Origin of the sequence: Alteraurantiacibacter buctensis (assembly GCF_009827655.1) — a bacterium.
Classification (GTDB): Bacteria; Pseudomonadota; Alphaproteobacteria; order Sphingomonadales; family Sphingomonadaceae; genus Alteraurantiacibacter; species Alteraurantiacibacter buctensis.
Window position 1 is genome coordinate 784,647 of record NZ_WTYV01000002.1, and the last position, 55,936, is coordinate 840,582.

The 55,936-nt window shown below is 65.9% G+C and carries 54 protein-coding genes and 3 tRNA genes (2 of these 57 only partly in view); 30 read left to right on the top strand and 27 right to left on the bottom strand.

Going from position 1 to position 55,936, the window contains the following annotated elements:
• Positions 1–873, top strand: partial view of a L,D-transpeptidase family protein gene (locus GRI99_RS08325; protein WP_160771545.1) — the 3' portion only. 291 nt of this gene lie to the left of the window's left edge; only the last 873 of its 1,164 coding nucleotides appear in the window; its start codon lies off the left edge, out of view; the stop codon is at positions 871–873.
• The gene (locus GRI99_RS08330) at positions 870–1,523 is read left to right on the top strand and encodes a M23 family metallopeptidase (protein ID WP_337192890.1); all 654 of its coding nucleotides are present in this window, start codon (positions 870–872) and stop codon (positions 1,521–1,523) included. The genes GRI99_RS08325 and GRI99_RS08330 overlap by 4 nt, the downstream gene beginning before the upstream one ends.
• Here the strand turns inward: GRI99_RS08330 and GRI99_RS08335 are convergent, their stop codons facing one another.
• Positions 1,524–1,874 carry a hypothetical protein gene (locus GRI99_RS08335; RefSeq protein WP_160771546.1) on the bottom strand — a complete coding sequence of 117 codons (351 nt, stop codon included), beginning with the start codon at positions 1,872–1,874 and terminating at the stop codon, positions 1,524–1,526.
• 132 nt (positions 1,875–2,006) lie between these two features.
• On the opposite strand from GRI99_RS08335, the gene efp reads away from it, so the two are divergent.
• From efp to GRI99_RS08355, 4 genes are all read left to right on the top strand, one after another.
• Positions 2,007–2,570: an elongation factor P gene (gene efp / locus GRI99_RS08340; protein WP_160771695.1), complete on the top strand. Its 564-nt coding sequence runs from the start codon at positions 2,007–2,009 to the stop codon at positions 2,568–2,570.
• Between the two features lie 6 nt (positions 2,571–2,576).
• Positions 2,577–3,410 (top strand): inositol monophosphatase family protein, encoded by an 834-nt coding sequence (locus GRI99_RS08345; protein ID WP_160771547.1) that lies wholly within the window; start codon positions 2,577–2,579, stop codon positions 3,408–3,410.
• A gap of 60 nt (positions 3,411–3,470) precedes the next feature.
• A tRNA-Leu gene (locus GRI99_RS08350) sits at positions 3,471–3,554 on the top strand.
• A gap of 210 nt (positions 3,555–3,764) precedes the next feature.
• The gene (locus GRI99_RS08355; RefSeq protein WP_160771548.1) at positions 3,765–3,920 is read left to right on the top strand and encodes a hypothetical protein; all 156 of its coding nucleotides are present in this window, start codon (positions 3,765–3,767) and stop codon (positions 3,918–3,920) included.
• A gap of 10 nt (positions 3,921–3,930) precedes the next feature.
• Here GRI99_RS08355 and GRI99_RS08360 read toward each other — a convergent pair whose 3' ends face one another.
• Positions 3,931–4,440 carry a hypothetical protein gene (locus GRI99_RS08360; protein WP_160771549.1) on the bottom strand — a complete coding sequence of 170 codons (510 nt, stop codon included), beginning with the start codon at positions 4,438–4,440 and terminating at the stop codon, positions 3,931–3,933.
• A 143-nt stretch (positions 4,441–4,583) separates the two neighbouring features.
• Here GRI99_RS08360 and GRI99_RS08365 point away from each other — a divergent pair, with 143 nt between their 5' ends.
• From GRI99_RS08365 to GRI99_RS08390, 6 genes are all read left to right on the top strand, one after another.
• Complete coding sequence (locus GRI99_RS08365; protein WP_160771550.1) at positions 4,584–4,880, top strand: hypothetical protein; 297 nt, start codon at positions 4,584–4,586, stop codon at positions 4,878–4,880.
• A 106-nt stretch (positions 4,881–4,986) separates the two neighbouring features.
• Positions 4,987–6,372 (top strand): TIGR03013 family XrtA/PEP-CTERM system glycosyltransferase, encoded by a 1,386-nt coding sequence (locus GRI99_RS08370; protein ID WP_160771696.1) that lies wholly within the window; start codon positions 4,987–4,989, stop codon positions 6,370–6,372.
• Positions 6,369–8,501, top strand: coding sequence for an XrtA/PEP-CTERM system histidine kinase PrsK (gene prsK, locus GRI99_RS08375; protein ID WP_160771551.1), 2,133 nt, complete (start codon positions 6,369–6,371; stop codon positions 8,499–8,501). Before GRI99_RS08370 ends, prsK begins: the two co-directional genes overlap by 4 nt.
• A complete protein-coding gene (gene prsR, locus GRI99_RS08380; RefSeq protein WP_160771552.1) occupies positions 8,498–9,868 on the top strand; it encodes a PEP-CTERM-box response regulator transcription factor in 1,371 nt (456 codons plus the stop codon). Before prsK ends, prsR begins: the two co-directional genes overlap by 4 nt.
• A gap of 16 nt (positions 9,869–9,884) precedes the next feature.
• Positions 9,885–11,591: a tetratricopeptide repeat protein gene (locus tag GRI99_RS08385; RefSeq protein ID WP_160771553.1), complete on the top strand. Its 1,707-nt coding sequence runs from the start codon at positions 9,885–9,887 to the stop codon at positions 11,589–11,591.
• A 48-nt stretch (positions 11,592–11,639) separates the two neighbouring features.
• On the top strand, positions 11,640–12,611 hold the full coding sequence (locus GRI99_RS08390; RefSeq protein WP_160771554.1) for a bile acid:sodium symporter family protein: 972 nt from the start codon (positions 11,640–11,642) through the stop codon (positions 12,609–12,611).
• On the opposite strand, the gene GRI99_RS08395 is transcribed toward GRI99_RS08390, so the two are convergent.
• From GRI99_RS08395 to GRI99_RS08405, 3 genes are all read right to left on the bottom strand, one after another.
• A complete protein-coding gene (locus GRI99_RS08395; protein ID WP_202392983.1) occupies positions 12,589–13,662 on the bottom strand; it encodes a DUF475 domain-containing protein in 1,074 nt (357 codons plus the stop codon). The two genes, GRI99_RS08390 and GRI99_RS08395, sit on opposite strands and share 23 nt — an antisense overlap.
• Positions 13,663–13,697: 35 nt before the next feature.
• Positions 13,698–14,567 (bottom strand): 3-methyl-2-oxobutanoate hydroxymethyltransferase, encoded by an 870-nt coding sequence (gene panB / locus GRI99_RS08400; RefSeq protein WP_160771555.1) that lies wholly within the window; start codon positions 14,565–14,567, stop codon positions 13,698–13,700.
• A gap of 137 nt (positions 14,568–14,704) precedes the next feature.
• Entirely contained in the window at positions 14,705–15,172 is a 468-nt protein-coding gene (locus GRI99_RS08405) for a pyridoxamine 5'-phosphate oxidase family protein (RefSeq protein ID WP_160771556.1), read from the bottom strand.
• A gap of 105 nt (positions 15,173–15,277) precedes the next feature.
• Between GRI99_RS08405 and GRI99_RS08410 the strand changes: the two genes are divergently transcribed.
• The 6 genes from GRI99_RS08410 (at position 15,278) to GRI99_RS08435 (ending at position 24,676) form a co-directional block, all read left to right on the top strand.
• A complete protein-coding gene (locus GRI99_RS08410; RefSeq protein ID WP_237438193.1) occupies positions 15,278–16,039 on the top strand; it encodes a hypothetical protein in 762 nt (253 codons plus the stop codon).
• Positions 16,008–17,558, top strand: a complete 1,551-nt coding sequence (locus GRI99_RS08415) for a DUF6504 family protein (protein WP_160771557.1) — start codon at positions 16,008–16,010, stop codon at positions 17,556–17,558. The genes GRI99_RS08410 and GRI99_RS08415 overlap by 32 nt, the downstream gene beginning before the upstream one ends.
• An 85-nt stretch (positions 17,559–17,643) precedes the next feature.
• A complete protein-coding gene (locus GRI99_RS08420; RefSeq protein ID WP_160771558.1) occupies positions 17,644–18,891 on the top strand; it encodes a putative DNA modification/repair radical SAM protein in 1,248 nt (415 codons plus the stop codon).
• The gene (locus tag GRI99_RS08425; protein ID WP_160771559.1) at positions 18,888–20,339 is read left to right on the top strand and encodes a UdgX family uracil-DNA binding protein; all 1,452 of its coding nucleotides are present in this window, start codon (positions 18,888–18,890) and stop codon (positions 20,337–20,339) included. Before GRI99_RS08420 ends, GRI99_RS08425 begins: the two co-directional genes overlap by 4 nt.
• A gap of 111 nt (positions 20,340–20,450) precedes the next feature.
• Entirely contained in the window at positions 20,451–23,951 is a 3,501-nt protein-coding gene (locus GRI99_RS08430) for an error-prone DNA polymerase (protein ID WP_160771560.1), read from the top strand.
• Between the two features lie 29 nt (positions 23,952–23,980).
• Complete coding sequence (locus GRI99_RS08435) at positions 23,981–24,676, top strand: extensin-like domain-containing protein (RefSeq protein ID WP_237438194.1); 696 nt, start codon at positions 23,981–23,983, stop codon at positions 24,674–24,676.
• A 101-nt stretch (positions 24,677–24,777) separates the two neighbouring features.
• Here the strand turns inward: GRI99_RS08435 and GRI99_RS08440 are convergent, their stop codons facing one another.
• From GRI99_RS08440 to recJ, 11 genes are all read right to left on the bottom strand, one after another.
• Positions 24,778–25,014 (bottom strand): hypothetical protein, encoded by a 237-nt coding sequence (locus tag GRI99_RS08440; protein WP_160771562.1) that lies wholly within the window; start codon positions 25,012–25,014, stop codon positions 24,778–24,780.
• 185 nt (positions 25,015–25,199) lie between these two features.
• Positions 25,200–25,889 carry a phosphate regulon transcriptional regulator PhoB gene (gene phoB, locus GRI99_RS08445; RefSeq protein ID WP_160771563.1) on the bottom strand — a complete coding sequence of 230 codons (690 nt, stop codon included), beginning with the start codon at positions 25,887–25,889 and terminating at the stop codon, positions 25,200–25,202.
• Positions 25,890–25,968: 79 nt separating this feature from the next.
• On the bottom strand, positions 25,969–26,637 hold the full coding sequence (gene phoU, locus GRI99_RS08450) for a phosphate signaling complex protein PhoU (RefSeq protein WP_202392984.1): 669 nt from the start codon (positions 26,635–26,637) through the stop codon (positions 25,969–25,971).
• Positions 26,637–27,434 carry a phosphate ABC transporter ATP-binding protein PstB gene (gene pstB / locus GRI99_RS08455; protein WP_160771564.1) on the bottom strand — a complete coding sequence of 266 codons (798 nt, stop codon included), beginning with the start codon at positions 27,432–27,434 and terminating at the stop codon, positions 26,637–26,639. Before pstB ends, phoU begins: the two co-directional genes overlap by 1 nt.
• Complete coding sequence (gene pstA / locus GRI99_RS08460; RefSeq protein ID WP_160771565.1) at positions 27,428–28,693, bottom strand: phosphate ABC transporter permease PstA; 1,266 nt, start codon at positions 28,691–28,693, stop codon at positions 27,428–27,430. Before pstA ends, pstB begins: the two co-directional genes overlap by 7 nt.
• Positions 28,686–30,071: a phosphate ABC transporter permease subunit PstC gene (gene pstC, locus GRI99_RS08465; RefSeq protein ID WP_160771566.1), complete on the bottom strand. Its 1,386-nt coding sequence runs from the start codon at positions 30,069–30,071 to the stop codon at positions 28,686–28,688. Before pstC ends, pstA begins: the two co-directional genes overlap by 8 nt.
• A 19-nt stretch (positions 30,072–30,090) precedes the next feature.
• Positions 30,091–31,134 carry a substrate-binding domain-containing protein gene (locus GRI99_RS08470; RefSeq protein WP_160771567.1) on the bottom strand — a complete coding sequence of 348 codons (1,044 nt, stop codon included), beginning with the start codon at positions 31,132–31,134 and terminating at the stop codon, positions 30,091–30,093.
• A gap of 253 nt (positions 31,135–31,387) precedes the next feature.
• A complete protein-coding gene (locus GRI99_RS08475) occupies positions 31,388–32,578 on the bottom strand; it encodes a sensor histidine kinase (protein WP_160771568.1) in 1,191 nt (396 codons plus the stop codon).
• A 103-nt stretch (positions 32,579–32,681) separates the two neighbouring features.
• A tRNA-Glu gene (locus GRI99_RS08480) sits at positions 32,682–32,756 on the bottom strand.
• Between the two features lie 37 nt (positions 32,757–32,793).
• A tRNA-Glu gene (locus GRI99_RS08485) sits at positions 32,794–32,868 on the bottom strand.
• A gap of 93 nt (positions 32,869–32,961) precedes the next feature.
• Positions 32,962–34,743 (bottom strand): single-stranded-DNA-specific exonuclease RecJ, encoded by a 1,782-nt coding sequence (recJ, locus tag GRI99_RS08490; RefSeq protein WP_160771569.1) that lies wholly within the window; start codon positions 34,741–34,743, stop codon positions 32,962–32,964.
• Between the two features lie 262 nt (positions 34,744–35,005).
• On the opposite strand from recJ, the gene GRI99_RS08495 reads away from it, so the two are divergent.
• On the top strand, positions 35,006–35,686 hold the full coding sequence (locus tag GRI99_RS08495; protein WP_160771570.1) for a hypothetical protein: 681 nt from the start codon (positions 35,006–35,008) through the stop codon (positions 35,684–35,686).
• A gap of 59 nt (positions 35,687–35,745) precedes the next feature.
• A complete protein-coding gene (locus GRI99_RS08500; RefSeq protein WP_272917389.1) occupies positions 35,746–36,252 on the top strand; it encodes an AHH domain-containing protein in 507 nt (168 codons plus the stop codon).
• A 10-nt stretch (positions 36,253–36,262) separates the two neighbouring features.
• On the opposite strand, the gene GRI99_RS08505 is transcribed toward GRI99_RS08500, so the two are convergent.
• From GRI99_RS08505 to miaA, 8 genes are all read right to left on the bottom strand, one after another.
• Positions 36,263–37,444, bottom strand: a complete 1,182-nt coding sequence (locus tag GRI99_RS08505; protein ID WP_160771572.1) for a sensor histidine kinase — start codon at positions 37,442–37,444, stop codon at positions 36,263–36,265.
• 79 nt (positions 37,445–37,523) lie between these two features.
• Positions 37,524–39,212 (bottom strand): 2-isopropylmalate synthase, encoded by a 1,689-nt coding sequence (gene leuA / locus GRI99_RS08510; RefSeq protein ID WP_160771573.1) that lies wholly within the window; start codon positions 39,210–39,212, stop codon positions 37,524–37,526.
• Positions 39,213–39,499: 287 nt separating this feature from the next.
• The gene (locus tag GRI99_RS08515) at positions 39,500–40,144 is read right to left on the bottom strand and encodes a YceI family protein (protein ID WP_160771574.1); all 645 of its coding nucleotides are present in this window, start codon (positions 40,142–40,144) and stop codon (positions 39,500–39,502) included.
• A gap of 164 nt (positions 40,145–40,308) precedes the next feature.
• On the bottom strand, positions 40,309–41,328 hold the full coding sequence (ilvC, locus tag GRI99_RS08520; RefSeq protein WP_160771575.1) for a ketol-acid reductoisomerase: 1,020 nt from the start codon (positions 41,326–41,328) through the stop codon (positions 40,309–40,311).
• An 8-nt stretch (positions 41,329–41,336) separates the two neighbouring features.
• Positions 41,337–41,711, bottom strand: coding sequence for a hypothetical protein (locus tag GRI99_RS08525; RefSeq protein ID WP_160771576.1), 375 nt, complete (start codon positions 41,709–41,711; stop codon positions 41,337–41,339).
• Positions 41,711–42,229, bottom strand: coding sequence for an acetolactate synthase small subunit (gene ilvN / locus GRI99_RS08530; RefSeq protein ID WP_439098429.1), 519 nt, complete (start codon positions 42,227–42,229; stop codon positions 41,711–41,713). Before ilvN ends, GRI99_RS08525 begins: the two co-directional genes overlap by 1 nt.
• 7 nt (positions 42,230–42,236) lie before the next feature.
• Positions 42,237–43,985, bottom strand: a complete 1,749-nt coding sequence (gene ilvB, locus GRI99_RS08535; RefSeq protein ID WP_160771577.1) for a biosynthetic-type acetolactate synthase large subunit — start codon at positions 43,983–43,985, stop codon at positions 42,237–42,239.
• Positions 43,986–44,125: 140 nt separating this feature from the next.
• Positions 44,126–45,073 carry a tRNA (adenosine(37)-N6)-dimethylallyltransferase MiaA gene (gene miaA / locus GRI99_RS08540; protein ID WP_160771578.1) on the bottom strand — a complete coding sequence of 316 codons (948 nt, stop codon included), beginning with the start codon at positions 45,071–45,073 and terminating at the stop codon, positions 44,126–44,128.
• Between miaA and serB the strand changes: the two genes are divergently transcribed.
• Positions 45,066–45,947 (top strand): phosphoserine phosphatase SerB, encoded by an 882-nt coding sequence (serB, locus tag GRI99_RS08545; protein WP_160771579.1) that lies wholly within the window; start codon positions 45,066–45,068, stop codon positions 45,945–45,947. The two genes, miaA and serB, sit on opposite strands and share 8 nt — an antisense overlap.
• Positions 45,948–45,950: 3 nt before the next feature.
• On the opposite strand, the gene purL is transcribed toward serB, so the two are convergent.
• Positions 45,951–48,197 (bottom strand): phosphoribosylformylglycinamidine synthase subunit PurL, encoded by a 2,247-nt coding sequence (gene purL / locus GRI99_RS08550; protein WP_160771580.1) that lies wholly within the window; start codon positions 48,195–48,197, stop codon positions 45,951–45,953.
• Between the two features lie 72 nt (positions 48,198–48,269).
• Positions 48,270–48,671 (bottom strand): DUF2177 family protein, encoded by a 402-nt coding sequence (locus GRI99_RS08555; RefSeq protein WP_160771581.1) that lies wholly within the window; start codon positions 48,669–48,671, stop codon positions 48,270–48,272.
• Positions 48,672–48,732: 61 nt separating this feature from the next.
• Here GRI99_RS08555 and GRI99_RS08560 point away from each other — a divergent pair, with 61 nt between their 5' ends.
• The 5 genes from GRI99_RS08560 to queA all read left to right on the top strand — a co-directional run bounded on the left by GRI99_RS08560 (position 48,733) and on the right by queA (position 52,266).
• The gene (locus tag GRI99_RS08560; RefSeq protein WP_160771582.1) at positions 48,733–48,981 is read left to right on the top strand and encodes an exodeoxyribonuclease VII small subunit; all 249 of its coding nucleotides are present in this window, start codon (positions 48,733–48,735) and stop codon (positions 48,979–48,981) included.
• A 7-nt stretch (positions 48,982–48,988) separates the two neighbouring features.
• Complete coding sequence (locus GRI99_RS08565; protein ID WP_160771583.1) at positions 48,989–49,894, top strand: polyprenyl synthetase family protein; 906 nt, start codon at positions 48,989–48,991, stop codon at positions 49,892–49,894.
• Positions 49,894–50,406 (top strand): pantetheine-phosphate adenylyltransferase, encoded by a 513-nt coding sequence (gene coaD, locus GRI99_RS08570; RefSeq protein ID WP_160771584.1) that lies wholly within the window; start codon positions 49,894–49,896, stop codon positions 50,404–50,406. Before GRI99_RS08565 ends, coaD begins: the two co-directional genes overlap by 1 nt.
• A 114-nt stretch (positions 50,407–50,520) precedes the next feature.
• Positions 50,521–51,207 (top strand): peptidylprolyl isomerase, encoded by a 687-nt coding sequence (locus GRI99_RS08575; protein ID WP_160771585.1) that lies wholly within the window; start codon positions 50,521–50,523, stop codon positions 51,205–51,207.
• A 24-nt stretch (positions 51,208–51,231) separates the two neighbouring features.
• On the top strand, positions 51,232–52,266 hold the full coding sequence (queA, locus tag GRI99_RS08580; RefSeq protein ID WP_160771586.1) for a tRNA preQ1(34) S-adenosylmethionine ribosyltransferase-isomerase QueA: 1,035 nt from the start codon (positions 51,232–51,234) through the stop codon (positions 52,264–52,266).
• A gap of 9 nt (positions 52,267–52,275) precedes the next feature.
• Here queA and GRI99_RS08585 read toward each other — a convergent pair whose 3' ends face one another.
• Positions 52,276–52,704, bottom strand: a complete 429-nt coding sequence (locus tag GRI99_RS08585; protein ID WP_202392986.1) for a cupin domain-containing protein — start codon at positions 52,702–52,704, stop codon at positions 52,276–52,278.
• A 97-nt stretch (positions 52,705–52,801) separates the two neighbouring features.
• On the opposite strand from GRI99_RS08585, the gene GRI99_RS08590 reads away from it, so the two are divergent.
• The 4 genes from GRI99_RS08590 to tgt all read left to right on the top strand — a co-directional run.
• Positions 52,802–53,758, top strand: coding sequence for an ABC transporter ATP-binding protein (locus GRI99_RS08590; protein WP_202392987.1), 957 nt, complete (start codon positions 52,802–52,804; stop codon positions 53,756–53,758).
• Positions 53,755–54,522 (top strand): ABC transporter permease, encoded by a 768-nt coding sequence (locus tag GRI99_RS08595; RefSeq protein ID WP_160771587.1) that lies wholly within the window; start codon positions 53,755–53,757, stop codon positions 54,520–54,522. Before GRI99_RS08590 ends, GRI99_RS08595 begins: the two co-directional genes overlap by 4 nt.
• A gap of 63 nt (positions 54,523–54,585) precedes the next feature.
• Positions 54,586–55,485: a DUF481 domain-containing protein gene (locus GRI99_RS08600; protein ID WP_337192891.1), complete on the top strand. Its 900-nt coding sequence runs from the start codon at positions 54,586–54,588 to the stop codon at positions 55,483–55,485.
• Positions 55,475–55,936, top strand: the 5' portion of a protein-coding gene (gene tgt / locus GRI99_RS08605) for a tRNA guanosine(34) transglycosylase Tgt (protein WP_160771589.1). It continues 690 nt past the right edge of the window; the window shows 462 of its 1,152 coding nt (coding positions 1–462); it begins with the start codon at positions 55,475–55,477; its stop codon lies beyond the right edge, outside the window. The genes GRI99_RS08600 and tgt overlap by 11 nt, the downstream gene beginning before the upstream one ends.

The window sequence follows — 55,936 nt, forward strand, 5'->3', positions numbered from 1 at the left end:
TCGCGCGGCCTGGCAGCCAGTGGTGAGCTGGACGAAGAAACACGCCGCCTGTTGCAGCAGTGGGAAACAATCCCCGCCACCCGCGTGGTGACAATTCCCGAGAACTGGGGCAGCCTGACCTTCCAGCCCGTGCCCGAAGGCGCGGCAGAGCAGGCGCAGATGGACAGCCTGGGCTATGAAAGCCTGGACGAGAAACTGGCCGAACGTTTCCACACTACGGTTGAGGTGCTGCGCGAGCTCAATCCCGGCGGTCGGCCGGCGGGGGCCGACAACCGGGCGGCAACGCCCGCTCCCAGGCCGTCCGCCTCTGCCAGTGCCGCGACGCCCGCACCGCTGTTCCGTGCCGGACAGCAGATTCGCGTTCCCAACATCGGGGCCGATGCGATGCCCCCGGGCTCGGTCGAGAATCGCGAGTGGCAACGCACCCTCGCCTCGCTGGGCGTGGGTTCGCGCCAACCGGCTGCCGCACGCATCGTGGTCGACGAAAGCGAGAAGATGCTGCGGGCCTACGATGCGGACGACAGGCTGGTCGCCGCTTTCACCGTATCGTCGGGATCAGCGAACGATCCCTTGCCCATCGGTGAGTGGGGCATCAACGGCGTCGCCTACAACCCGCCATTCACCTACCAGCCGGACCTGTTCTGGGACGTGCCCGACAGCGAGGAGGAGCAGCAGCTTCCACCCGGTCCGAATGGCCCCGTGGGCGTGGTTTGGATCGACCTCACCAAGGAGCACTACGGCATCCATGGCACACCCGAGCCGCAGACAATCGGCCGCGCGCAAAGCCATGGCTGCGTGCGCCTGACCAACTGGGACGCCGCGCGTCTGGCAGGCATGGTTTCGGGCTCCACCAAAGTGGTGTTCCAGCGGTGAGGGGGCTGGCGACCTTGCGGGTGGTGGAACTCGTCGGCGGCACCGCGCTGGTCACCTCGGTGTTCTGGCTGCTGATGGGCGCACTGGTGTGGCCATATGCAACCGCCAGCGGCAACATCGCCTTGCCAGACAGGGTCATGGCCGAACGCGCGGGTGAAGCTGCCCCCACGCAGACTGCCACGGTCCGTCCGGCATCGCCAGGCCTGACCGCACGGTCGCTGATTGTTCCGGTCGCGGGAATCGGCCCGGAGGCGCTAGCCGATACCTTCACCCAAGCGCGGGGCGAGGGGCGGCTGCATGATGCGATAGACATCACGGCGCGCGAGGGAACCCCGGTGGTGGCCGCGGCCGCCGGCAGGGTCGAGAAGCTCTACCGCTCTGACGCTGGCGGCAACACGATCTATGTTCGCTCGCCCGATGGGCGGGTGATGTTCTACTATGCCCATCTCAAGGACTATGCCCCCGGCCTTGCGGAAGGTCAGGTCGTGGCACCGGGCGACGCGCTGGGCTCGGTAGGCTGGACTGGCAATGCCGACCAGTCCGCCCCCCACCTGCATCTCGCCATGCAGGAAATCGCCCCCGATGCCCGCTGGTGGGAAGGCGGGGCGCCGCTCAACCCCTATCCGCTGCTGGTTGCCGGAACCTATTGATCAGCGGCCGCGCCAGTAACAGCGCAGGCGCCCTGGCTGGCCATTGTCGATCCGGCGCAGCAGCGTTTCGGAAATCACTTCGTATTGCGAGCCGTTGCGCGGGCCGCTGGACATGATTACCCGGTCGCCCCGCCGCAGGTAGGTGCCGTTGCCCTGCGGAGAACGATAGCGCGACGCGCCGGCAATCTCGAAGCTCTCCTCAGGCTGGGCCAGAGCTACCACGCCCGCCGTTTCCCCCGGCAGTTCGCACGCATAGTGACCACGCTCGATCGTGCCGATGGGGCCAGCTGCCACCACGGGGACCGCTGCGGACAGGGCAAGCAGGGCGGAAAGGGCAAGCGCGCGGATCATCAGCGCGCCATAGCATTGCTGGCTTGCAAGGCCATGAATGATTGCACAGGCGCCGCCCCACTTGCTCCGGCGGCTCCTAACGGCTAGGGCGCGCGCAATCCCACATTTGCGATTTTGCGAAGGCCCGTGTCCATGAAGATCAGCGGCGTTGATATCCGTCCCGGCAACATCCTCGAATACGAAGGCGGCATCTGGAAGGTCGCCAAGATCCAGCACACCCAGCCCGGCAAGGGCGGGGCCTACATGCAGGTCGAGATGAAGAACCTGATCGACGGGCGCAAGACCAACGTCCGCTTCCGCAGCGCCGATACGGTCGAGAAGGTGCGGCTGGACACCAAGGACTACCAGTTCCTCTATGAGGATGGCGACCAGCTGGTGTTCATGGACCAGGATACCTACGAGCAGATCAACCTGCCTAGCGACCTCCTGGGCGATGCCAAGGCCTTCCTGCAGGATGGCATGCAGGTGATGCTGGAACTGTGGGACGAACGGCCGATCTCGGTTGAACTGCCCAGCCAGGTGGAGGCCACCATCGTTGAGGCCGATGCCGTGGTAAAAGGCCAGACCGCCAGCTCCAGCTACAAGCCTGCCATGCTCGACAACGGCGTGCGCATCATGGTCCCGCCGCACATCGAAAGCGGCACCCGCATCGTGGTGGACGTGTACGAGCAGGCCTACGTCGGCAAGGCCGGCTGATCCGGCATGGCAGTTCTTTCCGGCCTGATCCGCGTAATGGAAAAGGCTGCCCGCAAGGCGGGTGGCCGGCTGCGGCGTGACTTCGGCGAAGTGGAGCACCTGCAGGTCAGCCGCAAGGGCCCGTCGGACTTCGTGTCCAAGGCGGACCAGGCGGCGGAACGAACCATCTATGACGAGCTGCGCACCGCGCGGCCCGATTGGGGCTTTGTGCTGGAAGAGGGCGGCCTGATCGAGGGCGATCCCACCAAGCCGCGCTGGATCATCGATCCGCTCGACGGCACCAGCAACTTCCTGCACGGCATCCCGCACTTCGCCATCTCCATCGCGGTGCAGGAGCCGGCGCTGGACGGCAAGGGCCCGGACGGGTCGGGCTGGGGCGAGGTGACTGCGGGCGTGGTCTACCAGCCCATTACCGACCAGACCTTCTGGGCTGAGAAGACGCGCGGGGCCTGGCTGCACGATGCGCGCTTGCGAGTTTCCGGACGGCGGCACCTGTCCGAGGCGCTGATCGCCACCGGCATGCCTTACCAGGCCCATGGTGACTTTGCCGAATGGCAAAAGATCTATGCCGCGCTGGGCCCTCAGGTGGCTGGCGTGCGCCGCTTCGGGGCGGCTTCGCTGGATCTGGCCTGGGTTGCCGCTGGCCGTTTCGACGGGTTCTGGGAAAGCGACCTGGCCCCGTGGGACACTGCCGCTGGTTGCCTGCTGGTGCGCGAGGCGGGCGGCTTCGTATCGGACTATCGCGGCCGCAGCCTGCCGATCTGTGACAAGCAGGTGATCGCGGGCAACGATCCGCTGCATTCACGCCTGCACAAGATCATCGCCACCGCCCTCAAGTAAGGCGATAAATCGCCATCGACAGGCGAACACCGGCCCGCTAAGCGGCGGGTCCAGCCCAGTGCCCCTGTGGCGGAATTGGTAGACGCGCTCGACTCAAAATCGAGTTTCTCTGAAGTGCCGGTTCGAGTCCGGCCAGGGGTACCACCGCATTTTTCATCGCATTGCAAACACACGATTAATCTTGTGTTTCGTTGTTCAACCTAGGGCCTTGGGCTGCAAGGTTGGACAACGCGCGCTCGGCCCGAGCGGAAGCGTGACCGGCAGTCCGACTTCTATGCGCAGAACGAGCGCAAGTGGATCTTCGACACGCCAGCCTATTGCTTGGCCCATTGGAAAACCACCAACTGGGCATCGGTGCCCGAGGTTGCGATCGCGGTGGACAAACCCACGTTCGAGCAGATTTTTGACGAAATCGGGCTGAAGGTGTGCGGCTATCACTCGGGCCAGTGGAAGGACCACCCGGGGTTCTTCTTCCAGGACGTGGTGGTGTTCGAAAAGCCGGCTGGCTAGTCCCGGCCACTCAGGTGCTGCCGCTGCGGCGGCGAGAGCCGGTTTCCAGCAATTGCTGAATCTGCTGGCGGGTTGCGGGATCCTGCACCCCGCCGGCACGCAACTGGCGCAGCAGCTCTTCCAGTTCCTCGTCAGTCAGGCTGTCGAGGTATTCGCGGGTGAAGCCCGCGTTCTCAGATCCTGACCGGGCTGCGGTTGTGGCACCGATCTCGCCAATAACGTCGCTGCCCGCTGCCCGGCGGAAGTTGGACTGGTCGTATTCCTGGTAGATCTCGTAGCCGTTGCCGGATTCGATCTTGCCGCCGGTATCCATGTTTGCCTCGCCATAGGCTGGCGTAGGCGTGGATGCCGGGCGCGGGTCTGGCCGTCCGCTCTGGGTACTTTCCGGAGTGGGGCGAGACCCGCTTTCCTGTGGCGAGCCGCTGGCAAACAGCGCCAGCAGCGCGGTCAACGCGAAGGTCGTGACCGCGAAATGCTTGTACATCTTGACCGGAATGGCCGGTTTGCTGAGCTGTGCCATGGTCAGCGCTCTAGCAGTGACAGATTAATCGCCTTGCGCCGCAAGATGGTTAATCCCGCATTACCCTCAAACCCTTGGCATGCCACCGGAACTGAACCTCCATCCCGCCATTGTCTGAACCATACGGGGCAAGGAGAATGACGATGGAAACCGAACATATCGTAGAGACCCGCGCAGATGGCACATCCGACCGCACCACGATCGTGCGCGAAAGCGGTGACAGCAAGGGCAGTTCCTCGTGGGTCGTGCTGCTGGTGATCCTGGTGCTGGCGGCGGTAGCATTCTTCGCGTTCTCTCAGATGAGCGATGCCGAGGTGGCAAAAGATAATGCCGTGGCCGATGCCGCCAATGCGGTGGACAATGCCGCCGACAATGTGGGTGCTGCGGCCAACCAGGTTGGCAATGCCGTGGAAGAGGGCGTTGATTCGCTGGCTGAGTAAACGTTCAGCCAGCAAACGGGGCTGTAAAGTTTACCGACATTTCACCTCTCCCCGCTAGTCCTGCATGGCCCGTCAGATCGGGCCTGCAGGTAAACCGGCTGGGACGATGGTCAGACTATTCAAACACTACGTACCGCACGCGGTGCTGCTGCTGGGTCTGCTCGATGCCGTCCTGCTGCTGGCGGCAAACAACCTCGCGTGGACACTGCGAGCTTCCCAGATTGAAAGCGATCCCGGACCGCTGATCGAGCGCCTGCCGGCGCTGGTCATCATCTCGCTGATCACCATGCTGGCCATGGTTGCGGTGGGGGTGTTTGGGCCGGATTCGCTGCGTTCGATGCGCTTCGCCGCCGCACGCCTGCTGGTTGCCGTCAGCCTGTCGGTGCTTGGCCTGGCCTTCGTGGATTTCGTCATGCCCGGCCAGACCTACTGGCGCTCCACCCTGCTGTACGGGATGGGCTTCAGCATTGTTGCCCTGCTCCTCAACAGGGTTGTAATTGCGGGCCTGCTGCCGCCCGATGCGTTCCGTCGCCGCATTTTGGTGCTGGGTGCCGGTAAGCGGGCCACGCGCCTGCAGGAACTGTCAGCAAGGCCGGAGAGCGGCTTTGGCGTGGTTGGCTTCGTGGCAATGGGCGCAACCGAGCCGCTGGTTGCAGGAGCCGTCCCGCGTTCCATGATCGACGACCTGTCTTCCCACGTTGCCAGCGTGGGCGCCAGCGAGGTTGTGCTGGCCTTGGAGGAGCGGCGTAATGCGCTGCCGTTAAAGGACCTTCTGCGGATCAAGACGCTGGGTGTCCATGTCAACGATTTCTCAAGCTTCATGGAGCGCGAGACGGGCCGCGTCGATCTCGACACGTTGAACCCCAGCTGGCTGATCTTTTCCGACGGCTTTTCCAGCGCTCGGGCCATTTCCGGCACCATCAAACGCCTGTTCGATATCACCGCCAGCCTGCTGCTGATGCTGCTGAGCCTGCCGGTGATCCTGCTGTTCGCCCTGATAGTGAAGCTGGACAGCCCCGGCCCGGCCTTTTTCCGCCAGAAGCGGGTGGGCCTTTACGGCCAACCGTTCGAACTGATCAAGCTGCGCTCGATGCGGACCGATGCCGAGAAGAACGGGGCCCAGTGGGCGCAGAAGAGTGATCCGCGCATCACCCGCGTGGGGGCAATGATCCGCAAGTTGCGTATCGATGAACTGCCGCAGGTGTGGACCGTGCTGAAGGGCGACATGAGCTTTGTCGGTCCCCGGCCCGAAGTGCCCCAGTTCGTCGACGATCTGGAGGAGAAGCTTCCCTATTACGCCGAGCGGCACATGGTGAAGCCCGGCATCACCGGCTGGGCACAGATCAACTATCCCTATGGCGCATCGATCGAGGATGCGCGGCACAAGCTGGAATACGATCTCTACTACGCCAAAAACTATACCCCTTTCCTTGACCTGCTGATCCTGTTGCAGACCTTGCGGGTGATCCTGTGGCCGGAGGGCGCGCGATGAGTGGTGCCTTGTGGACCTTGCTGGTCACCGGCGCGCACCTGCTGGCGGCCACTGCTGCGATCCTGCTGGCGCTGGTTCATGCCAGCCAGAAGGGCGGCGAGCGGCGGCTGCTGCGCCGTGCCAACCTGGCCCTGGCGCTCTCGGCCCTGTGGGCGCTGGCGGGTGTGGGCTATGACGGTAGGGGCTCGGAACTGCACCTGCTGCTGGGGCTGGCAGACCTGGCCTGGCTGTGGCTGCTAGCCGGCTTCTTCGCCAGCGACGAGCGGGACAAGAGCATTGCCCTGGTCAGTCCGTTGATCCACGCGCTGGCCCTCGTCGAAACAGCGCAGATCGCTATTGCCGCACTACGCCTGCCGGTCTGGGCTTATGGCGTATTGCCCGCGCCGGTCAGTGATGCGCTGTTCTCGCTTTCGGTCATGTTCCAGTTGCTGTTCTGCATCGGCGCACTGGTGCTGGTGCACAACCTCTATGTCGGCGCCGCCCAGCCGGCGCGGCAGGGCCTGCGCTGGCCGGCGGCAGCCCTGGCGGTGCTGTGGCTGTATGACTTAAACCTCTATACGATCACCTATCTTGCGGACCGCATCCCCGCCGCCCTGGAGGAGGGACGCGCGCTGGCCCTGCTGGTGGTCGTCGCCCTGCTGGGCATCGGCACCCTGGGTCGTCGCGGAGACCTACGCTTCCAGCCGTCTCGCAGCTTTGCCTTTCGCTCGTTCTCGCTGGCGGTGATCGGCGCCTACCTGGTGGTGATGGTGCTGATCGCCCAGGCGATTGCCTATACCGGCAACGACATGGCCAAGGCCGCGCAGATCGGCTTTGTCGTCATTGCCAGTGCCATTGCCCTGGCCGTTGTGCCTTCGCGCCGGGTGCGGGGGTGGCTGCGGGTAACCCTGACCAAGCACCTGTTCCAGCACCGTTATGACTACCGGGCGGAGTGGCTGCGCTTCACCGATACCATCGGCCGGGCCGGGCCGCAGGCGATATCGCTGCACGAGCGCGCGGTGCAGGCCGTGGCCGACATTGCCGACAGCCCCTCGGGCCTGCTGCTAACCCCACGCGAGGAGGGTGGCCTGGCTGTCGATGCGCGGTGGAACTGGCGCAGCATCGAAGTGCCAGCCATGGCCATGGATGCCGCCGCCGTGCGCTTCTTCGAGGAGCGGCAGTATATCGTCGACCTCGACGACCTGCGCGCCGGCCGCAAGCAGGATATTCCTGAATGCGCCAGCCCCGCCTGGCTGCTGGCCAACCCCGACGCCTGGGCCATGGTACCGCTGCTGCATTTCGAGCGGCTGGTGGGCATGGTAATCCTGGCGCGCCCGCCGGTCGCGCGGATGCTCGACTGGGAAGATTTCGACCTGCTGCGGGTAATCGGCCGGCAGCTTGCCAGCTACCTCGCCGAGCAGACCAGCCAGGACGCGCTGGGCGAAGCGCAGCGGTTCGACGAATTCAACCGCCGAATTGCTTTTGTGATGCACGACATCAAGAACCTGGCCAGCCAGCTCAGCCTTCTGGCGCGCAATGCGGAAAAGCACGCCGACAAGCCGGCCTTCCGTGCCGACATGATCCTGACCCTGAAGAATTCGACCGACAAGCTGCAGAACCTTCTTGCCCGTCTGTCGCGCTATGGCAGCCAGGGCGGGGCCGGGTTGCAGGATGCGGACATTGACCTGGTGCTGCAAAAGGTTACGCGCCAGTTCTTCGGCAAGCACGAGCTGGTCATGCTTGACCGCGCGCCCTGTGTGGTCCGTTGCGATCCGGAGGCGCTCGAACAGGCCCTGGTCCACCTGGTGCAGAACGCCATCGAAGCAGGCCCCGAAAACTCGCCGGTGTTTCTCGATTTGCGCGTGGATGCTTCCGGCGCGCATATCGAGGTGATCGACAACGGCTGCGGGATGAGCCCCGAATTCATCCGCACCCGGCTGTTCAAGCCCTTCCACTCCTCCAAACAGGGCGGCTTTGGCATCGGCTGCTTCGAGGCGCGCGAGATGGTGCGGGCCATGGGTGGCAGGCTTGACGTGGAATCGCGCGAGGGCATCGGCACCCGCTTCCAGATTACCCTGCCGCTCGATCCTGCCAGCGGCCTGATAGAAACCTTGAGACAACAAGCCGGTCCGGCAACGGAGGTCGCATGAAATCGCCTGAGAAACCCCGCCTGCTGATCGTCGAGGACGATCCTGGCCTGCAGGCCCAGTTGAAGTGGGCCTATGACGATTTCGAGGTCACCATCGTGGGCGACCGGGAAAGCGCCATCACCGCCCTGCGGGCCGAGGAACCGAACGTGGTGACGCTGGACCTGGGCCTGCCGCCCGATCCGGACGGGACCAGCGAGGGTTTTGCGGTGCTGGATGCCATCATGGCGCTGAAGCCCGATACCAAGGTGATCGTGGCATCGGGCCATGGCGCGCGCGAATCCGCGCTGACCGCGATCGAGCGCGGAGCCTATGACTTCTACCAGAAGCCGGTGGATATCGAGCAACTGGGCCTGATCGTGCGCCGCGCCTTCAATCTGCACCGGATCGAGGCGGAGAACCGCGCCCTTGCCGAGCGGGCGGGCGACGACAACCGCGTGCTGGGCCGGATGATTACCAGCGCGCCGGAAATGGTCCGCGTGGCGCGCACCATCGAACGGGTAGCCAACACCAACGTTTCTGTCATGCTCCTAGGAGCCAGCGGCTCGGGCAAGGAGCTGCTGGCGCGTGGCCTGCACGATGCCAGCGGGCGGCGTAACGGTGCCTTCATCGCCATCAACTGCGCGGCCATCCCCGAGAACCTGCTGGAGAGCGAGCTGTTCGGCCACGAGAAGGGTGCCTTCACCGGCGCGGTCAAGACTACCGAGGGCAAGATCGAGCTGGCCAGCGGCGGCACCCTGTTCCTCGACGAAGTGGGCGATATCCCCCTGCCGCTGCAGGTGAAGCTGCTGCGCTTCATCCAGGAGCGCACGATCGAGCGGATCGGTGGGCGCAAGGCGATCGATGTGGACACCCGCATCGTTTGCGCCACGCACCAGAACCTGGAAGCGATGATTGCCGCCGGTACCTTCCGCGAAGACCTGTTCTATCGCCTGGCCGAAGTGGTGGTGAAGATCCCCAGCCTGGCTGAACGCCCGGGTGATGCAGTGCTGCTGGCCAAGGCCTTCCTAAAGCGCTTCGCGGCGGAAATGAACCCGCAGGTGACCGGGTTTGCCCCGGATGCGCTGGCCGCGATCGACGGATGGCCCTGGCCTGGCAACGTCCGCGAGCTGGAAAACCGCGTCAAGCGCGCCGCGATCATGGCCGATGGCAAGCTGGTCACCGCCGCAGACCTGGACCTGCAGGGCAACGGCGAGGAAGCCGATGGCGACGTGCTCAACCTGAAGAGCGCGCGGGAAGCGGCGGACCGCAAGGTAATCCGCCATGCCCTGGCGCGCAGCGAAGGCAACATCTCCAGCACCGCGCGGTTGCTGGGGATCAGTCGGCCGACCCTGTATGACCTGCTCAAGCAATACGACCTCTCGGCCTGACCGCCGCCGCCTGGCGGTGCTGCTGGCTGCATGCGCCTGCCTGGCGCTGGCGTCCGCGGCCGATCCGCTGGGCGCGGCGCCGGCAGATGACGCTGTTGCCGAGGCCCGCGCCGCGCTCGAGCGAGGTGACGGTGTGGCTGCCGAAGTGGTCGGCAAGCAGGCGCTGGATCAGGGTGCGCCGCGCACGGCCGTGGCGGCCTATATCGGCGAAGGCGAACTGCTGCAGGGCGATCTTGCCGAAGCACGCGAATGGCTGGGCGAGGGGGGCTTCGATGCTGCTAGCCACGATCGCGGCTTTGTGGCGCTCGCCAAGCTGGAAATCGCTGCAGGAAATTTTGCCGCTGCGGAAGCGGCGTTCGACCAGGTGCTGCAGCATGGCCGCCCTAATGCGGCCACCTGGGTCGAGATCGGCCGTATGCGCTATCGCGCGGGCGAACACCACGCTGCGCTGGCGGCGGCGCGCCAGGCGCTGCAGCTTGACGGTGAGAGCCCCGCCGCACTGGAGTTCATGGGCCAGCTTACCCGCGACGCGCAGGGGCCGCTTGCCTCGCTAGACCTGTTCCGCCGGGCTATGCGCCAGGCACCCCAGGACATGCAGCTTGCCGCGCAATATGCCGCAACGCTGGGTGATGCGGGCGAGCACCGGCAAATGCTGGCGACGGTGCGCGAGATCGTGAAGCAGAGCCCGGACATCCCGCAGGCCTATTACCTGCAGGGCATCCTCGCCGCGCGTGCTGGAGACGATGATCTTGCCCGCGCCCTGTGGTGGCGGACGGAGGACGCCTTTGCCGAGACCGCGGCGGGGATGCTGGTGGCAGGCGTGCTGGAATACCGCTCTGGCAATCCGGCGGCGGCGGCGGAAAGCTTTGCTAAGCTTTCCCGAATGCAACCGCTGAATATCACCGCGCAGTTGCTGTTCGCCCGTGCATCTGTGGCCAACGGCGAGGCCAACGTGGCCGTGCCCGTGCTGGAGCGGCTGGCAGAACGGCAGGATGCTTCCGCCTATACATTGGTGCTGCTGGCGCGAGCTTACGAACAGCTTGATCGGCGCGGGGATGCCGCCCCGCTGCTTGACCGGGCCGCCGCCCTGCCGCGCCCGGCGTCAGGTGCAATAGCTGCGCTGTGGCTGCGCGACGAAGCGGGCCGCACCCGCGATCCTGCCGACCCCGTCCAGCATCTCCGCGAGCTGGTGAACAACGGCCGCGTAGCAGAGGCGCGCGGGCTGGTGGCCGGGGTCGCCAGCCAGTTCGACGGTTCGGTAGACCTGCAATTGGTGGCGGGGGACGGGGCCCTGCTGGCGGGCGACGCTTCCGCTGCTCGCGCCGAGTATCGCCAGGTGGCCCTGATCCGGACCAATTGGCCACTCGTGCAGCGCATGGTGGCGATTGACCTCGCCAGCGGAAATGTTGCCGCCGCGCGGCGCCTTCTGGCAACCTACCTGCGCACCAATCCGCGAGACTTTGCCGCTGCGGCCATGCTCGGCCGACTGGAGCGCGATGCGGGCAACGCGGCGGCCGCCGCAGCGCTGCTTGGCTATGCCGCCAGCGCCGGATCTGGCCCGTCCGACCCGCTACTGCTGGGTGACCTTGCCACGGTGGAGCAGGCCCTCGGCCGGCGCGAGGCCGCGCTCGATAATGCTCGCCATGCGGCTCGCCTGGCCCCCGCCAACGGCCGCCTTTCCGCCCTGTTGCAGCGCCTGCGAGGCAGTGCGGCCGAAAGCTGACGGCGATCGGCACTGGACAGCGCCGCCTGCAGGCGGCAGGCCTGCGCCATGACCCCGGCCCGCTTTTTCGGCTCCATCGATCCGCTGGTGCGGCTGCTGCTCGTCGCCATCGTCCTTGCCACGATCCTGCCCGTAACCGGGGAGGGGCGGGTGATAGCCCGTTTCGTCTCCGATGCGGCAATCTTTCTGCTGTTCTTCCTCAACGGCCTGCGCCTGCCGCGCAGGGACGTGATGCGAGGTATCGGCAACTGGCGCTTCCTCATGCCGCTGTTCATCTGGTGCTTTGCCGGGATGGGCCTGGCGGGCTGGGGGCTGTGGCAGGCCGGCATGACGATTTTGCCCGAGCAGGTGGCGCTGGGCCTGCTGTTCCTGGGTGTGCTGCCCAGCACCGTGCAATCCGCCACCGCCTATTCCAGTCTGGCGGGCGGCAACGTGGCGACATCGGTGGTGGCGGCTGCGGTGATCAACGTGGCCGGGGTATTCGTCACCGCTCCGCTATTCGCCCTGGCGGCCGGCACGGCCAGCACCGGCATCGACATCGGCGGGCTGGAGCGGATCGCCACGATCCTGCTGCTGCCCTTCGCATTGGGGCAACTGGCGCAGGGCTTGGCCGGCGGATGGGTGAAGGACCACAAGCCACTGGTAAGCTGGATGGACCGCAGTTCCATCGCCATTGCGGTCTATGTGGCCTTTTCGGGCGCGGTGGAACAGGGCCTCTGGAGCCGGGTTGACCTCGCCGCATGGGCCGCGCTGGTGGCCTGCGTGGCAGTGTTCCTGCTGGTCGGCTTTGGCGGATCGTGGCTGCTGGGTGGACTGCTGCGGCTTGAGCGGTCAGACCACATCAGTTTTCTGTTTGCCGGGGCGCAGAAGAGCATCGCGCTGGGCGCGCCGCTGGCCACCGTGCTGTTCCCGCCAGCTATCGCTGGGCTGCTGCTGCTGCCCGTGCTGGTCTATCACCTGCTGCAACTGGTCCTGTCTGCCCCGTTGGCGAACCGCCTCAACCCGCATCCGGCGACGTAGCGTTCAGCGCATCCTCGCGCCGCTTGTGGCGCACCGACCACCAGAAGCTCAGGCCGATCAGGATGCCGCCGATCAGGCCGGTGATCGTCTCCGGAATATGCCACTTGGCCGAAAGCAGCATGATCGCGCCCAGCACCACGATGGCCCAGAAGGCCCCGTGCTCGAGGTAACGGTATTCTGCCAGGGTGCCCTGCTTCACCAGGTGCACGGTCATTGAACGCACGAACATGGCGCCGATCGACAGGCCCAGGGCAATGACGATCATGTTGTTGGACAGGGCAAAGGCCCCGATCACGCCATCGAAGCTGAAGCTGGCATCGAGGATGTTAAGGTAGAGGAATCCGCCAAAGCCGCTGCGCACCACGGCCCCGGCCATACGGGCAGCCTCTTCCTTCATCTCCAGCCAGTGGCTGACTGCTTCAACCGCGATGAAGGTGACGAGGCCCAGCATGCCGGAGACGATGAAGGTCAGCGCATCCTCGGTTGGAAGCAGGGTGGAAATGCCCCACATGCCCAGCAGCAGCAAGGCAATCTCGATGGCAGGAAGGGCGGCGACTCGGGTCAGCGAACGCTCGATCACGCCGATCCAGTGCACATCCTTGTCGGCGTTGAAGAAGAACTTCATGCCCACCATCGCCAGGAAGGCACCGCCGAAACCGGCAATGCCGATGTGGGCGGAATTGACCAGCCGCTCGTATTCCTGCGGATCGTTCAGCGACAGATCCAGCGCCTGCATCGGCCCGATCCCCGCCGCGATGGCGACAATGGCCAGCGGGAAGACGATGCGCATGCCGAACACGGCAAAGGCGATGCCCCAGGTGAGGAAGCGCTTCTGCCACACCTCGTCCATTTCCTTCAGCACCGAGGCGTTGACCACGGCGTTGTCGAAGCTGAGCGAGACTTCCAGCACCGACAGGATCACGATGATCCAAAGCAGCGACAGCATGCCCCCGATGGTGCCGGTACTTTCTAGCCCGTACCAGGCACCAAGGCCCAGACAGATGACGGTGAAGATCAGCGAGAAAGTATAGAAGCGCAGCAGGGTTTGCATCCGGGAGTGGTCCGACAGCTAGGAGGAAAGAGGGGTTACTTGGGCTGGTAGGTCTGGTCTGGCCCGGGGAAACTGCGGGTACGCACTTCCTCGGCATAGTTCTGCGCCGCCGCAGCAATGATCGCGGCGACGTTCTCGTAGCGCTTCACGAAGCGCGGCACGCGTTCAAACATGCCCACCATGTCGTCGGTCACAAGCACCTGCCCGTCACAGCGGGCCGAAGCGCCGATGCCGATGGTGGGGCAGGATACCGCCTGGGTTACGGCCAGGCCCAGCGGCTCCACCACGCCTTCCAGCACGATGGCGAAAGCCCCGGCAGCGTCGAGCGCCTTGGCATCGCCCACGATCTTGGCAGCTTCCGCCTCGCTGCGCCCGCGCGGACCATAGCCGCCCAGCACGTTGACCGCCTGCGGCGTTAGGCCGACGTGGCCCATCACGGGAATGCCGCGCTGAACCAGGAAGGCCACGGTTTCGGCCATGGCCGCGCCGCCTTCCAGCTTGATGGCAGTGGCACCGCTGGCCTTCAGCAGGCGGGCCGCAGTGGCAAAGGCCTGTTCGGGCGAACCTTCGTAGCTGCCGAAAGGCAGGTCCACCACCACCACCGAGTGATAGGATCCGCGCACCACGGCGGCGGCGTGGTTCTCCATCATCTCCACGGTCACCGGCACGCTGGAGGGCAGGCCATAGATCACCTGGCCCAGCGAATCGCCCACCAGCAGCAGGTCGCAATGGGCATCGAGCAACTGCGCCTGGCGGGCAGTATAGGCGGTGAGCATCACGATCGGCTCGGCCGTCACCCCGTCGCGCTTGCGATCGCGGATCGCCGGCACAGTCAGCCGCCGCATGGGCTGCGGCGTGGGATGCGCGCGGCTGGTGGAGGTGTCGAGGTTGAAGGTGGTGGACATGGCTGCCTTCTAGGGTCCGCGCTGCGCGCCAGCAAGTGCGCGTTCGGGCGTTGCCCCGATGGAGTGCGGGCCGCCACCGCCAGGAACGATGACGACCCGCTCCCTGACTGATTTGGGGGGCAGTCAGGGTGGACTTGCTACAGGCTGGTTTCCACGTGTTCCTTGGCCGCTTCGTCCTGCACGTCGAAGCCCAGCAGCATCTTGATGTTGTCGATCATGCCCAGATCGCTGTTCCAGATTTCGGCCTTGCTTAGGTCCATCCGCAGTAGGAGCAGTCGGGGGTCGTCCTTGCCTTCGAACCACGAGGCGATGATCGGGCTCCAGAACTGGTCCACCCGCTCGCGGCTGGTTTCGGTGACCAGGGTGCCGTCCAGACGGGTGAAGAGCTGGTTGTCCTTGGCCGCAAAGGTGGCGGTTGCCGGTCCGCCGGCGGCCAGGTGGTGCTCCTTGCTGGTGAAGAACCAGATGGCGCCGTTGGCATCCTTGTCGAGCTGGGCGGTCATCGGCACGGCGCCTTCGGGCTGGCCGTTGCGCTGCAGGAACACGAAGGGGCTGGCCGCCAGCGCGGTCCAGAACTGGTGCTTGAGGTCTTTAGTGGTGCTCATCTGGTATTCTCCTTTGTGAGGCCAACGGCACAGCCGCGCTGGCGTTCCCGCGGGATTGCCAAAGCCCATCTGTGAGAACATAAATAGAACATCGGAGCGATTCGCATGGACCTTGCCACCCTTCCCACGGCTGCCCGGCTGCTGACGCTGGGGCAGGGCGCACCGCGCTGGCGGCCCGGTCTGCCTCCGGCGGGCCCCGTGCATCACGAGATTTTCGCCCCTGCCGACGAAGCGGGCGGGGCCGCTTTCGCCCTGGCCCTGGCGCTCGATAGCCTGCGTGCACAAGCCCCCGGGGAGGAGGCGCGACGTGGCGTGTTCCTGGCGGAAAGGCCGCTGCTGTGGGTGCAGGATGCCGCTTCGATCCGGAAGGCTGGGCGGCCCTATGCTCCCGGCCTGCCGCCTGCTTGGCGCAACCGGGTGATCCACGTGGCGGTGAAGGATGCCGCCGATGCCCTGTTCGCGCTGGAGGAGGGGATGCGCTGCCGCGACCTGGCCTGCGTGATCGGGGAGATATGCGGCAATCCGCGCGCGCTGGACCTCACCGCCTCGCGCCGGCTGGGGCTGGCGGCGGAAAGGCACGGCGTGCCGCTGTTCCTGGTGCGCCACGATGCCGCGCGCGACATCAGCTCGGCGCGGATGCGCTGGCAGGTGCGCTCTGCCGCGTCACCCCTGCCGCGCTGGAATGCGGCGGCACCCCGGGCCGGGCCGGGGGTCGGCTCGTGGCATGCCGAACTGTTCCGCGCCCGCACCCACCCTCCCGGAGAATGGACCCTGCACGATGACGGACAGACCCTCATCGCCGAGCGGCCGGTCGCTCACGCCACCGCGCCGGATCATGGCGCTATGGCTGGCGCGGCTGGCGCTTGACCGCTGGCGTCAGGCGCAAGGTTGCGCGCGCGGGGAGGGATCCGATGCCCAGCCGCTGGCGCTGGTAACCGAAACCGCACACGGGCCGCGCATCGATGCCGCGAACGATGCCGGCGCTGCGGGCGGGGCCGCGCCCGGCATGTTGCTGGCCGATGCCCGTACGCTGTGCCCTGCCTTGCAGGTGGTCGCTTCGGACCCCGCAGGCGATCTTGCTTTCCTTGAACGGCTGGCGCTGTGGGCGCGGCGCTGGGGGCCATGGTCGGCAATGGATGCGCCCGATGGCCTGCTGGTGGACGTGACCGCCGTGGCTCACCTGTTCGGCGGCGAGGAAGCGCTGCTGGCCGATGTCCACCGCCAGCTGGAGGCGCGCGGGCTGGCGGTCCGCGCTGCCATTGGCCCCACGGCGGGATCGGCCTGGGCGCTGGCCCGCTATGGCCCGCCGGCTGCCATCCTGTCTCCCGGCGAGGACGTGATCGCCCGCCTGGCCGCGCTGCCGGTGGCGGCGTTGCGGCTGGATGATGACGTGCTGCTGGTGTTGCGCCGGCTGGGGCTGAAGCGGCTGGGTGACCTTGCGGGAATAGGCGAGGGCACGGGAGGCCGCGATGCCGTGCAGCGCCGCTTCCGCAACCGCCGCTCGCCCGCCGCCAACCCGCTGATCCGGCTGGACCAGATTGCCGGGCGCGTGCCCGAACCGCTGCTGCCGGTGATCGCGGTGGAACCCTGCCTGGCCGAGCGGCGCCTGCTGGAACCCATCCGCCACCGCCCCTTGCTCGATCAGGTGCTGGCCGACCTGGCGGGAGACATGGTGCGCCTGCTCGAAGCGCGCGGAGAAGGCGCGCGGCGGTTGGAGCTGGGGTTGTGGCGGGTGGATGGCGAGGTGGTGGTGCGCCGCCTGGAACTGGCTGCGGCCACCCGTGATGTGGCCCACGTCTGCCGTCTGTTCGCCACCCGGCTGGACGATGTCGATGCCGGTTTCGGGATCGAGCTGGTGCGCCTGCTGGCCACCTGGACCGAGCCGCTGGCCCTGGCCCAGGCCGATCTGGATGCCGCAGCCGATGCCCATGGCATATCACTGGCGGCCTGCATCGACCGGCTGACCGTGCGGTTGGGGGCCAAGGCCTTAAGCCGCCCCGTGCCGCGCGGCAGTCATAAGCCCGAGCGGGCGCAGGGCTGGCAGGCGCCGCTCGATCCGGTCAGGCCTTCTCAGGAAGTCTTTGCTTTCCACAGCAGACCATTGAAATTACTTGAACGTTCAGAGTCTATCGCAGTCATCTACGCCAGTCCTGACGGCCTGCCGCGCCGGTTCAGTTGGCGGGGGCAGGCGCGCGAGGTGGCGCGGGTGGAGGGGCCGGAACGGATCAGCCCTGAATGGTGGCGCGAGAAGGGCGGATCCCGCCTGCGCGATTATTACCGGATCGAGGACGCAAGCGGCTGCCGCTACTGGATCTATCGCGAAGGCATCATGGGTGACGCGCGCGGCGGCATGCCGCAGTGGTTCCTGCAGGGGTTGTTCGGCTGATCCTGACCTCGCGTTTGCGACGAGCCGAACACGGGCGGCGGCAAATCCGCTAGGCACAACAAGCATCAGAACATATATAGAACATATGACCCATCCGACCGTTATCGAAAAGCTCGCCGTGTTGGCCGATGCGGCCAAATATGATGCCTCGTGCGCCTCTTCAGGCACCACCAAGCGCAGTTCAAAAGGGGTCAAAGGGGGCATAGGCTCTACCGAAGGGATGGGCATCTGCCATTCCTATGCGCCCGATGGCCGCTGCATCTCGCTGCTCAAGATCCTGCTGACCAACCACTGCATTTTCGATTGCCACTATTGCATCAACCGCAAGAGCAGCAACGTGGCCCGCGCCCGCTTCACCCCGCAGGAAGTGGCGGACCTGACGATGGCCTTCTATCGCCGCAATTACATCGAGGGGCTGTTCCTCTCATCGGGCATCGTGAAAAGCGCCGACCACACGATGGAGCAGCTGGTGGAAACCGCGCGCATCCTGCGCCACGAGCACCAGTTCCGCGGCTATATCCACCTCAAGACCATACCCGAAGCCTCGCCCGAACTGGTCCACCAGGCGGGCCTGCTGGCCGATCGCGTCTCCATCAACGTGGAACTGCCCACCGACAGCGGCCTGACCCGCCTGGCGCCGGACAAGAACGCGCGCCAGATCGAAGGGGCGATGGGGGGCATGAAGATGGCCATTGCCCAGGCGCGGGACGAGAAGAAGCGTTTTCGCCACGCGCCCACCTTTGCCCCCGCAGGGCAATCCACGCAGATGATCGTGGGGGCGGACGGGGCCAGCGATGCGGATATCGTGGGCAAGGCCAGCCGCCTGTACGACGGGTTCCGTCTGCGCCGGGTTTACTACTCCGCCTTCAGCCCTATTCCCGATGCCAGCGCCGTGCTGCCGCTGAAGCGCCCCCCGCTGATCCGCGAGCACCGGCTGTACCAGTCCGACTGGCTGATGCGGTTCTACGGCTATTCCGCGCAGGAGGTGGTGCAGGCGACCGACAGCATGGGCAACCTGCCGCTGGATATCGATCCCAAGCTCGCCTGGGCGTTGAAGTTTCGTGAACATTTTCCAGTGGATGTGAACCGTTGTTCGCGCGAGATGTTGCTCCGCGTGCCGGGGCTGGGCACGCGCGCCGTGGGCCAGATCCTCGCCAGCCGCCGCCATCGCACCTTGCGGCTGGAGGATGTGGGCAAGCTCACCGTCTCGGTAGCCAAGGTGCGCCCGTTCATCGTCACCTGTGACTGGCGGCCCACGCTGCTGACCGACCGGGCGGACCTCAGGGCCATGCTTGCCCCCAAGGCCGAGCAGCTTGAGCTGTTCGCGGCATGACCGCGCTCCAGCATGTCCGCTTCGGCGCGTTCTACGCCGTGCATCTGCCGCAGCCGGACGATTTTTCCTTCTGGCGCGAGCGGGCGCGGCAACTGGTCCAGTGCGATGTGCCGCCCGACCGGGTGGCGTGGCTGGAACCGGGGGCCAATGGCAACCTGTTTGCCAAGGGGGAAAGCCGCTTGCCCACACCGCCTGCCGATGCACGCGCGGTGCGGGCCAGCAAGGCCTTCGTGCAGGCGGCGCAGACCGCCATCTGCCACGCCGATCCTGCGCGGTTCGACCTGCTCTATCGCCTGTTGTGGCGGCTGCAGGGCAATCCGCGCGTGCTGGAAGACCGTGCTGACAATGATGTGCGGCGGCTGGACGAACTGACGCGGCAGGTGCGGCGTGACATCCACAAGATGCGCGCTTTCGTCCGCTTTCGCGTGGTGCCGCCCGATCCCGATGCGATGGGCCGGGAGACGCACGAGCACTACATCGCCTGGTTCGAGCCGGAACATCACATCCTGCGCAACAATGCCGGCTTCTTCACCCGCCGTTTTGCCGGGATGCGCTGGTCGATCCTGACCCCGCAGGGTTCGCTTCATTGGGATGGCGAAACACTGTGCGAGGGCCCGCCCGCGCTGAAGGCCGATGCCCCGGCGGGCGATGCGATGGAGGAACTCTGGCGCCGTTACTACGCTTCCATCTTCAACCCCGCGCGACTGAAGATCGGTGCAATGCTGAAAGAAATGCCGCGCAAGTATTGGAAAAACATGCCTGAAACCGCGCTGATCGCCGATCTGGTGGCCGGCGCGCAGGGGCGGGAGGCGGCGATGGTGGCAGCAGGCACGGTGGACATGGGTGAGCGGCCCGAGACGCTGGCGGCGATCGACCGGGCGATCCACGCCTGCCGGAAATGCCCCATCGGCCTGCTGGAGAACCGCGCGGTGATGGGCGAGGGGCCGCCGGGTGCGCCGCTGATGATCGTGGGCGAGCAGCCGGGCGACCAGGAGGACCTGGCTGGCAAACCCTTCGTCGGCCCTGCCGGGCAACTGCTGGACAGGCACCTTGAGCGCGCGGGGATCGATCGGCAGGCGGCTTATGTCACCAATGGGGTGAAGCACTTCAAGTTCGTGATGCGGGGGAAAAGGCGGCTGCACCAGTCGCCCACCGCCAAGGAGATCGACACCTGCCGCTGGTGGCTGGAAGGTGAGCGGGCCTTGGTGAAGCCGAAAGTGGTGCTGGCCCTGGGTGCCAGCGCCGCACGCAGCCTGCTGGGCCGCACCGCCAGCATCGCCCGCGAACGGGGGCGGCCACACGCGTTGGATGATGGCAGCGAGCTGTGGATCACCGCCCATCCGTCCTACCTGCTGCGGCTGGAGGGTGCGGCGCAGGAGGAACAGGAGCGGTTGTTCGCAGCAGACCTTGCCGCCGTGGCCGGGCGGCTGGCGGAGCTTGTGGAGTGAAGCCCTTCAATTCGTCATTGCGAGGCCGCAGGCCGAAGCAATCCAGTGCGTGTTACGCGGCTCTGGATTGCTTTGTCGGCTACGCCTCCTCGCAATGACGAGGGGGTTGGAATGCCCGAAAACGACCTCCTCGTCCCCCGCCGCACGATCGAACTCGATCCGGATGGCCTAACCCCACCCGAGCGCGCGCCTTATGTCGAACTGGGCCTGGCGACCTGCTTTTCCTTTCTGCGCGGCGCTTCCGATGCGGTGGACCTGGCCCTGCGGGCGCGGGCGCTGGGCTATGATGCGCTGGGTATTGCCGACGTCAACTCCATGGCCGGGGTGGTGCGGCTGCATTGCGAGGCAAAAACGCTCAAGATAAAGCCAGTTATCGGCTGCAGGATAGAAACGGTGGAAGGCCTTGCCTTCCTTGCCTATCCGGAAAACAGGGCCGCCTATGGTCGCCTGTGCCGGCTGATTTCCGCCGGACGCATGGGACGGCTGGATGGCACCTGGCAGGACAAGGGCGTGTGCGAGATCAGCCTGCCGATGCTGGCCGACCACGCCGAAGGCGTGCACCTGGTGCTGTTGCCGCCACGCGATCTGGACGCCCGCCTGACCGTGACCGCCTGGGGCAACAACGTGGTGACGCTGGAGCGCGAAGCTTTCGCCCCCGAGGTGGCCGGCAGTTTTGCCGAAGTCCTGCCCCATCTGGCTGCCGGTTTGCCTGCCTTGTGCCATGTGGGGGCCAGCTACCTCTATTGCGGGGACGATCTGGCACGGATCGAGCGGCTGGATATGCTGGCGCGGGCAAATGGCCTCTCGCTGCTGGCTACCAACGACGTGCTCTATCACGCACCCGAGCGCCGTCCGCTGCATGACGTGATGACAGCCATCCGCCACAAGACCACCGTGGCCGCCGCCGGTCACCTGCTGGAAGCCAATGCCGAGCGGCACCTGAAAAGCCCTGACGAGATGGCGCGGCTGTTCGCCCGCTGGCCCCACGCCGTGGCCGCCACCCGCGCGCTGGCCGATGCCTGCCGGTTCTCGCTGGACGAACTGCGCTATGAATATCCGGAGGAGATCTATCCCGATGGGCTGACTCCGCAGGCTTTCCTGGAACAGCAGACTTGGGTGGGGGCACGGGGCCGCTATCCCGAAGGCGTGCCCGATGCCGTGCGCGAGACGCTGGAGCGTGAGCTGGCGCTGATCGCCAAGCTGGACCTGGCGCGCTATTTCCTGACCATCAAGGACATCGTCGATTTCGCCCGCAGGTGCGATCCGCCGATCCTGTGCCAGGGGCGCGGCAGCGCGGCCAATTCGGCGGTCTGCTACGTGCTGGGCATCACCAGCGTGGACCCCGCCAAGCATGCCCTGCTGTTCGATCGCTTCATCTCCGAAGAGCGCAAGGAGCCGCCCGATATCGACGTCGATTTCGAGCACGAGCGGCGCGAGGAGGTGATCCAGCACATCTACAGCAAGTATGGCCGCCACCGCGCGGGCCTGTGCGCTACGGTGATCCACTATCGCCCGCGCATGGCCATCCGCGAGGTTGGCAAGGCCATGGGCCTCAGCGAAGATGTCACCAGCGCGCTTGCCCGCACGGTCTGGGGCGGGTGGGGGCGCGAGATTGGCGAACAGCACGTGGCCGAAACCGGCATGGACGTGACCGACCCGCACCTGCGCCGCGTGCTGAAGCTGACCGAGCAGATGATCGGCATGCCGCGCCACCTGGGCCAGCACGTGGGCGGCTTTATCCTGACGCAGAACCCGCTGACCGAGACGGTGCCGATCGGCAACGGGGCCATGCCCGACCGCACCTTCATCGAGTGGGACAAGGACGATATCGAGGCGCTGGGCATCCTGAAGGTGGACGTGCTGGCGCTGGGCATGCTCACCTGCATCCGCAAGTGCCTGGACCTGCTGGGCGCGCACCACGGGCGCGAGCTGACGCTGGCCACGGTCCCGCGCGAGGATCCGGAGGTTTACGCCATGCTGCGCAAAGGCGATTCGCTGGGCGTGTTCCAGGTGGAAAGCCGCGCGCAGATGAACATGCTGCCGCGCCTGCGCCCGCGCGAGTTCTATGACCTGGTGATCCAGGTGGCCATCGTGCGACCGGGGCCGATCCAGGGCGACATGGTCCATCCCTACCTGAAGCGGCGACGCGGGGCGGAAGCCGTGCAGATTCCAGCGCCCGCGCCCGAACACGGCCCGCCGGACGAACTGACCAGCATCCTGGGCCGCACGCTGGGGGTGCCGATCTTCCAGGAACAGGCGATGAAGATCGCGCTGGATGCGGCAAGGTTCTCCAGCCTGGAGGCCAACCGGCTGAGGAAGGCCATGGCCACCTTCCGCAGCCGTGGCATGGTGGGCGAGCTGCAGGACATGATGGTGGAGCGCATGGTGGCGCGCGGCTATGATCGCGACTTCGCCCAGCGCTGCTTCAACCAGATCAGGGGCTTTGGCGAATACGGCTTCCCCGAAAGCCACGCCGCCAGCTTTGCCCACTTGGTCTATGTTTCCAGCTGGCTGAAATGCCACTTCCCGGCGGCCTTTGCCTGCGGCCTGCTCAATTCCCAGCCGATGGGCTTCTATGCCCCGGCGCAGATCGTGCGGGATGCGCGCGAGCATGGCGTCATGGTGCTGGCGGTGGACGTGAATTGCAGCGAGTGGGACTGCACGCTGGAGCCGCAGGGGGAGGGCCGGGTGGCCCTTCGCCTGGGCCTGCGCCAGGTGGATGGCCTGCCCGAACACGTCGCCGCCGCCATCGTCGCCGCGCGCGCGGAGGGCGGGGCTTTCCGCGACGTGGCCGACGTGCGCGCCCGGGCACGGATCGGGCCGGCCCATGTGGAGCGGCTGGCCAGCGCCGATGCCTTCGGCTCGATCACCCTGTCGCGCCGGCAGGCGCTGTGGGATGCCCGCAGCCTGATCGCCGCGCCCGACCTGCCGCTGTTCGCCCATGCCGATGCGCGCGACGAGGGGGCAGAACGGGGCCGCGCGGTCCTGCCGCTGATGCCGCTATCGGAAGAAGTGGTGACCGATTACCAGACCACCCGTCTCAGCCTCAAGGCGCATCCCATGGCCTTCCTGCGCTCCGGTCTGGCCGAGCGCGGCTTTGTGCGCGCCAGCGAGCTGAGGGATCGCAAGTTCCGCTCCATGGTGCAGGTGGCCGGTGTGGTGTTGATCCGCCAGCGGCCGGGCAGCGCCAAGGGCGTCTGCTTCATCACGCTGGAGGACGAGACCGGCGTCATCAACCTGGTGGTCTGGCCGGACCTGAAGGAGAAGCAGCGCAAGGTGGTGATGGGATCGCGCCTGATGGAAGTGCGCGGCCGGGTGGAATACGATGACGAGGTGATCCACGTTATCGCCCACCACATGACCGATGCGACCGCGCAGCTCTATGCCCTGTCGGATACGCTGCTCAATGCGCCCATCGCCCGTGCCGACCATTGCAACAGCCCGCTGCCGGGCAAGTTCGGGCTGCGCCAGCCTGCGGGGCAAGCGGCAGAACCGGTGGAACCGTGGCAGCCGGTGCAGCCCGGCAACCGTGAATGCGGCTTTCACGATCCCAATACCCGCGGCCATCCGCGCAACGTGCGGATCATTCCGCCGTCTCGGGATTTCCATTAGCGATGCAATTTTCGCGCACCATCGGCGACATGAAGCGCGATCGCGCGCTGCTGGTAATCCTGATGCTGGCCGCCGCCGCAATGGCGGGACGGGCCTGGCTACTGGAAAACCCGCAGCACGATCCCTTCGCCCCGCTATCGCTGGATCATCCCCCCGGCTGGGCCACGCAGAGCAAGCTGGCCGCCCTGCGGGACAACCTGCCCGCCTGCCGACAGGTGCTGGCGGAAGGGGCGGTAGACTTTGCTGAACTGCCGCCGTCAGGCGAGGGAGCCTGCAGACGCGAGGATCGCACGAGGGCCGATGGCAACTTGCTTTCGCCCGAAGGCGCCCAGATGACCTGCCAGACCATGTTGGGCCACGAACTGTGGCTGCGCCATTCGGTCCAGCCGCTGGCGCAAGAGTTCCTTGGCAGCCGGGTCATGCGGATCGAGCACCTGGGAACCTACAATTGTCGCCGAATCGGTGGTGGTGATGATGGCGACTGGAGCGAACACGCCACCGGCAATGCCATCGACATTGCCGCCTTCATCCTGGCCGACGGGCGTCGCGTTTCCGTGCTGGATGACTGGCAGGGAGGGGACGCGGCGGCCCGGTTCCTGCACAAGGTGCGCGACGGCGCCTGCGGCAGTTTTGCGACTGTTCTCTCGCCCGATTACAACGCCGCCCACGCCGATCACCTGCATCTGGATCAGGCACCACGCATGATCGGCGGGGTCTGCCGCTGAAGCGCCCTTCCGCTGCCGCCTCCATCCAAGTCAATCCGAGGGCGCGGCATAAAAAAACCCCCGCCGAAGCGGGGGCTTTCAATTCCGGTTTGTCGCCGAGTTTACGGGCTGGCGGGCAGGGTGTTGCCGCTGCCATCTTCGATCAGATAGATGATGCCGCCGCCCAAAATGACGAACAGGACCACCAGGAGAGCCTCGCTCATGGCAGCTTCGCTCTCAGCAACGGGCGAAGCCGAGCGGTCACCCGATTCGAAAGCGATCGGGGCAGCCGTGGCAGCCACGGACGAAAGCGTCACGGCACCAGCAACGGCCGTGGTTGCGATAATTTTCTTGATCATCCTACCTCACTCGCTTCGCAAAACTATTACTGCGGTTGAACTGCGTCTTACTGCAATGCCGAACAACCCGTCAAGTTCCTACCGGCACTTAATTTGTCTGGAAAAGACCTGTGATGCATAAACATCACGCGCCAAACGCCTGAACCTATGTAAAAATCCTATGCCGTGAGCTTCGTTCCAGCCGCCTACACCGGCTCGAGCGCGTAGCCTGCGGAACGCACGGTTCGAATCGGATCGCGCATGTTGTCGACCGTCACCGCCTTGCGCAGACGCCGGATATGCACATCCACGGTGCGTTCCTCGATCTCGCTGCCGGTGCCCCAAACCGCATCCAGCAATTGGCTGCGGGTGAATACCCGCCGCGGATGCTCCATGAAGAACTTGATCAGCCGGTACTCGGTGGGGCCAACCTGCAGCACCTTGCCGCGCCGCTCCACCCGGTGTGCGACGGGATCGAGCCGCAGATCGCCAACCTCGATGGTTTCGCCGGCCAGGGCAGGTCGGACACGGCGCAGCACGGCGGATACGCGGGCCAGCAACTCGCGCGGTGAAAAGGGCTTGGTCAGATAATCGTCGGCGCCGGTCTCCAGCCCGCGAACCCTGTCATCCTCGGCTTCGCGCGCGGTCAGCATGATGATCGGCACGTGGGCGGTCGCCTTGTCACGCCGCAGGCGGCGGCAGACTTCGATGCCGCTGATGCCCTCGATCATCCAGTCGAGGATCACCAGATCGGGCACGTCCTCCGCCGCCAGCATCATGGCCTCCTCGCCATCGGCGGTCACGCGAACGGCGTAGCCTTCGCTTTCGAAACGATATTCCAGCAGTTCGGCGAGAGCCGTATCGTCTTCGACCAGCAGCAGCTTGGGAGCGGACATGGGTGGTTGCCTTCGTGGACCGGGATGCGGCCGTGTTTGATTCGCCCGCTTCATATGTCCCGAATGTGTCACCCGTGTTTCACCGTTCGATATCGGTGGGATAGGTGCCCAGCACCATGAAGTGGACCACTTCCCCCACGTTGGTCGCCTGGTCACCGATGCGTTCCAGGTTGCGGGCGACGAACAGCAACTCCGCCGCGCTGGATATGGTGGCCGGATTTTCGACCATGTAGCTGACGAGGTTGCGGAAGATGCTGTCATAGAAGGCATCCACCTTGCGATCGCGCTCGATCACCTCGCGCGCGGTGATGGGATCGCGCGCGGCATAGGCGGTCAGCACGTCGTGCACCATCTCCGCACCAAGTTCGGCCATGGCGGGCAGCAGGGTCAGCGGTTCGAACCGGTTGCGGCCCTCGATGTTCGGCGCGCGCTTCGCAATGTTCTTGGCGTAATCGCCGATCCGCTCGATCACGCTGGCGATCTTGAGTGCGGCGATGATCTCGCGCAGGTCATCGGCCATCGGGGCGCGGAGGGCGAGAACGCGGACAGCCATCGCGTCCACTTCCATTTCCAGCGCGTCCAGCTTCTTGTCGCGCGCCACCACTTCTGCGGCCAGCGCCTCGTCACCCGTAACCAGGGCCTGCATGGCCTGCTGCACCGCCAGCTCGGCCAGCCCGCCCATCTCCGCGATCAGGCCGCGCAGGCGGGTAATGTCCTCGTCGAACGCCTTGACCGTATGCTCTGCCATCAGCCGTACCTGCCCGTAATGTAATCCTGCGTGCGCTTTTCGCGCGGATTGGTGAAGATGTCCGAGGTATGGCCGTATTCCACCAGGTGGCCAAGATGGAAGAAGGCCGTGCGCTGGGATACGCGCGCTGCCTGCTGCATCGAGTGGGTGACGATGACGATGGCATAGCGGCCGCGCAGATCGTCGATCAGTTCCTCGATGCGGGCTGTGGCGATCGGATCGAGAGCCGAGCACGGCTCGTCCATCAGGATCACTTCGGGATCGACCGCGATGGCGCGGGCAATGCACAGGCGCTGCTGCTGGCCACCCGATAGCGCGGTGCCTGAATCCTGCAGCCGGTCCTTCACCTCGTCCCACAGGCCCGCGCGGTGCAGGCTGCGCTCCACGATGGCGTCCAGCTCTGCCTTGCCCTGGGCCAGCCCGTGGATCTTGGGGCCGTAAGCAATGTTCTCGTAGATCGACTTGGGGAAGGGGTTGGGCTTCTGGAACACCATGCCCACCCGGGCGCGCAACTGCACCACGTCCATGCCGGAACGGTAGATGTCTTCGCCGTCAAGCTCGATCAGCCCTTCCACGCGGGCCGAGCCGATGGTGTCGTTCATGCGGTTGAGCGTGCGCAGGAAGGTGGACTTGCCGCAGCCCGACGGGCCGATGAAGGCGGTCACGTGTTCCTGGTGGATATCGATCGAGACGTTGTCGATCGCCCGCTTCTCGCCGTAGAACACGGACACATCCGTGGCGCGGATCTTGGGTTCGCCCTGGTCGCTGGCGGGATTGGCGTTCACTTCGCTTACCATTTCTTTTCGAACCTGTTGCGCAGATAGATGGCGAGGCCGTTCATCAGCAGGAGGAAGGCCAGCAGCACGATGATGGCGGCGCTGGTGCGTTCCACGAAGCCGCGGTCGATCTGGTCGGACCACAGGTAGATCTGCATCGGCAGCACGGTGGCGTTATCGGTGAAGCCTTCGGGCGGGGTGGAAACGAAGGCGCGCATACCGATCAGCAGCAGCGGCGCGGTTTCGCCCAGCGCGCGGGCCATGCCGATGATGGTGCCGGTCAGGATGCCCGGCAGGGCCAGCGGCAGCACGTGGTGGAACACCACCTGCACCGGCGAGGCGCCGATGGCCAGCGCACCGTCACGGATGCTGGGCGGCACGGCCTTGATGGCGTTGCGGCCGGAAATCACGATCACCGGCATGGTCATCAGCGCCAGCGTCATGCCGCCGATCAGCGGGGCCGAGCGATAGCCGGGGAACAGCGTCAGGAACACGGCCAGCCCCAGCAGGCCGAAGATGATCGAGGGGACCGCCGCCAGGTTGTTGATCGACACTTCAATCAGGTCGGTCCAGCGGTTCTTGGGGGCGTATTCCTCAAGGTAGAGCGCGGCCAGCACGCCAACCGGGAAAGCCAGCAGCAGGGTGACGATCATCGTCAGCATCGAACCCTTGAGGGCGCCCCAGATGCCGACGAGCTGTGGATCGGTTGCGTCTGAGCGCTGCATGAAGCCGGGGTCGAAGCTGTCGGTCAGCAGGCCGCGTTCGGCCAGGTCCCGGGCGAGCGGCTGGAGGTCTACCTTGCCGTCACCAGCGTAGGCCGATGCCAGGTCTTCATTGGTGGCCAAGCTGAAAGTCTGCTGGCCGCGAGCGAGGGCGGGATCGGCGGCGATTGCGCTGGCAACTTCGCGCCATGCCTCGGGGTTGAGTTGCGCCGCGCCTTCTGCACCCAGCGCCTGCTCGGCGGCAAAGCCGACCACTTCCGGCAGCCCCTGGCCCTGCAGCGAGCGGACGATACCGTTTTCGTCCACCCCCTGCGGCACGCTGATGCCGACTTGGGTGAAATCGATCGGCACCTTCAGTTCGGTCCGCTGGAAGCCGCCCAGGCCGTTGAACAGCATGGTCCCCAGCAGCACCACCAGCACAGCCACGGAGAAGATCACCGCGCCCATGCCCAGCGCCTTGAAGCGCCGCTCGGCAGCATAGCGCTGCTTCAGCCGCGTCTCGAACTGCGGTGTGCGCGTGCGGCCCAGGGGGGCAGCAGGGGGAGGGGTGTCACTCATAGGCTTCACGGAACCGCTTGACCACTCGCAGGGCAACCACGTTGAGCGCCAGGGTGATGATGAACAGCACGAAGCCCAGGGCAAAGGCGCTGAGCGTTGCGGGGTGGTCCAGGCTCGCCTCGCCGGTCAACATGGCGACGATCTGGAAAGTGACCGTGGTCATCGCTTCGAACGGGTTGGCCGAGAGATTGGCCGCGGCACCGGCGGCCATCACTACGATCATCGTCTCGCCGATGGCGCGGCTGACCGCCAGCATGATGCCCGCCACGACTCCGGGCAGGGCGGCGGGGATCAGCACGCGGCGGATCGTCTCATTGGTGGTGGCGCCCATGGCCAGGCTGCCATCGCGCATGGCCTGGGGCACGGCGGTGATCGAATCGTCGGCGAGCGAGGAGACCAGCGGGATGATCATGATGCCCATCACCGCACCGGCCGCCAGCGCGCTCTCGCTCGATGCGCTGGAAATGCCGATGGCCAGGGCCATGTCGCGGATGGCGGGGGCCACGGTCAAAGCGGCGAAATAGCCGTAGACCACGGTGGGCACGCCGGCGAGCAGCTCCAGCGCCGGCTTGACCCACTGGCGCAGGCGTGGCGGGGCATATTGCGTGAGGTAGATGGCGCTCATCAGGCCAAGCGGGATGGCCACAATCATGGCGATGATCGCGCCGATAAAGATGGTGCCCCAGAACAGCGGTATCGCGCCATAGCGGCTGCCGTCCGGATTGGCCGAATTGGCCATCGGATCGGGCGCCCAGTGGGTGCCGAACAGGAAATCGACCGGGCTGACCATGCCGAAGAAACGCCAGGTCTCGAACACCAGCGTCACGAAAATGCCGAAGGTGGTCAGGATCGCCACCAGCGAAGCGAGGAACAGCACGACCAGCACGCCGCGCTCCACCCGGGTGCGGGCGGCGAAATCCGGCTTTTGGCGCGTGAAGGCCCAGGCGGCTCCGGCCAGGCCCAGCAGCAGGGTAACGGCAAGGCCGATCCAGCCGTACAGGGCGGTCGCTTCGCGGAAGGGTTCGACGAGGGCTGCGGCTTCCGGAATGGCCGTGCTGGCGGCCACACCGTTTGCCACGTCCTGCGCCTGGTTCAGGATGGCATCGCGCCGCATGCCGAAGGCCGGCAGGGCAGCCCCGGCCGGCTGGCTGACCGCGTGCTGCAGGATCAGGCCGGGCGAAATGGCATTCCATAGCGCCGCGAACAGCAGCATCGGGCCGCCGATCCAAAGCGCGGCGTACCACGCATGATAGACCGGCAGGGCAGCAAGGCGACCGTTCGCTACCTCGCGCTTGAAGCGCCAGGCACGCGACCGGGCCACCAGCCAGCCGGCAAGCCCGAGGCCGATGGCCAGGAACAGCAGGATGGCGGGTGGCATGGTGCGTGTTGGTCCGTTGTTATTTGAAGTCGGCTGCGGTCAACGCCGGGAAGTCATTGGCCGCAGTTGCGCTGCGAGCCATAACGTCATCCGGGCTGGCGACAAGGCCGATAGCAGCCAGCGGGCCCTCGCGTCCCCAGCTTTGCGCCCAGGTCGCGATGAATTCGCGCAGGCCGGCGACGGCGTCCACATGGTCCTTCTTCACATATATGAAGAGCGGACGGGCACCCGGATAGAGGAAGCTGGCGATGTTTTCATAAGTCGGCTCAACCCCGTTCATCGGCAGCCCGTGGAGCCGGTCAAGGTTCTCCTCCATGTAGGAATAGCCGAACACGCCCACGGCATTGGGATTGCCTTCGATCTTCTGGACGATCAGGTTGTCCTGCTCGCCCTGGTCGACATAGGCCCCGTCGCTGCGGACTTCGGTGCAGACCTGCTGGTAGCGATCCTCGTCCGATTCCTTCAGCGCTTCCATTTCGGGGTTGGTCTTGCAGCCGGCTTCCAGCACCAGTTCCTTCAGCGCATCGCGCGTGCCGGAGGTGCTGGGCGGGCCGTAGACCAGGATCGGCAGATTGGGCAGCGAGGGATCCACGTCGCTCCAGTTACGGGCGGTCTGCTCTTCGCCATAAGGGCTGGCTGCCAGCGCGCGATAGACGATCTCGGGCGTCAGGTTCATCTGGATGCCGCCGTTGGCCGCAGCGAAGGCGATACCGTCAAGACCCACCTGGATCTCGGTGACGTTGGTCACCCCGTTGGCCTGGCAAGTCTCGAACTCGCTCAACTTCATGCGGCGGCTGGCATTGGCGATGCTGGGGGTTTCCGGGCCGGTGCCCTCGCAGAACAGGGCAATGCCCGAGCCCGTGCCGTTCGATTCGATCAGCGGGGCTGCGAAATCGGGGAAGTTGCGGGTGAAGGTTTCCGACACGACGGTCGAGAACGGGTACACGGTGGACGAACCCACCACGCGGATTGCGCCGCTGCCATCCGATGAGCTGCCGCTACCGCAGGCTGCCAGCGATGCTGCGCCCAGCGCGGCCACCGCAAACTTGAAGGTCTTGTGCATTATCGTAGGTCCACTTCCTGTGTGCTCTGCGCGTTAGGAGCGCTGTGTTACGGTTCTAAGAAAGACGCCGGACATTCCACTGTCACATGCTGCGGTCCGGAGGGCAGCTAGGCAAGAAGGCTGACGCGAAGGCGAATCCATTTCTGTCTGTAATGTGACAAGCTTGCGGCCCCTCTATGACCGGTCGATTGCACTTTTGTGACAGTCGCGGAAAAGCCTGTCGATCAGCCGTCACGCGGGCCGAGGCTGACGGTCAGCCTTCGGTCTGGGCCAGCAGCGGCAGGCGCACCGTCACCGTCGTGCCCTGGCCGATGCGGCTTTCGATATCGAGCTGGCCGCGATGTCGCTCGACGATGTGCTTGACGATTGCCAGGCCCAGGCCTGTGCCCCCCTGCGCGCGGCTGCGGCTGGGATCGGTGCGATAGAATCGGCGGGTCAGGTGGGGGATATGCTCGGGCGGAATGCCATCGCCCCGGTCGCGCACCATCAGTCGCGCCATGCCGTTGGGTGTCACGTCGATCGCCACTGTCACGTCGCTCTCGGCCGCACCGTATTTCATGGCGTTATCGACAAGGTTGCGGACGAGCTGTTCCAGCTGGTTGCGATCACCGCGTACCATAAGGCCTTCAGCCGCCAGTTCGAACTTCAGGCGCTTGAGCCGCTCCGGCCCGGCCCCGTCACGCGCGGCCTGGCGCACCAGTTGCACCAGATCCAGGCTTTCGCGCGGCCGGTCGTGCTTCTCCGCTTCGACCCGGCTCAGCGACATCAGGTCATCGACCAGCGAAGCCAGCCGCCGCGCCTCGCGCAAGACCGTGTTATAGAACTTTTGCGCCTGGGCCGGGGGCATGTCCGCCCCTTCATCGGCCAGTGTTTCCATATAGCCGATGATTGAGGCGAGGGGGGTGCGCAGTTCGTGGCTGGCATTGGCTACGAAATCGGTATGCGCACGGCTGATATCGGCCTCGGCCGTGCGGTTGACCAGTTCCACCAGGCTGTAGCGCTGGTCGATCAACTGGTGCTGCATGTGCCAGATCGAGCGCGGGCCGGTGAGACCGGGAATGTCGACGCTGCCGCCGCTGCGCCGCCCCAGCAGTTCTACCGCCTCGGGGTGGCGGAAAGCCACGCGCGCGTCCTGGCCGATCACGTGCCCCCCCAATGCCTCGCGTGCGGCCTTGTTGGCCTGGATGATCCGCTCGCCATCCAGCATCAGCATCGGCAGGCCGGCGCTTTCCAGCAGCCCGGCCATGCCCGCCTGGGTAACCTGCATGGCATCGCCGCGGGGTGCGGGCGCTTCTTGCGGCGGGGGCTGGGCTAGCCAGAAGGAGGCACACCAGACCAGGGCCACGGCGAGCACGATCAGCCAGTTTACCCCGGCCACCAGCATGGCCACTGCAGTGAGCAGGGCCACGGCAAGGCCGCCAGCGGGTATGCGCGAGAAGATCATGCAAGGTGCCAATAGGGGTTCGGTCTGCGGGCGACTACCGGCAAACGCGATGGCGCACAATTGTGACCGGTGCGAGACATGTGGGATTGAGCAAGGATTGCTCTGGTGACCCCTACGGGAATCGAACCCGTGTTTCAGCCGTGAGAGGGCCGCGTCCTGACCGCTAGACGAAGGGGCCGGTTGCCGCTGGCGGCAAGAGCATATCAGCGCACCGGTGGTGACCCCTACGGGAATCGAACCCGTGTTTCAGCCGTGAAAGGGCCGCGTCCTAACCGCTAGACGAAGGGGCCACTGCGGTGCGAGCGGCGCACTTAGGGGTGTGCGTTCATGCGGTCAAGTCTGCTTTTCCGCAATTCCGTGCCGCCTGCACGAAAGGCGGTAGATCAATTGGCCCAGGCGGCATCTTCCAGGTGCAGTTCGGCAGCGGGACGGGCCCCCCAGTCGTCGATCTTGGGGCGCCCGGCCAGCCACAGCTTGCGCCCGCGCGCGCCGTGCAGCAGTGCCTGGCCCATCGCGCTTTCCGCCGCGCGGAAGGCGATGGCCTTGAAGCTGGCACCATCATCCCCCGCCGCGATCACCCGCAGGTGATCGGTGCCCACCACGTCCGCCTTGACCAGCCGCACTGGCCCCACGGCAATGCGCGGGCCTGGCCAGCCCATGCCGAATGGGCCGGCACGTTCGAGTGTTTCGACAAGTTCCGGGGAAAGACCGCGCGGGGCCAGGGCGAGGTCCAGCTTCAGCACGCGGTTGCCGGAAGCGCGGGCGACAGGGCCGGCCAGCCGGTCCTCCAGCCAGTCCGCAAACTGCGCCAGCCGGTCTTCGGCAATGGTCAGGCCGGCTGCCATTGCGTGGCCGCCGCCTTTCACCAGCAGGCCCGCCTTGGCTGCATCGATGATCGCCTCGCCAAGGTCCACGCCGGTGATCGAGCGACCCGAGCCCTTGCCGAGGCCATCTTCCTCATCGAGTGCGATGACCAGCGCGGGCTTGCCGGTCTTCTCCTTGATGCGTCCCGCCACGATGCCGATCACGCCGGGATGCCAGCCGCGGCCAGCCAGCACGTGCACGGCGCGGTTATGCTGACCGGCAAGCTGCTCCTCGGCCGCCTCCTGCACGGCGGCCTCGATGCCCCGGCGTTCCTCGTTCAGGCGCGAGAGTTGCTGGGCGAGGGCGGCGGCCTCGGCCGGATCCTCGGTGGTCAGCAGGCGCACGCCCAGCGTCGCTTCGCCCACCCGGCCGCCAGCGTTGATGCGCGGACCCAGGGCAAAGCCGCAGTCGCTGCACGAGGGCGGGCGCGAAAGGCGCGCGGCGTCGATCAGCGCGGCCATGCCCACATTGTGGCGCTTCGCCATGACTTTCAGGCCCTGCGCGACAAAGGCACGGTTGAGGCCGCGGATGGCCGCGACATCGGCTACCGTGCCCAGCGCCACCAGGTCGAGCAGGGCGAACAGGCTGGGTTCAGGCCGCCCCGCGAAGTAGCCACGTGCCCGCAAGGTGCGCACCAGCGCCACCGCCAGCAGGAAAGCGACACCCACGGCGGCCAGGTGGCCATGGGCCGCTGCCGCCTCGCTTTCGTCCAGCCGGTTGGGATTGACCAGGGCATAGGCGGGCGGAAGGTCCGGCGCGCACTTGTGGTGATCGACCACGATCACATCGATTCCGGCGGCGTGGGCCATGCCAAGGGCTTCGTGCGCCATGGCTCCGCAATCCACCGTGACGATCAGGCTGGAGCCAGCCGCACCCAGCCGGACCAGCGCCTCGCCCGAAGGCCCGTATCCTTCGAGCAGGCGGTCGGGAATATAGTGCTCTGCATGATGGCCCAGCATCCGCAGCAGCCGCACCAGCAGGGCTGCGCTGGTGGCCCCGTCCACGTCATAGTCGCCGTAGATGGTGACTTTCTCGCCGCTGATGACCGCCTCGGCCAGCCGCTCGGCCGCGCGGTCCATGTCCGCAAACTGGGATGGATCGGGCAGGAAATTGCGCAAGGACGGATCGCGGTGCAGCGCCAGGTCGTCGCGCGAGACGCCGCGTGCCAGCAGCAACTGGCCCACGATGTCCACCCCGCCACCGTCGATTCCCTGGTCCAGTTGCATCGGCCCGCCCAGCCACTGCCAGCTCCGGCCGGATAGCGAGGCATCAATTCCCAGAACGGAAGCGGTCGTATTCATAGTATTAGCGATTAGCGTTGTAAGGGGAATCGGGAAAGCCTGCTGACCCCCGATTGTCCGGCCGCGGTACGATTTGGTGGCCTATCTTTGACTCCGAACGATTTTCGCATAGGCAGGTATCAGGCGTAACTGGAAACCGAGGGTCGGTAAGAGGGGGGGATTGCAGACCATCGCACTCGCACATCGCCCCGCAGGTGGTAAGCTGGACAGCGCCGTCGCATTGCTGTTTGCGGCGGGCCAGCGGCCGCGCGCTTCCGATCTGGTGGCCCATTCGCTGAAGCAGGGCCAGTTTGCGGTGACCTTCGAGCCCGAGCCCGATGCGGTCGCGGGAGAGCGCCAGTGGGTTGAGCTGCTGGCCAATGGCCTGACTTTCGACCTTTCAGGCGTAGCACCCGGACCCTCGGAACGGGCCGAACAGGCTTGCCATTTCTATGGCTTCGATAGCAGGCCGGACCTTGCCCAGTTCGAAGTGATGCGCCTTGTGCCCGGCCCTCACCTGACCAGCGGCGGGCCGATGATTCCGGTAATCCGTTGCCTTGCCTGGCTGGCGGCGGAACTGGCCACGCTGGACGGGATCCAGGGGCTCATCTGGAAGCCGGCGCGCGCCGTGTCCTCCCCGGCCCATTTCCGCGAAGGTGTCACCCGCTGGATTGGCGGGGGTGCCTTTCCCGGCCTGGGACTGACGGCGCTGGTGCCGCAGGACGATGGCACGATGACCAGCGAGGGGCTGGCTCTGTTCACCGGGCAGGAACTGGTGATCGACCGGGCGATCGCCGAGGACCGCGCCGGTGCTGCCAAGCTGGCCGTGCGGCTGCTGCACTGGCTGGTGGAAACCGGCCGGATCGACCGCACCCAGTCGCTCACCGGACCTTCGGGCGAGACGCTGATGCTGGAGCCCGATCATCACGCTGGCGTGGTGCGGGTGTGGAGAGGGTCGCGCTAAACGGGCCCGGTGGCAAGGTTTCCGCGCCTCCCGCGGGGGCGCGGCGACACTATGCACCCTTGCGCTTCCGGGCGGTCAATGCACCCGGAACTCCCGGCTTTCGCGCCGGGATGCAACGCCACCACCTGCTGCCGCGGCAACTCGTGGCGCAGCCCTGGTTCGCCCGGATCATCGACCAGGTCGGCACCGACCGGCTGGGCCTCGATGACTTCCGCGCCAACGGCCTGCTCCTGCCGGCGCTGGAACAGGCGGCACAAGTGCTGGGGCTGCCGCTGCACCGTGGACCTCACAGGCATTACAACTCTGTGGTGATGGAGCGGGCGGGGCAGATAGAGGCTGGCTGGTCCGCCTGCCACGGTCGCGACCCCGACCGGGCGCGGAGCGAGCTTGTCATGCGCCTGCGGCTGCTGCAGCGGGCCCTGCGGCGCAGCCTGCTGCAACCCGCGCGCACGCTGGCGCGGCTCAACCGGCACGACCCTGCCTGGCACACGGTCGACTTCAGCGATCTGGATGCCATGGCCGATGCCCTGTGGCACGCCAGCGGCGACGATTCCGGGCTGGAGTGAGCCGGGACAGCTAGGTCGTGCTGGCCGCCTGTAATTCATCCCAGTGGCGCAGTAGCACTTCGTGCCGCAGCCGGGGGCTGGGTTGCTGGCGCAGTTCGCCGTGCAGCCGCCGCGCCACGTCACCAAGCCGTGCATCGCCGAAGGTGGCGGCGATATCGGCCAGGCGGTGCAACTGCGAGGCGAGATTGTCCCAGTTGGCGTCGTGCGGGTGCAGCCCGGGCGAGAGGGCGATTTCGCGCAGGCCGCTGAGCAGTGCCTGCCGACGCAGCAGGTAATGCGACCGCATCTCGCGCTGCTGGTGCGGATCGGACGGCCGCGTTGCAGGCGCATCGGCTTCGGCATGCTCGCTGGCGGCCATGGGCAGGCGCACCGTGAAGCAGCTACCCAGGCCGGGCGCACTTTCGAGGGCTATCTCGCCACCCATTGCACGAACGATCCGGCTGGTTAGTGCCAGGCCAAGGCCGGTTCCGCTGGCCGGCATGGCCGGTGCGGCGGTGCTGGCCTGGCGGAAGAAGGGCTGGAAGATATCCGCCTGCCGCTCGCGGGCGATCCCCGGGCCGGTGTCGATGACCGAGATCGCAAGTTGCGGCCCGCTGTCGGTCTGCGCCAGGCGGGCCTGTACGTCGATCCGGCCGCTTTCGGTGAACTTGATGGCGTTGCCCACCAGGTTGAGGACTACCTGGCGCAGGCGGGCGCGGTCGAGTTCGATCAGTGCTGGCACACCATCGTCCACCACCAGCACAAGCGTCAGCCCGCGGGCGCGGGCACTGGCCTGCATCAGGCCGACGCTGTGACCCAGCAATTCGCGCAGGTCGGTCGGCTCGGCCTCCAATTGCAGACCGCCGGCATCGATCCGGGTCACATCAAGCACATCACCCAGCAGGCGCAGCATGGTGCGACCGCTGTCGGCGATCAGTTCGGCCTGGCGCAACTGCTCCTCGGGCAGGGGTGCGGCCACCAGCAGTTCGGCCAGTCCCACAACACCGTTTGTCCGCGCGCGGATGTCGCGGCACAGCGCCTCCAGCACAGCGGCCTCCTGCGCTGCCTGCGATACCGGTTGGGGCGCTGGATCGGGGTCCGGCGCTGCAGCAGCACGGGCGAGCCGGCCTCGCCTGACCGCCACCAGCGCGACACCAAGGGCAGCCAGAGTGGCGAAGTTCACGATCAGGGCAAAGGCAAGCAGGTGATCCATGAATCCGGTCGCAGTAAACACTGCTGTCGGTCATGCCATCACCCGCCTTGGCAAAGGGCTTTCGCGCTGCCTCGCAAGATCACCTAGTGGTGGCGAGGGCCGTGCCGTTGGCGGCGGACAGAATCGCCCGCACGCTGGCTGTGGCAACGTCCTGGTCGATCCCCACGCCCCAGGTGCTGCGACCGTCGGGCAGGCGACACTCGATATAGGCGGCCGCGCGGGCATCGATGCCGGATCCCAGAGCGTGCTCAACGTAGTCGAGAACCTCAAAATCGAGACCGAACGCTTCGCGCATGGTGGCAAGGATCGTCGACAGCAGGCCCTTGCCCCGGCCCGAAATGCGCTGCTCCTGTCCGTCCACCAGGATCGTGCCGGTGAACAGGTGGGTGCCGTCGCTGGCCTTGCTTTCCTCGTAGTCGACCAGGCGGAACCGCTTGGGCACGTCACCGATATAATAGGCCTGGCGGAACGCTTGCCAGATATCGGCGGCGTTCAGTTCGCGGCCCAGTTCATCGGCCAGGGCCTGCACGTGGCGGCTGAAATCGGCCTGCATCTTCTTCGGCAGTTTCAGGCCCTGGTCCTGTTCCAGCACCCAGGCGAAGCCACCCTTGCCGGACTGGCTGTTGACGCGGATGACGGCCTCGTAGCTGCGGCCCAGGTCCGCCGGGTCGATCGGCAGGTAGGGCACGCGCCAAAGTTCGTCATTGCGCTGGCTCTGCGCTTCGAAGCCCTTCTTGATCGCGTCCTGGTGGCTGCCCGAAAAGGCCGTGAACACCAGTTCCCCGCCATAGGGGTGGCGCGGGTGGACGGGCAACTGGTTGCAGTATTCGACCGTCTCGATCACCTTGTCGATGTCGCTGAAATCCAGCTCCGGGTCGATGCCCTGCGTGTAGAGGTTCATGGCCACGGTCACCAAGCAGCAGTTGCCGGTGCGCTCGCCATTGCCGAACAGGCAACCTTCCACCCGGTCCGCCCCGGCCATCAGGCCCAGTTCCGCCGCCGCCACGCCGGTGCCGCGATCGTTGTGGGTGTGCAGGCTGATTACCGCAGCGTCCCGGTTGGGCAGGTTGCGGCAGAAATACTCGATCTGGTCGGCATAGATGTTGGGAGTTGCCGCTTCCACCGTGGCCGGCAGGTTGAGGATGATGGGGTTGTCGGGCGCGGGGCCGACCACCTGCATCACTGCTTCGCACACCTCCAGGCTGAAATCGAGCTCGGCGGTGGAGAAGGTTTCGGGGCTGTATTCGAACTGCCAGCGGGTGCCGGGGCGCTTGGACGCCTCGTCCACCAGTAATTGCGCGCCCTTTATCGCGATCTGCCGCACCTCGTCGCGGCTCATGCGGAAGACGATTTCGCGCCAGGCGGGGCTGACTGCATTGTACAGGTGGACGATGGCGCTGTGCGCGCCTTCCAGGCTTTCGAAGCTGCGCTTGATCAGGTCCGCGCGCGATTGCGTGAGGACCTGGATCACCACGTCCTCCGGGATCTTGCCGGACTGGACGAGGCCGGAGATGAAATCGAACTCGGTCGCGCCCGCACTGGGGAAGCCGACTTCGATCTCCTTCACGCCTACTTCCACCAGCAGGTCAAAGAAGCGGTGCTTCTTCACCGCGTCCATCGGATCGATGATCGACTGGTTGCCATCGCGCAGGTCGGTGGACAACCACCGGGGTGCGCTTGCAATGGTGCGCGAAGGCCACTGGCGGTCCGGCAGGTTGACCTGCGGGAAGGCGTGGTACTTGCGGCTCGGGTCCTTGAGCATTGGCATGGGAACTGCCCTTATCGCTTATCGCCCGCGCGGCAAGGGGCGCTGGCGGAATTTCATGGCTGGGTAAAGGGGCCCTTAGGCAGTGTTCCGGCGATCGACCCGCTTGGGCGCGCACGGACAATGGCACGCCTAAGGGCGTGTAAGTCGCAGCAGCGCTAGGATGGAGCGGTTGCTCATACGCGCAGCATATGGGGGCGTGGTTAAGAAATGTCCAGCATTGCAAAAAGCGAAGCGCGCGATTCCCGCCGGGGAACCGCGCGCCTGCAATGCAAATGGCTGAAGAGCGCTTACTGCTTCTCGAACGCCACGGTGATGTTAAGGTCCACATCGTCGCCGATGCCGAACGGCACGCCCCAGCCCATGTTCCATTCGGAACGCTTGATGGTGGTGGTGCCGTGGAAGCCCACGGTTTCCTTGCGGCTCATGCCGTTGGTGCCGTTGCCCGACAGTTCGGCCTGGATGGTGACCGGCTTGGTCACGCCGTTCAGGGTCAGGTTGCCCATGATGTGCGCGGTACGCGGGCCGGTGGAGTGGACGGCGGTGGAGACGAAGCGGGCCGGGGCCGGATCCGGGCCGAAGAAGTCCGGCGCGCCACCATCACGGCCGGCGCGCAGCAGGTGGTCCTTCAGGCCGGCGCTGGGCACGGTCACCGAAGCGACCGGAATGGTCACATCGACGCTGGAATTGCTGATGTTTTCGACATCCAGGTTCAGCGTACCGGCCACATCGCCAAAGATGCCGAAGTAATCGTTGAAGCCGAGGTGGCTGACGCTCCAGCCGACCAGCGAGTGGGCGGCGTCGGTGCTGTAGGTGCCCGAGGTGGGGGCGGGCGGGGCCGCCGGGGCAGCGGGGGCGTTCTGTGCCTGCAGCGCGCCAACGGACAGGGTGGCCACGCCAGCGGCGGCGGCCAGGGCAAACAGGGTCTTGCGCATTGAGCGATCCTCTCAGTGAAACTTGTGGCGCGCAATGTGGCGGGCCTTGGCGGCCTTGTCCAGCGGCACCAAAGGGCAGTTTGTCGCGAATTGTCGCATTCTTGCCGGAATCAAAAAGGCCCCCGCCGTGGCAGGGGCCTCTTGTCGATGGGCGGTGAGGCCGATCAGTTCCTGGTCTGGTCGACCAGCTTGTTTTTGCCGATCCACGGCATCATGGCGCGGAGCTTGGCGCCAGTCTGCTCGATCGGGTGGGCTTCGGCGGCCTTGCGGGCAGCCTTCAGCTCGGGCTGGCCGGCGCGGTTGTCGAGCACGAAGTTCTTCACGAAACGGCCGCTCTGGATGTCGGCCAGCACGCGCTTCATTTCGGCCTTGGTCTCGGCGGTGATGATGCGCGGACCGGTGGTGATGTCACCGTATTCGGCGGTGTTGCTGATCGAATAGCGCATGTTGGCAATGCCGCCTTCATACAGCAGGTCGACGATCAGCTTGGTTTCGTGCAGGCACTCGAAATAGGCCATTTCGGGCGCGTAGCCGGCTTCCACCAGCGTTTCGAACCCGGCCTGGATCAGGTGGGTGATGCCGCCGCACAGCACGGCCTGTTCGCCGAACAGGTCGGTCTCGCACTCTTCCTTGAAGTTGGTCTCGATGATGCCCGAACGGCCGCCACCGACACCGCTGGCATAGGCCAGGGCCACGTCATGGGCATTGCCGCTGGCGTCCTGATGCACCGCGATCAGGCACGGCACGCCGCCGCCCTTCTGGTATTCGCCGCGCACGGTGTGCCCCGGGCCCTTGGGCGCGATCATGATCACGTCGATGTCCGAGGGGACTTCGATCAGGCCGAAGTGGATGTTGAGGCCGTGGGCAAAAGCCAGCGCCGCGCCGGGCTTCATCTTGCCCTTCAGGTCGTTTTCCCAGATCGCGGCCTGATGCTCGTCGGGCGCCAGGATCATCAGGATGTCGGCCCAGCCGGCCGCTTCGCTGTTGCTCATCACCTTGAAGCCGGCACCTTCGGCCTTCTTGGCCGAAGCCGAGCCGGGACGCAGCGCGATAGCCACGTTCTTCACGCCCGAATCGCGCAGGTTCTGCGCGTGCGCGTGGCCCTGGCTGCCATAGCCCAGGATGGCGATGTTCTTGTCGGTGACCAAGTTGAGGTCGGAGTCGGCGTCGTAATAGACTTTCATGTTCGGTCCTAAGTATTCGAAACAACGGCGAAGAGCGTGAGCGCTCCGATCGAAAGAATGAACGGCCAGCCGATATGCTTGCCGCGGGTAATTGCGGCGTCCGCAAGGCCGCCAAGAATGTGCGCGGTGGCGATAGCCAACAAAATTGTCCGGTCAACAAAAGAACCGGTTCCCGCTGAAACCAGCACCCCGGCGATGACCAGCCACAGTACCGAGGTCCAGTGCCAGGCGAAGCGCAGCACCTGGCGGGCCAGCGGCTCGCGCATGATCCGCGCCTGGCTGTGGATCACCGGGCCGATCAGCCGGATCTCGCCCAGCACCGAATGAATAGAGGCGGTCACGACACACAGCGCCGCAGCAAGAAGCAGGGCCCACTGCGCCATCAGGCGGCCTCCGGACCCCGCATCATGCCGACAACGCCGGTGCGGCCCACTTCCACAAGCCCCAGTTCGCGCATCAGGGCGATGAAGCTGTCGACCTTGTCCGGCGGGCCGGTGATCTCGAAGATGAAGCTGCCGGTGGTTGTATCCACGGGCCGCGCGCGGAAGATATCGGCCAGGCGCAGGGCTTCTACCCGCTTCTCGCCCACGCCGGACACCTTCACCAGCGCCAGCTCGCGTTCCACGTGCGGGCCGGCCTGGGTCAGGTCAACCACGCGGTGGACGGGAACCAGCCGGTCAAGCTGGGCCTCGATCTGGTCGATCACGTGCGGCGGGCCGTTGGTGACGATGGTGATGCGGCTGACCGAGTGGTTTTCCGAGATATCGGCCACGGTAAGGCTGTCGATATTATAGCCGCGCGCGGTGAACAGCCCGGCGATCTTGGCCAGGATCCCGGCCTCGTTATCGACCGTGATGTTGAGCACGTGGCGCTCGGCTTCGCTCTGCTTGATTTTCATCATGGTATCCTCAGACCAGCGCCTTCGCTTCATCGTCCAGCGTGCCGGCCACCTGGTCGCCATAGAGCAGCATTTCGGTGTGCGCCGCGCCGCTGGGGATCATCGGGAAGCAGTTGGCTTCCTTGGCCACCATGCAATCGACCATCACTGGCCCGTCGTGGTCGATCATCGCCTGGATGCCGGCGTCCAGCTCGTCTTCGCTGGTGATGCGGATGCCCTTCCAGCCATAGGCTTCGGCCAGCGCCACGAAATCGGGCAGGCTATCGGAATAGCTGTTCGAATAGCGGCTTTCATAGGTCAGTTCCTGCCACTGGCGTACCATGCCCATGTATTCGTTGTTGAGGATGAACACCTTCACCGGCAGGCGGAACTGGCTGGCGGTGCCCATTTCCTGGATGTTCATCTGGATCGATGCTTCGCCGGCCACGTCGATCACCAGCTTGCCGGGATTACCCAGTTGCGCGCCGATGGCGGCGGGCAGGCCATAGCCCATCGTGCCCAGGCCGCCGCTGGTGAGCCAGCGGTTCGGCTCGACGAAGCCGAAGTACTGCGCGGCCCACATCTGGTGCTGGCCTACCTCGGTGGTGATCACGGGATCCAGCTTGTGGGTCAGGGCGTGGAGCCGCTCGATCGCCTTCTGCGGCATGATCATGCCGTCCTTGCTCTTGGCAGGATAGGCCAGGCTGTCGCGCGCGCGCCAGCCGGCCAGGCGGGCGTTCCATTCGGACAGGTCCTGGGCTTTCCGGTTCCCCCAGCACTCGATCATCTGCTCCAGGACCGTGGCGCAATCGCCCACGATGCCCAGGTCCACCGGCACCACCTTGTTGATCGAGGCGCGGTCGATATCGATGTGGATCTTGGTGGAATCGGGGCTGAATGCGTCAAGGCGGCCGGTGACCCGGTCATCGAAGCGCGCACCGATGTTCACCATCACGTCGCACTGGTTCATCGCCATGTTGGCTTCCAGCGTGCCGTGCATGCCCAGCATCCCCAGCCAGGCCGGGTGATCGGACGGGAACGAACCAAGGCCCATCAGCGTGGACGTTATGGGCGCGCCGGTCAGCGCCTGGAAGCGGCGCAGCAGCTCGCTGGCGCGCGGGCCGGAATTGATCACGCCGCCGCCGGTGTAGAAGATCGGCGCCTTGGCATTGGCGATCAGCTCAACCGCCTCGGCAATCTCCTCCGGCGGGGCGACCATGCGCGGGTTATAGCGGCGATGGCGCTGGATCGGCGCATCGCTCCACGGCGCAGTGGCAACCTGCACGTTCTTGGGAATGTCGATCACGACCGGGCCGGGACGGCCGGTGGTGGCGATCTCGAACGCCTCGTCGATCGTGGCGGCCAGTTCTGCCGGGTCCTTCACCAGATAGTTGTGCTTGGTGCAGTGGCGGGTGAGGCCGATCGTGTCGGCTTCCTGGAATGCATCGGTGCCGATCAGGTTGGTTGCCACCTGGCCGGTGATGACCACCAGCGGGATCGAATCAAGGAAGGCATCGGCAATGCCGGTGATGGCGTTGGTCGCGCCGGGGCCGCTGGTGACCAGGACCACGCCGGGCTTGCCGGTGGAACGGGCATAGCCTTCCGCAGCATGGGCCGCGCCGGCTTCGTGCCGCACAAGGATGTGGCGGATACGATCATCCGAAAACAGCTCGTCATAGATCGGCAGCACCGCGCCACCGGGGTAGCCGAAGACGAATTCCACGCCCTGGCGGACCAGCGTTTCGCACAGGATGGCCGCGCCGCTGCGTTCCTGGGTCACTTTAACTTCTCCAACTTCCAATGTGCTTCGGGCTGAAATGATCGGCCCGGCGCGATCTGCGTCGCACCGGGCCTCTCCCTCTCCAACCGGAAAACTCGTGTGAGCGGCCTGCTAGGCGACACAAAATGCCATGTCAACTCTTAGTTGCGGAATAATATTTCAAAGTCATCGCGCAAATCGACATTTTCAGGCTGCTTGCGCGGCCATTCCGCTGGCGGCTGGTGGCGCAGCCAGGTGTATTGCCGCTTGGCATAGTTGCGCGTGGCTTGCTGGCCCATGGCAATCGCCTCCTCGCGGCTCCACGATCCGTGCGAGCAGCCGGCAATCTCGCGCACGCCGATGGCGCACATCACCGGCAGCAGCGGATCGAGCCGGCGATCGAGCAGGGCTTCCACTTCCTCCACCGCACCGCTGTCCATCATCCGCGCGAAGCGGGCATCACAGCGGGCGTAAAGCGCTTCACGCTCGGGCAGCAGCACCATGGGGGCGAGGGTGATCTGATCGCCGATGCCGCCAACCTTGTGCTTCTGCCATTCCTTGAGCGACTTGCCGGTGGATCGGACCACCTCCAGTGCGCGCGACGTACGTTGTCGGTCACCCCGGTTGAGCTGCAGGGCATAGCCGTAGTCCTCCTGCAGCAGAGCGGCATATATCTGCGGCGGCGTCATCGCCCGCACCGCCTCGCGCACGGTGTCGTGGATCGGCGGGACCGGGGCGATGCCATCCAGCAGGGTGCGGATATAGAGGCCCGTGCCGCCCACCAGTATCGGCACCGCCCCGGCCGCATGGGTGCGGGCAATTTCCGCCTTCGCCGCTTCGGCCCACTCGGCGGCCGAGCATGCGTCGGCCCCGTCCCAGGCACCGAACAGCCTGTGTGGCACGCCGCGCATCTCTTCGGCCGAGGGACGCGCGCTCAGCACCCGCAGGTCGGCATAGACCTGCGCACTGTCGGCGTTGATGACCACCGCCTCGCGCCCGGCATCCTGCAGGGCCAGCGCCAGCCGCACGGCCAGATCGCTCTTGCCGCTGGCGGTCGGCCCTGCAATGAGCGCGAGCCTTCTCAAGTCCGGAGTATGATCCTTGCTCATTGCCCGCCTGATAGCAGACACCGCCGCCCTGGAAACACGGCTGGATGCCTTTGCCGCCGATCTCGCGGCCCGGGGGCTGGCGATGGCAGGCGCGCAACTGCTGGATGCCGGCAGTGATGTACTGGAGATCTCCTCGCCTGACGATGACATGGAGGCCTTCCGCGCTGCCGTTGACACGCATTTCGCCCCCAGCGATGCCATCCTGGCCCGCGCGCCCATTGCCGTGCCGCAAGTGTTCGTCAGCGACATGGATTCGACCATGATCGGGCAGGAATGCATCGACGAACTGGCCGACTATGCCGGCATCAAGGACCAGATCGCCGCCATTACCGAACGGGCGATGCAGGGCGAACTCGATTTCGAATCGGCCCTGCGCGAGCGGGTGGGCCTGCTGGCCGGGCTGGATGAGGCCGCCATTGGCCAGTGCCTGGCCGAACGCATCCGCCCCAATCCGGGTGCCCGCACCTTGGTGGAGACGCTTAAGCATCGCGGTTGCCGCACCGTGCTGGTGACCGGCGGCTTCCACCATTTCGCCGATCCGGTGGCCGAGATGATCGGCTTCGAACGCGTGGTCGGCAACCGGCTCGATGTGGCCGACAGCAAGTTGACCGGCGGGCTGGTGGGCGCCATCTGCGGCAGCGCCACCAAGCAGGGTGTGCTGGAGGAGGAAATCGCCCTGCTCGGCGGCGAGGTGGTCAGCATGGCCGCGGGTGACGGGGCCAATGACATCCCGATGTTGCAGGCCTCCACCTACGGCATGGCCTACTACGCCAAGCCCAAGGCGCGGCTGGCGGCCAACGGCTGGGTGGACCGTGGTGACCTGACCGCGCTGCTCAAGCTGCTGGGCATTTTCCAGAACGACTGGGTGGGCTGAGGGTCAGCTTTCCATCCACTCCCTGAAGAAGCCCAGATTGGCCTGCTTCAGGTCACCGATCTGGACCCCGAACAGGCAGTCACCACCCACGGTGCCCAGGCGCCGCAGGCCGGAGCTGGCGGTGTCCTCGTTGCGGGTGCCCTTGGCGATCTGAGCCTGGAAGGCGGCCACATCGGGCACGGTGATGATATAGCGGCCCTGGTCCTCGCCAAACCACCAGCGGGCGGGGTTGTAGTCGGGGTGGTTGTCGACCTCGGCGCCCAGGCCGCTGGCCATGGCCATTTCCGCCAGCGCCACGGCCATGCCGCCGTCCGACACGTCGTGCACCGCGTTGACCAGGCCGGCATCGATCAGTTCACGGATGAACTCGCCGTTGTACTTTTCCAGCGTCAGGTCCACCGGCGGCACGCGGCCTTCCTCGCGTCCGTGGATCTCGCGCAGCCACAGGCTGCGACCTACCAGGCTGCGGGCGTGGATCGGGGTGGCCCAGGGCTCGGCACCCATCAGGAAGATCGCATCGCCTTCCTGCTTGAAGGGCATGGTCATCATGGTGGCATAGTCGGCAATAACGCCCACGCCGCCGATGGCCGGGGTGGGCAGGATGGCGCTGCCGCCGCCGGTGGCCTTGCTTTCGTTATAGAGGGACACGTTGCCGCTCACGATCGGGAAGTCGAGCGTGCGGCAGGCCTCGCCCATGCCTTCCAGCGCGTGGACCAGCTGGGCCATGATTTCGGGCCGCTGCGGGTTGGCGAAGTTGAGGCAGTTGGTCACCGCCAGCGGCCTCGCGCCAACGGCGCACAGGTTGCGATAGGCCTCGGCAATGGCCTGCTTGCCGCCTTCGTAGGGGTCGGCAAAGACATAGCGCGGCGTGCAATCGGTGGTGATGGCCAGCGCCTTGCGGGTGCCGTGGACGCGCACCACACCGGCATCGCCGCCGGTTTGCAGCGTATCGGCACCCACCTGGCTGTCGTACTGCTCCCAGATCCACTTGCGGCTGGCGAGATCCGGGCAGGCCAGCAGCTTCAGCAGGTCAGCGCCGATATCGCTGCCGTCTTCCGCGCCGTTGGGCACGTTTTCAAGCGGCTTCGTGCCGGCCCATTCGCGGTACTCGGCCTTGGAGATATAGGGCCGGTCATATTCCGGCGCGTCGGCGGCCAGCGGCCCCAGCGGAATGTCGCAGACCACTTCGCCGTTCCATTCCAGCACCATGTGGCGGCTGTCGGTCACCTCGCCGATCACGGCAAAGTCGAGCTCCCACTTGCGGAAGATCGCCTCGGCCATGGCCTCCTTGCCGGGCTTCAGCACCATGAGCATCCGCTCCTGGCTTTCGCTAAGCATCATTTCGTAAGGCGTCATGCCCTCTTCGCGGCAGGGCACCATATTCATGTCCAGCCGGATACCGGTTTCACCGTTGGTGGCCATTTCCACGCTGGAGCTGGTCAGGCCCGCCGCGCCCATGTCCTGGATGGCGACGATGGCATCGGTGGCCATCAGTTCCAGGCAGGCCTCGATCAGCAGCTTCTCGGTGAAGGGGTCACCCACCTGGACCGTGGGGCGCTTTTCCTCGGCATCCTCGCCAAAGTCGGCGCTGGCCATGGTCGCGCCGTGAATGCCGTCACGCCCGGTCTTGCTGCCGACATAGACGATGGGGTTCCCCACGCCGGTGGCGGCCGAGTAGAAGATCTTGTCTGCATCGGCCAGGCCCACGGTCATCGCGTTGACCAGGATGTTGCCGTCATAGGCGGCATGGAAGTTCGTCTCGCCGCACACGGTGGGCACGCCCACGCAGTTGCCATAGCCGCCGATGCCGGCCACCACGCCGTGCACCAGGTGCTTCATCTTGGGGTGGTCCGGCCGGCCGAAGCGCAGGGCATTGGCATTGGCGATAGGTCGCGCACCCATGGTGAACACGTCGCGCAGGATGCCGCCGACCCCGGTCGCCGCGCCCTGGTAGGGCTCGATATAGCTGGGGTGGTTGTGGCTCTCCATCTTGAAGATGGCGGCCTGGCCATCGCCGATGTCGATCACCCCGGCGTTCTCGCCCGGCCCGCAGATTACCCACGGGGCCTGCGTCGGCAGCTTCTTCAGGTGCAGGCGCGATGACTTGTAGCTGCAATGTTCCGACCACATGACCGAGAAGATGCCGAGCTCAACCAGGTTGGGCTCGCGGCCGAGCGCGTGTAGCACGCGCGCGTATTCGTCTTCGGACAGCCCGTGCTGGGCAACGATCTCGGGAGTGATCTGGGACATGGCCAGAGCCCTTAACGGGAGCGGCGGGGAGTCGCTAGTCCCCCCGGCGCGCGATGGCCGGGGTTTTCCCCCTCACGGGGTTAGCCGCAGTACGGCCCACGTGGCGACGCCGGATGCAACGGCGGTGGCGAAAGTGCCCCAGGCAATATCGGTCAGGCTGATGTGGGTGGCCCACACCTTCATCACCGCCTGCGAGGTGAGGTCGAATGTGGCATAGCACAGCGCCCCCAGCAGCGCGCCGTTGAGCAGGGCGGTGGCGACCGAGCCCGCCTCAACCCCCGGACGGATCGCAAACCAGACCATGCCGGCAATGTAGATCAGGTAGAACACCAGAGCGGGTGCCAGCCGGAAGCTGTCTGCCAGGATCTCCCCGATTACCGGGCGGTAGAGGTTCGGCCCGGCCCAGCGCAGCCACAAGGCATCCAGCGCACCGAAGGCAATGGTGGCCGCGGCATAGGCGATAATCCACTTCATGCGTTTCTCCCGGCAGGTGCGGCAGCTTGACCGCTTGCCCTGTGAGCGTCAATGGTCGCGCATGGTCGAAACCAACGCTGAAATTGCCGCCCTCAGCTTCGAAGACGCCTTGCGCGCGCTGGAAGACGTGGTGCGCCGGCTGGAAAGCGGCGAGGTGCCGCTGGACGAATCGATTTCCCTCTACGAGCGGGGCGAAGCGCTGCGGGCCCACTGCCAGGCACGCCTGGATGCGGCGCAGGCGCGGATCGAGAAGATCGTGGCCGGCCCCGATGGTCGCGCCTCCGCCACCGTACCCTTCGATCCGGACTGAGGCGGGGATGGGGCTTACACTTGCCGATAACGTCCTGGCTGAAGGACTGAAACGCATCCAGCGCGAGGTGGACGCCGCGTTCGATGTGATCCTGCCGGTGCCTGGCGATGCCCGCGCCCGGCTGGTGGAAGCCATGCGCTATGCTGCCATCGGCGGCGGCAAGCGGGTACGCCCGCTGCTGGTGGCGACCGTGGCGGGGATGTACGGCGCCAGCCGCAGCGCCGCCGTGCGCGCCGGTTGTGCGATCGAGGCGATCCACGTCTATTCGCTGATCCATGATGACCTGCCGTGCATGGATGACGACGCCATGCGCCATGGTAAACCCACGCTGCACGTGCAGTTCAACGAGGCGCTGGCCGTGCTGGCGGGCGATTCGCTGCACGCGCTGGCCTTCGAACTGCTGGCCGGTCATGAGGTATCGAGCGACCCCTTCATCCGCGCCGAACTGGTCTGCTGCCTGGCCAAGGCCAGCGGCCACAACGGCATGGCCGGCGGGCAGGTGATGGACATGGCGGCCGAGGAAGAGCAGTTCGACCTCCAGGGCGTCACCCGCCTGCAGCAATTGAAGACCGGTGCCCTGCTGATGTGCGCGGTGGAAATGGGCGCCATTCTGGGCAAGGTGCCAGAGGAAGGCCGCCACCACCTGCGCGCCTATGCCCGCGACATCGGCCTCGCTTTCCAGATCGCCGACGACCTGCTGGATCACGAGGGTGACGAGAAGCTGGCCGGCAAGGCGCTGCGCAAGGACGAAGGGCAGGGCAAGGCCACTTTCGTTTCCCTGATGGGCCCGGAAAAGGCCCGCGAACAGGCGCGGTTCCTGTCGGAGCAAGCGATCGGCCATCTGGCGGTGCATGGCGCTGAGGCAGACCTGCTGCGGGCGCTGGCACGCTATATTGTCGAGCGTGACCATTGATGGTGGAACGTATCGGCCTCTATCCCGGCACCTTCGACCCCTTCACCCTGGGCCATGCCGACATCATGCGGCGCGGGGCCAAGCTGGTGGATCGTTTGATCGTGGGCGTCACCACCAATCCCAGCAAGGACCCGATGTTCACCCCGCAGGAGCGGATGGACATGGTGCGGTCAGAAGTGGCGCGGCTTGGTTTGGCCAATGTCGAGGTCAAGGGTTTCGATGCCCTGCTGATGGACGTGGCCGAGCGGGAAGGGGCCAGCATCATCGTGCGCGGCCTGCGCGCGGTGGCGGACTTCGAGTACGAATACCAGATGGCCGGGATGAACCAGCAGCTCAACTCCCGCATCGAGACCGTGTTCCTGATGGCCGACATCAGCCTGCAGCCCATCGCCAGCAAGCTGGTGAAGGAAATCGCCTTCTATGGCGGCGATGTCAGCCGCTTCGTCAGCGCGCCGATCTGCGAGGCGGTGGTGGCGCGGGTGGAGAAGATCGGCCGCAAGGGCGAACGCTAGGTTCGCCAGATCGGGCCATCCCCCGCGCAAAGTGCCATGTTCATTGAACTGTCAGCCCCAAGCCACTAGGGCTGCACCCGACGTATTCCCGCAAGGACCAGACAAGCTCCCGTGATGAACCGCCTGCTCGCTTCGCTGATCGCCCCGCTGGCCCTGGGTGCCGCCCTTGCCGTGCCTGCCGCCGCGCAGGATGCGCCGGTCGCTCCCGCCGTTACCGAAGTGCCGGTACTGGCTGCCAATCCGGACCTGAATGTCGACCGCGAGAACATCTTGTTCCTCGACCTGTCGAATGGCCGGCGCGTGGCCATCCGGCTTGTCCCGCAGTGGGCCCCGGGCCACGTAGCGCGGGTGAAGGAACTGGCGCGCAGCGGGTTCTACAACGGAGTGATTTTTCACCGCGTGATCGATGGCTTCATGGCGCAGACCGGCGATCCGACCGGTACCGGCCAGGGCGGATCGGAGCTGCCGGACCTGACGGCAGAATTCAACCGCATGCCGCACGTGCGCGGTTCGGTCTCGATGGCGCGCCTGGGCAACGATGAGAACAGCGCGAACAGCCAGTTCTTCATCGTCTTCTACCCGCGCTTCTCGCTCGACCGGAACTATACCAACTTCGGCCGGGTCATTTCCGGGATGGATGCAGTGGACGCGATCGAGCGGGGCGAGCCGCCGGCCAACCCCACGCGCATCCTGCAGGCGACCATAGCGGCAGATAACATTCCGCAACTGATGCCCACTGCACCGCGGCCGCTTTCGCAAGCTCCCGCCCCGGTGGAACTGCGCAGCGCCGCCGGTAACTGATGCCGGCGACGAGTTTGGCCCGCCGTGCGGGTTGACCTGTTCGATTTTGACCTGCCGCCAGAACGCATAGCGCTGCGGCCCGTGCGCCCGCGTGATGCTGCGCGCATGCTGGTGGTGCGGGGCAGCGATGCGCCTTTCGAGGATCGGGGCGTGCTTGACCTGCCGGCGCTGCTGAACCCCGGCGATGTCATCGTGTTCAACGATACCCGCGTCATTCCTGCCCAGCTTGAGGGCATGCGGGGTGAGGCCCGCATCGGTGCCACTCTGCACAAGCGGGTGGACCTGCGGCGCTGGCAGGCTTTCATCCGCAACGCCAAGCGGCTGCGGGTGGGCGATATCATAGCCTTTCCGGCAGGTGTCCAGGCCGTGGCCGAAGCGCGGAACGATGACGGCAGCTTCACCCTGGCCTTCGCGGGTGACGAGCCGGTGGAAGTGCTGCTGGAGCGGGCCGGGCGGATGCCGCTGCCACCCTATATCGCGCAGAAGCGCGGCGGCGCGGACGAGGCGGACAAGGCTGATTACCAGACCGTTTTCGCGCGCGAGGATGGCGCGGTTGCCGCGCCCACCGCCTCGCTCCACTTCACGCCGCGCCTGCTCGATGCGCTGGATGCCGCCGGGATCATCCGCGCCACGCTGACCCTGCACGTGGGCGCGGGCACATTCCTGCCGGTCAAGGCCGAGGATACGACCAAGCACAGGATGCACGCCGAGTTCGGCCGCATCCCGGCGGAAACGGCGGCGCTGCTGAACGAGGCGCGGGCCAAAGGCGGGCGGATCATCGCCGCCGGGACCACCGCGCTGCGCCTGCTGGAAAGCGCCGCGGACGAACAGGGGACGATCCACCCTTTCGAGGGCGATACGGCCATCTTCATCACGCCGGGATATCGCTTTCGCGCGGTCGACGGGCTGATGACCAACTTCCACCTGCCCAAGAGCACGCTGTTCATGCTGGTCAGCGCGCTGATGGGGCGCGAGCGGATGCAGGCCGCCTATGCCCATGCCATAGCGCAGGAATACCGGTTCTACAGCTATGGAGACTCCAGCCTGCTGCTGCCGTAAGGGGCGGGCCTACTCGGTGGTCTTGCCGTCGAAATGCTCGTGGGCAGCCTCTGCCTCGGCGCAGGTGGCGTGGATCGTTCCATCGATATGCTCGGGCGGCCCATAGATGGTGTACATCTTGAGCGGTTCGGACCCGGTGCAGCGCACGTTGTGGCGGGCACCTTGCGGCACGATGACGGCATCGTCAGCCTTCACCTGATAGATATTTTCGTCAATTTCCACCTCGCCTTCGCCCGCCTCGAAGCGGAAGAACTGGTCGCGGTCGTCGTGAATCTCGGCGCCGATGTCCTCGCCCGGTTGCAGGGTCATCAGCACCAGTTGCAGGTTGTGGCCGGTGTAGAGCACCTTGCGGAACAGCTCGTTCTGCTCGGTCGCCCGTTCGATGTTGTCGTGATAGCCCTTCACGTGCCGCTCCTTTGCCGGTTCCGTCCGTTGCATGATGGTTCGGCAGATGCATCCGGGCAAGGGGCACCTTGGCCGGAGTAAAGAATGCGTTGGCTTGTCAAACCGGTCGGCTTGCCCAAGGTTGCGGCCCATGGTCAGAGACATTGCCGATCCGATCCTGGAGATTCGCGGACTCCAGAAAACCTATCCCAATGGCCCCACGGCGCTGGGCGGGGTGGACCTGTCCATCCGCAAGGGTGAGATCTTCGCTCTGCTTGGCCCCAACGGCGCGGGCAAGACCACGCTGATCGGCAGCGTTTGCGGGCTGGTGAATCCCACCGGCGGCACCATCAGCGCCTTCGGGCACGACCTGGCGCGGGACTGGCGCAGGGTCCGCAGCCGCATCGGTCTGGTGCCGCAAGAGCTCAGCTTCGACATGTTCGACAAGGTAATCCGCCAGGTGCGCTATTCGCGCGGGCTGTTCGGCCTGCCGAATGATGAAGCGCGGATCGAGGAAGTGCTGCGCAGCCTCAGCCTGTGGGACAAGCGGGATGAGCCGATCCGCAAGCTGTCGGGCGGCATGAAGCGCCGGGTGATGATCGCCAAGGCGCTGGCGCACGATCCTGACCTGTTGTTCCTGGACGAGCCGACCGCCGGGGTGGACGTGGAACTGCGGCGCGACATGTGGGACCAGATCGGTGCTCTGCGCGATCGCGGCACCACGATCATCCTCACCACCCACTATATCGAAGAGGCCGAGGAAATGGCCGACCGGGTGGGCGTGATCAACAAGGGCCGCATCCTGCTGGTGGACGACAAGGCCGCCATCATGGCCAAGCTGGGCCGCACCGAGGCGCACTTCACACTGGCGGCGCCGCTCGACAGCCTGCCTGATGCGATCGCCCACTATCCGGTTGTGCTGGAACAGGGCGGGTTTCGCCTCACCTATCGCGGCGGCGACGGCACCGGCAAAGGCAAGCGCGAGGTGGCCGAACTGGCGCAGGACCTGGTGCGCGCCGGCATTGCCTATACCGGGCTGGAGACTGCCGAATCGACGCTGGAGGAGATTTTCGTGGGCCTGCTCAACGAACAGGAGAAGGCGGCATGACCCTCAACCTGCGCGGCTCCGCAGCCATCCTGAAGAACGAGCTGACGCGGTTCTTCCGCACGGCCTTCGGCAGCATCGTTTCGCCGGTATTGACCACCTCGCTTTATTTCATCGTCTTCGGCGCGGCCATCGGCGGGCGCATCCAAGAGATCGACGGCGTGTCCTACGGTGCGTTCATCGTGCCCGGCCTGCTGATGCTGACGCTGCTTTCCGAAAGCACCAGCAACGCCAGTTTCGGCATCTACATGCCCAAGTTCACCGGGGCGATCTACGAGTTGCTCAGCGCGCCGGTGGGCGTGGCCGAGACGCTGATCGGCTTCGTGGGGGCGGCGGCACTGAAATCGCTGATCATCGCCGCGATCATCCTGGTAACCGCGCTATTCTTCGTCGATTACACGATTGCCCATCCGCTGTTCGCGCTGGGCTATGTGGTTCTGGTGGCGGCCGCCTTCAGCCTGTTCGGCTTTGTCCTGGGTCTGTGGGCGGATGGCTTCGAGCGGTTGCAGATCGTGCCGATGCTGATCCTTACCCCGCTGACCTTCCTGGGTGGCACGTTCTATTCCATCGACATGCTCGCCGAGCCGTGGCGCACCGTGGCCCAGCTCAACCCGATCTTTTACCTCATCAACGGCCTGCGTTGGACCTTCACCGGCACCAGCGACGTGCCGATCGGCGTGGCTTTCGGCATGACACTGGCGTTCGTCGTCATCTGCATCGCGATCATCGCATACATCTTCCGCACGGGCTGGCGCCTGCGCGAATGATGAATTAATCTGCGACCCATGCGGACGGCAGCGATCTTTTGCGTTTTGGTAGCGCTATCACCCGTGGCAGCACAGGCCGAGCTGCCCGATGGCGCGCGGCAGATGATCGAGGCTGCCATTGCCACGGGAGATGTGGCCAAGGTGGATACCGTCGCGGCCGTGGCACGCAGCACCTGGCCGGGCGAGGTGGCGGCGATCGACGCGCTGGTCCAGCCCTTCCACCAGGCGCGGGCAGAAGCTGCCGCGCAGCAGGCCGCCGCGGCACAGGAGGCGATCCGTACTGCCGGCCTGTTCGAGCGCTGGGGCGGGGAAGGGCAAATTGGCGCCTTCCAGTCCAGCGGCAATACCGATGCCGTGGGCCTGACCGGGCAGTTGCAACTGAAGCGCGAGGGGCTGCAGTGGGAACACAACCTGCGCGCTTCTGCTGACTATCGCCGCACCAACGGCCGGACCGACCGCGAGCGGTTTTCTGCCGGGTATGAGCCGCAATACACCATCAGCGAAGGGATCTTCGCCTATGGCCTGGCCCAGTTCGAGCGTGACCAGGTGCAGGGCTTTACCGCCCGCTATGCCGCCTCAGGTGGGCTGGGGATCCGGGTGTTCGACACCGACAGCCTGGACCTGTCGTTGAAGGCCGGCCCTGCCTGGCGGCGTACAGAACTTTCCAGCGGTGTGGCGGAAAGCAGCATTGCCGCGCTGGCCGGCCTCGATTTCGATTGGAAGATCAGCGACCGGGTGAAGCTGACGCAGGATGCCAATGCCGTGGCCGAAGCGGGCGGGCGGGCCGTGGCCTTCATTGGCGGGGACAGCACCAGCATCAACCTGGTCACCGGGCTGGAAGGCCGTCTCAGCAGCGAACTGAGCGCGCGCCTCTCCTGGACGCTGGATTACAACAGCGGACCACCTGCGGGAGCGGTTGCAACCGACACGCTCACGCGCTTTACGCTGGTCTATGACTTCTGATTCTCCCCCTGCCGACAATCAACGGTTCGAATTTTCCATTCATGCCACCGACGGCAAGGCCCGCACCGGCACGATCCGCATGCGCCGGGGCGACATCCGCACGCCCGCCTTCATGCCGGTGGGCACTGCTGCCACGGTAAAGGCGATGAAGCCCGAGGCCGTGCGGGCGACCGGGGCAGACATCATCCTGGGCAACACCTACCACCTGATGCTGCGCCCCGGCGCTGAACGGGTGGCGCGGCTGGGCGGGCTGCACAAGTTTATGAACTGGCCGCGCCCGATCCTGACCGACAGCGGCGGTTACCAGGTGATGAGCCTGGCAGACCTGCGCAAGCTGACCGAAGAAGGGGTCAGCTTCAAGAGCCACATCGACGGCAGCCGCCACATGCTGAAGCCGGAACGCTCCATGGAAATCCAGCGCCTGCTGGGCAGCGATATCGTGATGGCCTTC

What these genes read in the sequence shown, in the direction of transcription:
- GRI99_RS08505 (WP_160771572.1), bottom strand. Translation starts at nt 37,444, where the DNA reads ATGGATCACCTGCTTGCCTTTGCCCTGATCGTGAACTTCGCCACTCTG.
- phoB (WP_160771563.1), bottom strand. Translation starts at nt 25,889, where the DNA reads ATGTCCGCTCCCAAGCTGCTGCTGGTCGAAGACGATACGGCTCTCGCC.
- GRI99_RS08345 (WP_160771547.1), top strand. Translation starts at nt 2,577, where the DNA reads ATGGCAGTTCTTTCCGGCCTGATCCGCGTAATGGAAAAGGCTGCCCGC.
- prsR (WP_160771552.1), top strand. Translation starts at nt 8,498, where the DNA reads ATGAAATCGCCTGAGAAACCCCGCCTGCTGATCGTCGAGGACGATCCT.
- pstC (WP_160771566.1), bottom strand. Translation starts at nt 30,071, where the DNA reads ATGCCACCCGCCATCCTGCTGTTCCTGGCCATCGGCCTCGGGCTTGCC.
- GRI99_RS08575 (WP_160771585.1), top strand. Translation starts at nt 50,521, where the DNA reads ATGAACCGCCTGCTCGCTTCGCTGATCGCCCCGCTGGCCCTGGGTGCC.
- GRI99_RS08420 (WP_160771558.1), top strand. Translation starts at nt 17,644, where the DNA reads ATGACCCATCCGACCGTTATCGAAAAGCTCGCCGTGTTGGCCGATGCG.
- GRI99_RS08415 (WP_160771557.1), top strand. Translation starts at nt 16,008, where the DNA reads ATGGCGCTATGGCTGGCGCGGCTGGCGCTTGACCGCTGGCGTCAGGCG.
- coaD (WP_160771584.1), top strand. Translation starts at nt 49,894, where the DNA reads ATGGTGGAACGTATCGGCCTCTATCCCGGCACCTTCGACCCCTTCACC.
- efp (WP_160771695.1), top strand. Translation starts at nt 2,007, where the DNA reads ATGAAGATCAGCGGCGTTGATATCCGTCCCGGCAACATCCTCGAATAC.
- GRI99_RS08565 (WP_160771583.1), top strand. Translation starts at nt 48,989, where the DNA reads ATGGGGCTTACACTTGCCGATAACGTCCTGGCTGAAGGACTGAAACGC.
- phoU (WP_202392984.1), bottom strand. Translation starts at nt 26,637, where the DNA reads ATGGCAGAGCATACGGTCAAGGCGTTCGACGAGGACATTACCCGCCTG.
- panB (WP_160771555.1), bottom strand. Translation starts at nt 14,567, where the DNA reads ATGTCCACCACCTTCAACCTCGACACCTCCACCAGCCGCGCGCATCCC.
- GRI99_RS08430 (WP_160771560.1), top strand. Translation starts at nt 20,451, where the DNA reads ATGCCCGAAAACGACCTCCTCGTCCCCCGCCGCACGATCGAACTCGAT.
- miaA (WP_160771578.1), bottom strand. Translation starts at nt 45,073, where the DNA reads ATGAGCAAGGATCATACTCCGGACTTGAGAAGGCTCGCGCTCATTGCA.
- GRI99_RS08560 (WP_160771582.1), top strand. Translation starts at nt 48,733, where the DNA reads ATGGTCGAAACCAACGCTGAAATTGCCGCCCTCAGCTTCGAAGACGCC.
- GRI99_RS08440 (WP_160771562.1), bottom strand. Translation starts at nt 25,014, where the DNA reads ATGATCAAGAAAATTATCGCAACCACGGCCGTTGCTGGTGCCGTGACG.
- GRI99_RS08555 (WP_160771581.1), bottom strand. Translation starts at nt 48,671, where the DNA reads ATGAAGTGGATTATCGCCTATGCCGCGGCCACCATTGCCTTCGGTGCG.
- GRI99_RS08525 (WP_160771576.1), bottom strand. Translation starts at nt 41,711, where the DNA reads ATGGCGCAGTGGGCCCTGCTTCTTGCTGCGGCGCTGTGTGTCGTGACC.
- ilvC (WP_160771575.1), bottom strand. Translation starts at nt 41,328, where the DNA reads ATGAAAGTCTATTACGACGCCGACTCCGACCTCAACTTGGTCACCGAC.
- pstB (WP_160771564.1), bottom strand. Translation starts at nt 27,434, where the DNA reads ATGGTAAGCGAAGTGAACGCCAATCCCGCCAGCGACCAGGGCGAACCC.
- GRI99_RS08470 (WP_160771567.1), bottom strand. Translation starts at nt 31,134, where the DNA reads ATGCACAAGACCTTCAAGTTTGCGGTGGCCGCGCTGGGCGCAGCATCG.
- GRI99_RS08335 (WP_160771546.1), bottom strand. Translation starts at nt 1,874, where the DNA reads ATGATCCGCGCGCTTGCCCTTTCCGCCCTGCTTGCCCTGTCCGCAGCG.
- GRI99_RS08390 (WP_160771554.1), top strand. Translation starts at nt 11,640, where the DNA reads ATGACCCCGGCCCGCTTTTTCGGCTCCATCGATCCGCTGGTGCGGCTG.
- GRI99_RS08515 (WP_160771574.1), bottom strand. Translation starts at nt 40,144, where the DNA reads ATGCGCAAGACCCTGTTTGCCCTGGCCGCCGCCGCTGGCGTGGCCACC.
- GRI99_RS08585 (WP_202392986.1), bottom strand. Translation starts at nt 52,704, where the DNA reads ATGCAACGGACGGAACCGGCAAAGGAGCGGCACGTGAAGGGCTATCAC.
- GRI99_RS08590 (WP_202392987.1), top strand. Translation starts at nt 52,802, where the DNA reads ATGGTCAGAGACATTGCCGATCCGATCCTGGAGATTCGCGGACTCCAG.
- purL (WP_160771580.1), bottom strand. Translation starts at nt 48,197, where the DNA reads ATGTCCCAGATCACTCCCGAGATCGTTGCCCAGCACGGGCTGTCCGAA.
- prsK (WP_160771551.1), top strand. Translation starts at nt 6,369, where the DNA reads ATGAGTGGTGCCTTGTGGACCTTGCTGGTCACCGGCGCGCACCTGCTG.
- GRI99_RS08425 (WP_160771559.1), top strand. Translation starts at nt 18,888, where the DNA reads ATGACCGCGCTCCAGCATGTCCGCTTCGGCGCGTTCTACGCCGTGCAT.
- ilvN (WP_439098429.1), bottom strand. Translation starts at nt 42,229, where the DNA reads ATGATGAAAATCAAGCAGAGCGAAGCCGAGCGCCACGTGCTCAACATC.
- GRI99_RS08410 (WP_237438193.1), top strand. Translation starts at nt 15,278, where the DNA reads ATGGACCTTGCCACCCTTCCCACGGCTGCCCGGCTGCTGACGCTGGGG.
- GRI99_RS08360 (WP_160771549.1), bottom strand. Translation starts at nt 4,440, where the DNA reads ATGGCACAGCTCAGCAAACCGGCCATTCCGGTCAAGATGTACAAGCAT.
- leuA (WP_160771573.1), bottom strand. Translation starts at nt 39,212, where the DNA reads ATGCCAATGCTCAAGGACCCGAGCCGCAAGTACCACGCCTTCCCGCAG.
- GRI99_RS08365 (WP_160771550.1), top strand. Translation starts at nt 4,584, where the DNA reads ATGGAAACCGAACATATCGTAGAGACCCGCGCAGATGGCACATCCGAC.
- GRI99_RS08370 (WP_160771696.1), top strand. Translation starts at nt 4,987, where the DNA reads ATGGTCAGACTATTCAAACACTACGTACCGCACGCGGTGCTGCTGCTG.
- recJ (WP_160771569.1), bottom strand. Translation starts at nt 34,743, where the DNA reads ATGAATACGACCGCTTCCGTTCTGGGAATTGATGCCTCGCTATCCGGC.
- GRI99_RS08395 (WP_202392983.1), bottom strand. Translation starts at nt 13,662, where the DNA reads ATGCAAACCCTGCTGCGCTTCTATACTTTCTCGCTGATCTTCACCGTC.
- GRI99_RS08595 (WP_160771587.1), top strand. Translation starts at nt 53,755, where the DNA reads ATGACCCTCAACCTGCGCGGCTCCGCAGCCATCCTGAAGAACGAGCTG.
- GRI99_RS08475 (WP_160771568.1), bottom strand. Translation starts at nt 32,578, where the DNA reads ATGATCTTCTCGCGCATACCCGCTGGCGGCCTTGCCGTGGCCCTGCTC.
- GRI99_RS08405 (WP_160771556.1), bottom strand. Translation starts at nt 15,172, where the DNA reads ATGAGCACCACTAAAGACCTCAAGCACCAGTTCTGGACCGCGCTGGCG.
- GRI99_RS08435 (WP_237438194.1), top strand. Translation starts at nt 23,981, where the DNA reads ATGAAGCGCGATCGCGCGCTGCTGGTAATCCTGATGCTGGCCGCCGCC.
- pstA (WP_160771565.1), bottom strand. Translation starts at nt 28,693, where the DNA reads ATGAGTGACACCCCTCCCCCTGCTGCCCCCCTGGGCCGCACGCGCACA.